Source organism: Lentiprolixibacter aurantiacus (assembly GCF_026241225.1).
In the GTDB taxonomy this organism is placed as follows: Bacteria; Bacteroidota; Bacteroidia; order Flavobacteriales; family Flavobacteriaceae; genus Lentiprolixibacter; species Lentiprolixibacter aurantiacus.
Genome location: NZ_JAPFQP010000002.1, coordinates 171,489 through 228,774 on the forward strand (window position 1 = coordinate 171,489; position 57,286 = coordinate 228,774).

A 57,286-nucleotide genomic window follows, 5' to 3' on the forward strand; every position below is an offset into this window, starting at 1 on the left:
ACGATCTTACGGGAGGAAAGAGCGGCTCTGAAGTGCTTTACTTTACAGCTAATCCTAATGGTGAGGCCGAAGTGGTAACGGTTAACCTCAGGCAAAAAGGCAGTATTAAAAAGCTGAAGTGGGATCTGGACTTCGCAGATGTACTCATTAAAGGAAGGGGAGCTAAGGGGAATATTGTAACCAAGTATTCTGTAAAGCGAATAGAGCTAAAAGAAAAAGGCTTGTCTACCTTGAAGCCTCGCAAGATCTGGTTCGATGAAACCATCCAGAGGCTAAACGTAGACGAACGAGGGGAACTTCTGGGGGAGTTTACATCAGAAGATCGCCTGCTTATAATCAAACAGGACGGCAAGGTAAAAACGGTTATTCCAGAGCTTACCATGCGCTTTGACGACAATATCATTGTGCTTGAAAAATGGAAGCCAAAAAAACCCATAAGCGCCATATACTGGGAAGGGGATAAGGAGTTGTTCTATGTGAAACGTTTTTTGATCGAGAATCCCGACAAGGAGGAGGTGATCATTACGGATCACCCAAAATCCTACCTGGAAAAGGTGTTTACGGATTACAGGCCGGTTGCCGAGCTGGTTTTTGCTAAAAAACGCGGACAGGAGCGGAAAGACAACCTCAATATCAATTTGGAGGAATTCATTGCCGTAAAGGGAATTACAGCCATGGGTAATCAGCTGACGAAGGATAAAGTGCTGGAAATAAACTCATTGGATCCACTTCCCTACGAGGAGCCTGAGGTGCACGAACCAGAGGAGATAGAGGTTGTGGACGAAGAAAATGTAGCACCTTCTGACAAAAAGGAATCCGGGGACACTCCTGACCCTTCTTCTAACGGGGAGCTAAATGGACCTGACGGTCAAACAAGTTTATTCTAAATAAGTTCGGTTGAAAAAGTTTATCCAGGAATTCAAGAATTTTGCTGTTAAGGGCAATATGATTGACATGGCCATCGGTATCATTATTGGTACGGCATTCAATAATGTTGTCAATACACTGGTGAAAAGGGTGCTGATGCCTCCCTTGTCTCTGCTCACCCGGGACGTGAACCTGGCTAACCGCAAGTATATCCTCAGGGAAGCCGCTAATGGCACGGAAGAAGTTTCTATTGGCTATGGGGAATTGCTGGAGGTGCTGATCGACTTTATGATCATTGCTTTTACCATTTTTGTGGTTATCAAATTTATTAACCGCTTGCGCGTCAAGGCGGAAGATCCTAAGAATACAACTGAGGTCACCCCAAAAAACATTGAACTACTGTCCCGCATAGAAGAGCTTATGGAAGAGCAGAACGAGATCCTTCGAAAAAACGCTGGGAAATAATTATATTAGTCTGATCCTTCCTGGGGAGCTTCTTCCGGAACTACATTTTTGCGCATCTTCATATTCAGGAATTCCACCAGAAGAGAAAAGGCAATGGCAAAATACAGATATCCTTTTGGGATTGCGCCTATTTCCTGATTAAATACTTTGGTATGGCTCAGGTGAGCTGCCTCAGCTATTAGCATAAATCCGATTAGGATCAGAAAAGCAAGGGCTAGCAGTTGCATAGACGGGTGGTTGTTTATAAAAACCCGGATTGGATTGGCGAAGATCATCATGATAACTATCGATATAATCACGGCAATGATCATGAGTACCAAGGCATCCATGGGCTTATCTCCTATGCCATTGGTCATTCCTACAGCTGTTAGTATGGAATCTATGGAGAAGATAAAGTCTATCAACACAATCTGGAATATAGCCCTGGTATAGGTAGTGAGCTTTTTGGCCCGGATCACATTTTCATCATGATGGGGCATTTCCACTTTCTCATGTATTTCAGAGGTGCTTTTGTAAAGTAGGAATAGTCCCCCCGCGAATAGGATTACTGCCTGCCCGCTTACCCCTACCGAGAGCCATTCTGTATTGATATAATAAAACGGGTTGTTTAGTCCGATCAGGAAGGATACAGCGAAAAGGAGTATAATACGCTGTACCATAGCAAGCAGGAGGCCAATATTTGTGGCCTTTCTTTGCTTTTTTTCAGGCAGTTTGTTGGCTACAATGGATATAAAAACAATATTGTCGATACCCAGTACAATTTCCAGGAAGGTAAGCGTAAGCAAAGCAACCCAGGCATCCGGGCTGGAAAGAATATCGAACATTACGGCTTGATTTTGATAGCTGTTCCCCGGGATTTCTGACTACTCCCAACAATGCTGTATTCAAAGGTATAGGAATTCCCGTCTGTGGACAAGATTTTCATGTGGATTGACTTTTCCTCGGCCCTGCTTTTTGGATTTATCTTTTTCACAATGTATTCGCAGTCATTGAGCCATCTGATGGAGGAGGTGTCCTTTTTGCCTTCGAAATAATCCACTTCCATAGCTTCGTCACGTACAAAAGTGGTTGTCTTTTCCTCCCCGTCAATAACGGCTGTAAAAGTAAAGGTCCCGGTTTTAAAAGCTTTGCAATTTCTTTCCGGCTGGTAGCAGGCACCCAAAAGAAGTACCAAAAGGCAAAAACTACTCCATTTCCACATCATAGATACAAAATAACAAAAAGGAGGTCAGAAATCATACTTTCCCAAAGTTGTGCCAGTCACTTTTTCGGGAAATAGGATTTAAAGGACCCGTCGGTGTAAAATACCAGGATCTTCTCTATGCCATCGGGAGATTCAGTGGGGATTGTGCCTGAGATTTTAGTGGAAGGGGAGGTAGTTTTAGACTCCTCGGGTTTATGCGGGAAAGAACCCTTGCCATTTAATAGCCAGTAAAGATTTACTTCCGGAAATGTCCTGACCACCTTCATAACAAATTCCAGGCTGGGTTTGTTGCGCCCTGAAAGCAGGTGCGATATACTGCTCCTCTGTACCCCGATCCGATCCGCGAATGAGGAGGCGGTCAGACCGTAAAATTGCAGTATTTCTTCCAGTCTGCCGACAAATGCCTCTGTGTTTACCATTGTAATTAGACTTGCAGCCTTAAAATGTTAAATCAACCCGATAATCAAACCTTAAATCCTATTTTTAATTGAATTAATACTATTATTAAATTAATTTAAATAACTGAAATACAATTAACTAAAATCAATTAATAAAATTTGTTAAATCATCGTATACAATTGTAATTAATCGATGCGAAATCGGGCGTAAATCACGTATACAAATGTAACATTTTCCATGACAATTGTAATTAGATAAGCACTTACCTTTGCAGGGTGATAATGTTTTTTAATGGACGTTTTTCAAATTTCACATAAGGATTATAAGGTTAGCAGCATTACAGGCCGTTATATTCTTCCCGGTCAGGTAAATAAATTTTTTGAGGCGTGTCCGGAATCTGTTCAGGTACATTCCCTGGGCAAGTCGGCCGAAGGGCGCAATATTCAAATGGCCGAACTCGGTGCTGGAGAAATTAAAATTCTGATGTGGTCACAGATGCATGGCAATGAGTCTACGACCACCAAGGCCGTTGTGGATCTTATTGCTTTTTTATCTTCCCGAAATCCGACGGCCATGCAATTACTGGAAAAATGCCAGCTGAGAATTATAGGTATGCTCAATCCAGATGGTGCCGTCCGGTATACACGGGAGAATGCCAATGGTATAGACCTGAATCGGGACGCCCATGAACGAACGCAGCCAGAAAGCAGGATTTTAAGAAAGGCTTTTGAAAGTTTTGCTCCTGATTTCTGCTTTAATCTGCATGACCAGCGTACCATATATAATGTGGGGCATACGGATTCTCCTGCCACATTATCTTTTCTTGCACCTTCCAGAGACGAGGAGAGAACAGTAGACGCGTCCAGGGAAATGAGCATGCAGGTGATTGCCGCTATAAATGAGAAGCTACAGAGAAAAATACCAGGGCATATTGGCCGATATGATGATGCATTTAATATCAATTGCATTGGGGACACCCTTCAAATGCATGGCACACCCACCCTTTTATTCGAAGCAGGCCATTATCCCGGCGACTATGAGCGGGAAATAGTCAGGGGATATGTATTCCATTCGCTCCTTGCAGCTATAGATACTATTGCAAATGCTTCCTATTTGCGATACGATGTTGAGTCTTATCTCGGCATTCCTGAAAATAATAAGCTTTATTTCGATGTTTTGATTCGCAATTTTCAATGGAACAACAATAAAAGTGCCGTGGAAGACCTTGGTATCCTTTTTCGGGAAGAGTTGCAGGAAGGACGGATTGGCTTTAAACCTTATATTCAGAAGCGCGGAGACCTGGGTACTTATTTCGGCCATACTACCTATGATTTCAGCAATCAAAAAGACCTCGATTCACTCATAAATTCATCACTCAGGACGATATTGGATATTTAATAAAATTCCATAAAAAGGAATTTATATTACATTTTATTTAAAAAACGTCAATAATCGTTATGTATATTTTCTTAATTTTTTATTTTTGGCAAAAATTCTGTTGAAATGATGGGAAAAGTGAAATTAGACGAAATCGACCACCAGATCCTGGATATGTTAATTGACAATACCCGGACACCGTTCACGGATATTGCCAAGAAATTGCTTATATCTGCCGGAACGGTGCATGTGAGGGTTAAGAAAATGGAAGAGGCCGGGATCATAAAGGGTTCTTCCCTTACGCTGGACTATGTTAAACTGGGATATTCTTTCATAGCTTATGTTGGTATTTTCCTGGAGAAGACCCATCAAACCAAGTTTGTCCTGGAGCGGCTTACAGAAATCCCCAATGTTACCGTAGCCCATATTACCACGGGAAAATTCAATATTTTCTGCAAGATCAGGGCCAAGGACACCACACATGCCAAGAATATCATTTTTAAGATAGATGATATTGAAGGGATAAGCAGGACCGAGACTATGATTTCCCTGGAAGAAAGCATCAACGACAAAAAGAGGTTGATGCATACGATTTTCAATGAGTTATAGAATTTCTACATCTATCAGCTTGCTATGCGATCTACAGCCTTAAGGTCTGATGAATACCATCATTACTACCAGCCTTACATAGATGTTCTGGGCGATGTGGAGCTGATGGAGATGCTGCAGAAACAGTATGTGAATTTCCCACAGTTCCTGGCCAGCATACCTCAGGAAAAGCTTCATTACGCCTATGCCACGGATAAATGGACAATAGCCGAAGTACTGATGCATATAATAGATTCGGAAAGGATCTTTCAGTATCGTGCGCTTCGATTTGCCCGAAATGACCAGACTCCCCTGCCGGGATTTGAACAGGACGATTACATACCCTATTCAGGGGCTGAAAAAGCAAGCAAGGAGTCTTTGGTGCAGCAGTACCAGGCTGTGCGCCAAAATACTATAGCTCTTTTTTCAACTTTTGACGATGAAACCCTTATGCGCTCTGGTGAAGCAAGCGGAGTAAAAATGAGTGTAAGGGCATTGGGATTCTGTTGCTGCGGACACCAAAAGCATCACAGGAACATAATTAGGGAGCGGTATCTATAAAGAAGCCAGTTGCTCAATCTTCATCCAGTTCGTCTTCCATATTGAGTTCTAGCTCAGCTTCATCTGAAACAGGTGAAATGGCGAGTTCCTTCTCAATGGTGTCATCGAAGCTGGCAATAAAGTTGGATAAGCTCTTGCTGATTTTTACCAGGTAAAGGGCGTCTTCCGTTCTTAGCTCTACGGCCTGAACCAGTTCCCCCTGTCCGTTTTTGAAGGCAATGATATCATCGTCTCCATAACCATCCGGATAGGTTTCAATTAGCAAAGTGGCTGCTTTTCTGTCCAGTTTTTTGTAATCTACGAGAATGCGTCTCATCGGTTGGCGTTTATGTATGTGCTTTGAGGCACAATTACATTTCTAAGCTAGGAAAATTTTCTTTTCACTCGAAATTATCAGTTGCCAATGCAGAAAAAAAGTAGGTGTAACCCTTAATCCTTGTAGTAAGAGAAGGCTTCGTGAAAAAGTTCTTTGGGAATTTTATTGTCGATAATGGTATCACCAATCCTTTTGAGGACAACGAAGTTGATGCTGCCCCGGGTATTTTTCTTATCGAATTTAAGAAGCTCCACGATCTTCTCCACATCATCATCGGTAAAATCTACCTTTTTAAAACGTTTGTTAAATTCGGACTTTATGTCTTCCAGCTGGTACATTCCCAGTCCCATGGTTCGGTTGGACAGGAAGGCCTCAAGGATCATTCCTATGGCAATGGCCTCACCGTGCAGCAATGGGGGCAGGTTGTTCTCTTCAAGGGAATAAGACTCAATAGCATGACCAAAAGTATGCCCGAAATTCAGTATTTTCCTCAGGTTTTTTTCCTCGGGATCCTGCATAACGATATCATTTTTGATCGTTAGGGATTCATAGATGAGTTTATCCATGTTCTCAAAGGAATCAACTTTTTTAAGGCTGGTCCAGTAACTGCCACTGGCAATTAGCCCGTGCTTCATCATCTCGGCAAAGCCACTGTTTAGCTGTCGCTGATCCAATGTGGACAGATAGTCAGGTACTACAAGGACCATTTGAGGACTGTTGAAAACGCCGATCTGATTCTTCAGGACACCCAGGTCTACTCCCGTCTTGCCACCAATAGAGGCATCAACCATGGCTAAGAGGGTAGTGGGCACATTGATAAAATCAATACCCCTTTTAAAAGTTGAGGCCGCAAATCCACCCAGATCAGTAATTACTCCTCCGCCCAGATTGATCAACAGGCTTCTGCGGTCTGCATCCAACTGGGAGAGTTTTTGCCAGACTTCCATGCAGGTCTCGATGTTCTTGTTGATCTCACCAGAATTTATCTGTATGGTTTCAAAATTGAATTTACCACCCATATTGGCACGGAATTCGGGCAGGCAATGCTTGGCTGTATTTTCATCTACCAGAATAAAAATCTTGGAATATTTATTCTCCTTCAAATGCAGCCTTAATTTATAATAGGCTTCGTCATCGAAGTAAATAGTGCCGTTTTTGGTAGTGATCGCGTCCATGCAGTTTTGTTTCTAAATCAAGGCAAAATAAGGGCAATTTTTTTGGAATTGAAACCCCGCATATCTTTTTATTCACATTTTCTGTGATTATCTTTGATAGGCTGATAATTTCACAAATATGAATGAATTATTTGAGGATACGGCAACGGCATTTGCCCTTAAATCCGACTCAGAACTAGAACGAGCTTTTTTCCTTTTTAAACTTATAGCAAACCAACCCCTGGTGCGAATTGGCACCGCTGTAACTAACTTTGCCATCAAAGCACACCTGCCAGTAGAAGGTCTTATACGGGCTACGGTATTTGATCATTTCTGTGCTGGCGTTAGTGAAGAAGACTCCATGTCTGTAGTAGATAAATTGTGGGGTAAGGGCGTGTATTCCGTACTTGATTATTCGGTGGAAGGAAAGGAAACGGAAGATCCGCTGGATAAGTCCCTCGAGACCAACCTTAGGATATTGGACTTTGTTAAAGAAAAGGAGTCTATGCCATTTGCTGTATTTAAGCCAACCGGATATGGGCGTTTGGCCCTTTACCAGAAAAAAGGAGAAGGGAAATCGCTCACAAAAGATGAACAGGCAGAGTGGGACCGTGTTGTGGGTCGTTTTGAAGCCACTTGTAAAAAGGCACATGACCTTGATGTTTCCCTGTTGATTGATGCCGAAGAAAGCTGGATGCAGGATGCCGCGGATGATTTGGTAGAAGAGATGATGAAGAAATACAACAAGAAAAAACCAGTGGTATTCAATACACTGCAGATGTATCGCTGGGACCGGATGGATTATCTGAAAGCTCTGCATGAGAAAGCCCAGAAGGAAGGCTTCAAGATTGGAATCAAAGTAGTCCGCGGGGCCTATCTGGAAAAGGAAAATGAACGTGCAGAGGAAATGGGGTATCCAACACCAATGTGCCCTTCAAAGCAAGCCACGGATGAAAACTTTGATGCCTGTGTAGCGTATATTCTGGACCACCTGGATACCATATCACTGTTTTCTGGCACTCATAATGAAGCCAGCTGTTACCGGCTCATGGAGTGGATGGACGAAAAAGGAATAGCCAGAGATGACCACAGGGTAGGATTTGGTCAGTTGTATGGAATGAGTGACCATATTTCCTTCAACCTCGCCAAAGAAGGCTATAATGTGGCTAAATACCTGCCATTTGGCCCTGTTAGGGATGTTATGCCCTATTTGATCAGGCGAGCCGAGGAAAACACCTCCGTTGCCGGACAAACCAACAGGGAACTCGAACTGCTCAAAAAAGAAAGGACAAGGAGAAAGCTCTGATTTTAAGACTAATCCCCGGCCTCAAAAATCTTTTCCAATTGCTGTACTTTCGGGTCGGGCTCTGGTGACAAGGTAAAGTATACCCGCACAATACCGTTTTTGGTATAAATTTTATACTGACCCCTGAGCTGGTTGTAGGGTGAAACCTCCGAAACACTGTCTATTGCCCCGGCCTGTTCCCAAATGGAAGCCCAATCTGCCATGCGGTGACCCCTTGATTTATCCAAATAGAAATTTTCAGCCAAAAGCTCATTTCCCTGTACTGTATCCCATTGCTGTATCAATTCAGTTACCTGTGCCTGTCGTTCTTTAAGGATATCAGAAACAGGCAAGCTCCTGGGTTGTAATTTACCCTTTTCAAAAAGCAGCTGGGCAATCTTGTCATAAGGCCAGGGAGTAGTATAGGTGAGGTTGCCAAATGCCATTAATCCAATGCCGTATTCAGGGAAGAAAACATAATTGCTGCCAAAGCCAGGCAAGGCACCTCCATGAGAAACCCAGGTAATACCATGGCAGTCCTGCCGGATTCCCAGGCCATAGCCATAACCATTTATCAGGGCACAGGTATCGCCATTGTAATCCTCAGCTTTTGCGTATAATCTGCTGAATTGCGGGGTATGCATTTCCCTCAGGCTGCTTCGCTTTACAGGACCCTTATCAACGCCAGAACGAGGTGGCCAGGCAGAAAGGTGAAAGCTTACGTATTTGCTGAAATCTTCTATAGTAGTGATCAGTCCGCCCATAGCCCCATAGGAACCGTCATGAAGCATGGGCTCCAGCTTCCATTTTTCATCTTCCCATCGATATCCAATAGCCAATTGGTCTTCGGCAACTTCATCGATTTCCCAGTATGTCTGGTCCATGCCCAGGGGCTTAAAAATTTCATCCCGGATATAATCCTGATAGGTCCTGCCGGATACCCGCTTTATGATTGCCCCCAGTAGCGCATAACCGGTATTGCTGTACTCATAGGTGTAGGAGGGAGGGTTGGACAGGGAAGGGCCTGAGGCCATTAGTTCAGTTAACATGGCATCCGACTCATCAAGCTGCCGGTCGCCCCAGGGATTGTCTTCCGGAAATCCTGCAGTCATGGTTAAGAGGTTCTCTATGCTGATCTGAGGGGAATCTTCAGTTAAATAAGTTATGCCTGCTATTTCGGGGATGTATTTGACCACCGGGTCACTTAAACGCAGGCGGCCTTCGTCCCTCAATTTAACAATGGCCATGGCCGTAAAGCTCTTGGACATGGAGGCAATCCGAAATGCCGTGGAAGTCCGGGCAGGCAATTTTTTTTCACGGTTCATTAATCCCGTTCCGGATGACAGCACCAATTCATCATCCACAACAACACCGTAAGCAACCCCCGGGATATGTCTTTCTTCGGCATGTGCCACTATCAATTCATGGAGTTTGCCGGCCAGGCTGGCAATATTTTCTTTTCTGTTATCATTTTCAAATGCTGCCGGCTGAAAATTTTTACTGTATAGCCCTGGGCTTTCTTTCAAAGGCTCGGGGCTGGTCTTCTGCCTGCAGGATGATAAAGCAATTATAAGCATCAGGGATAGGAGTGCGTTTTTCATATTCCGGTATTAGAGTTGTATCAGATGAAGATCATATTTCAGGGTCATAGCAAACTAATTCCAAGATGTTATGCTCCGGGTCTTTAATGAAAATAGATTTCCACTTCACCCATGTAAAGGTTTCGGTAACATATTCTATATTGCTATATTCCAGAAAGTTAACAATTTCAATGAAATTCTCACTGTCAATTTCGAGAGCAAAATGGTGGAGGGGAGAAGCCCTGTTTGCAACCGGTTCCAGGGTCTCGCCGAATGCGTTAGAATTAGCGGCGTCAAAGAGAGCCAGAACCTGGGTGTGCCCCCTGTATCCCTCGGCAAGTTTTAAAAAGGTATAATGCTCATCAGTCCTCATAGGAGCAAAGCCCAGAGTATTTACATAGAAATCCCGCATAAGCCGCATATCCTTCACACGAAGGACAATCTCGCCCAATCCCTTTATTCTACTCCCAATCATATTAAATACATCAGTTTAAAGCTCAAAGACTATTAAAACAAAAGAAAGTCTTTTTGTTTCGGTCTATTTTCAGGAAAAGTAGGAAAGTATTCCTAACGAAACAATTGCTCCTTAAGCTTTTCAGGAGGCAAGTTTCCGGTTAATTCAGTGAGTTTTTTGCTTACGTTATAGTGCTCCACATCGAACCTGTGGGCCTCACGGGCATCTTTTAGCGCCCTTTTTATGGTGTTGATCCCTGCCAGTCGCCCTTCCAGGTGTACAATATTCATAAACTTCCTGAACTGTTCATCGGAAAGATTAGGCCGGCCGTATTGGTTAATGATCCCACTAAAATACCTGGTATACAACATGGATATAATCCTAAAAAGTGGATAATATCCAAAATTAATATATCCAAAGAAGAGATGGGATATTTGGAATGTTAAATTTTAAATAGAATTTTTAACCCTTACTAAGGTGTTAAGTCTTGCTAGCTAATGATTTGCAGGGGTTCGGTTTCCTGCCATGATCCCCGTGTAAAATCCGGAAATTCCTGTGGTTGCCCGTCCTGAATTACTGAAAGTTCACTGAGCGGGGCGACTGCGCTCCAGAATGCCCCTTCGTACACATTCTGGTCAAGGGGCAGCCCTTTTTGCAGGCATTCGATAATGCGATACACCATCATTCCGTCCATTCCACCATGCCCGGAACCGGATGTGGCGCTGGACAACCGTTTATACAGGGGGTGATCGTATTTATCGTACAGGGCATGCAATTGTTCACCCTGAACCCAACGATGATGGTCTTCCGTAATACCTTCTACCCCTCCTTCAAGTGCTACACGAGTAGGAAAACCTGCAAGGGTACCCTGTGTTCCCTGAATCAGATTAAGTCGGGAATAAGGCCTCGGACTGGTTTCATCCCATTGTACCATTATAGTACGACCCATATGAGTCTTGATAATTGAAGTGTTTAGGTCGCCACCCCTGAAATCCAGCTGGTTCCACAGGTGGTCTTCCGGGTAGTTCTCGCGGGCATATCTATTTCTGCCGAGTGCCGGGGTTGAAAAGGAGACCAGGGATTTGAAGGTGTCCTCCCCACGTGCCAGGTTCATGTATTGTGCAACAGGGCCCAATCCATGGGTAGGATAGAGGTTGCCGTTGCGTTTGGCGTAATGGGGTGTCCTCCAGGACCCGGTTCCCCGTTCTACTTCTTCCATCTGCCAGCGAAGTTCATGAATATAGGCCGCTTCGCCGTGCAGGATTTCTCCTATTGCACCCTTTCGGCACATATTGAGGAACATCAACTCATCCCGACCGTAATTCACATTTTCCATCATCATACAGTGCTTTTGGGTCTGCTCACTGGTATCTACAATGTCCCATAATTCTTCCAGTGTTACAGCCAGAGGAACTTCCACAAAAGCATGGGCCCCATGCTTCATGGTTTCAATGGCCATTGGAGCGTGGTTCATCCAGTTGGTAGCAATGAAGACGGCATCGGGTTTGACCTCTTTGAGCATCCTGACCCAGGCATTTTCATCTCCGTAATAGGTACTGATGTCCTGATGTCTCTGCCCCTTTCCCATCGCTTCGGCTTCTGCCGCCCATTTGGTGGCCAGATCTTCATACAGATCGCATACAGCTACAATTTCAGTTCCGGGAAGGGAAGCACAGAATTTTAGGTGAGCAGGTCCACGGGCTCCAACGCCTATAACCGCAATGCGGACGTTTTTAAGCTTTGGGGCTGCATAACCTCCCATATACAGGGCACCAGGTTTTCGGTCAGAAGCTTGTTCAGTACAGGAAGATAAAGACGTGGCGGCTATGAGTCCTGCGCTGGAAAGTGAAGTTTTCTTGATGAAATTTCTGCGGTTGATATTTCCCATGAGTTTACTTTTCATTTTAATAAACTCAAGTTACCGATTTTTGTATTAATTCTTAATGCTTTGGGACGGGGATCAGTAGGGGTATACTAATCGTCTTCATAAGGTACTTCGGCATTGATCAGCCCAATAAGTTCTTCAATTTCTGACAGTGCTTTCCGGTATACTTCATCCTTGGTTTCTGAGAGATAGATGATGGAAACGAACATATTCTGCATATCCACATCGTAAAGTTTGTCGGGAAGAACGGCCTTAAGATCATTATAATTCACAACACCCCGGAGCACTTCTGGTAGTTCATTGGAAATCATGTCCCAATGCATGACTTCGAGTTTGTTTACAAAAGTATAGGTCATCTCCAGTTGTTGTAGCTTTTGTGTAATGGCCGTATTCTTCAGCAATCGCAATTCACCACTGTTTACGAGGGTTTCATAGATATTGCTGCTCCGGTGGAAATCGGAAAACCTGCTGAGCAACATGGCCATAATGGCAAGGGAATCGGCTTTTTGCCGATTTTCGGAAATTATAATTTTGTTGGCGTACTTGTAGGCTTTTAAATGGAACTCATTGTACAATTTGGCATCGTTCAATGCTCTTTGATCATCCTTGATCTGCCTGCGGATATTCTCGTACGTTTTAGCTTCTTCCCGATCTTCAATCCGTTGATTGTTCCATGTATTGATCTGCAGTGCAATCAGAATACCCACCACAACAAGGATGATTTCTCCAATGGCATAGGCCAGGTATCTGGTAAATTGTTTTTCCACCAGCAGTTTCTTCCTTGTATTACGGAATAGTTTAATCAAGGGCTAAGGGTTGGATTATAGCCAAAAAAGGACTTCGCTCTATTTTCTTCTGCCAGATAACAGAGAAGCAACTAAAAGCCCCAGCCCAAGCCCGATCATCATGGAGCCTACAAACCAGAGGGCATCGGTCCTCAGGAAAAAAAATCCTACTCCCAGTCCAAGAATAACTCCCCCGCCAACTGCCCAGGAGCTTTTGTCTTTTGTTACATCTGTCATAATGATCTGTTTTAGGAAATACCTTCAAAAATAGAGCAGTCCTGACTGAGGTTCTATGATATTTGTCAGCTAATTACTTAGTTTACAGTGATTTTATCAAAAGGAAATCGTCCATTATGTAGCCCTGCCCAATATCCTGTACAATACCTCCCAGGTTATGGAAACCCAATTTTTCATAAGCTTTAATGGAACCTGTATTGTGTTTGTTTACAGTTAATGAGATTTGTGTGCAATCCATATGGCGACCCTCACGTTCAATAAAGGCCATTGCCTCCTTACCAATTCCCTTCCCTCGCATCTCTTTGCTAACATAAATCTTGCTCAGGAATAATTCTTCCAGCTTTTTTTCAAAGGCCAGATATCCCGCAGGTTTTGAATTATAAAAAATGAGGTGGTACTGAACTCCCCTCGAAACCTGTTCGGCTATGGCTTCGACCGATTGAAACTTGTTAAGCATATAGCTAACCTGTTCCGATCCGATAATCGGGGTATAATGATCTTCCCATATAGTTCGGGCCAAATGGGCAATAAGCGTAAATGCCTTTTCGTCCTTCGCGTTGATAAAAGTGGTCATCCTGATAGGTTTGCGTGCTATATGAAAATTATAAAATCTAAGCGAATTCTGGTAGGAGAGCGGCTATTTATGTACTTTCGGTGAATTGCGAGAAACTTACAAAATCAATCTAATTATGAGAACCACTCCAATTTTAATACTATTTCTTTTTATTGGCCAATTGCTGTTAGCCCAGAGCGATCAGGATAAGGTTTTGGAAACTGTTAATGTGAATAGCATTAAGGGACATATTTATTTTTTGGCTGATGACCTGCTCAGGGGGAGGGAGACCGGAACGCCAGAGAATAAGATCGCAGCTTCTTACCTGGCCAATGCCTTCAGGAAATATGGTGTACAACCAAATCCTGCCTCGGGTGATTATTACCAGGAGGTTAAATTGGAGCGATCTTACCCTGCCAAATCAGCAACCCTGACCATTGGAGGTTTGGAGATAGGGAATACAGCAGGTTTGCGTGTTGGGAATATGTCTTATGAAGGTGATTTTGTTTATGCCGGATACGGATTGGAGGACAACTATGAAGGGCTTGACGTGAAAGGTAAAGTAGTGCTTATAAAAGCAGGTAACGTCACAGGAGGGGAAGCACAGCGGGCTTTCAGCCTGCTGGGAGAAAAACGAGATATTGCCATGGAAAAAGGGGCTGTAGCAGTGGTTGAATTTATCAAAGCTCAGGATCAGATGTGGGGATATATTGATCATCAATTCAACGCACCTGGAATCGCCCTGGCCAAGGGTGAAAAAGATAAAAGCCCGCAGTTTACCTACATGTGGGTACAGGACGCTGATGGTAGTTTAAGTACTAAAATTTCATCTAAGCCTGTCCACAGCGGGCAAATGAAGCTGGAAGTGCCGGAGAAGGAGGCTGTTGTTTCGTACAATGTTGTAGGTATGGTGACAGGGACGGACCCTGAGTTGAAAGATGAATTTATAATCTACTCCGCACACTATGACCATGTGGGTATCGGATCACCGGATGCAACTGGTGATACCATTTACAATGGGGCGCGCGATAATGCCGTGGGAACCACGACTGTGCTGAGCATGGCAGAAAACCTGGCCAAATATCCCACCAAAAGATCGGCGCTGTTCATTTTGTTTACCGGCGAAGAAAAAGGGCTTTTGGGGAGCAAATACTATGTGGAAAACCCGGTGCTTCCGCTGAAACAAATGGTGTACTGTTTCAACAGTGATAACGGAGGTTACAATGATACTTCGCTAACCACCATTGTAGGACTCAACAGGACCACTGCCGCTGAGCATATAAAAACTGCCTCGGCCCAATTTGGATTAAATGCAATTGACGACCCCGCTCCGGAACAGGGATTATTCGATCGTTCAGATAATGTACATTTTGCCAGGAAAGGAATCCCTGCACCCACTTTTAGTATGGGTTTCAGCTCTTTCGATGGGGAGGTTACCAAGTATTACCACCGTCCGGGTGATGAGGCCGATACCATGGACTACACCTATCTGGAGAAGTTTTTCCGGGCCTATGTGCTTTCCGGAAGGCTTATAGCGGATGATCCAACTACTCCTGTATGGACTTCAGGAGATAAATATGAGAAGGCTGCTCAGGCTTTGTACAAGGATTAGGGCATTTTTTCTTCACTCTATTTCAACCAGAGGATCAACGCCTGTTAATTGCCAGTGCCCCAGTGATACCGGAATATTTCCGATAGCATTCATGCTATCCAGGAATTCCCGAATACGAAATACCCGACCGTTATTTTCAGTAATACGGGCATAGTCGGCCATTGCATTTTCCAGCAGGTATTTGCCTGTGATGTAGCTGGTACCATAACCGGGTTGCCTGAGGTACAGATGTTGTTCAAAGAGCAGGAGCTCTTTCTCTGTTTTCATCCATCCCCTGGGGGTATATTCAGAATGTATCCCCCCGGCTTCTTCCATGGTCATTATATTGGCATGTGCGTAAAGGGATCCTAATCCCCTTGCTGCACGCTGAGCAATCATGATATATACAATTTCCCTTACACGGGGGTTATCGTCGTACAAACCAGCCTGCATAAACATTTCCTCCACTGCCGTTGCTGTTCCTTCATTTCGGGAATCAAAGATGTTATATAGCAGAGGGCCTCTTCGTATTTCACTTTTGTTGGGTTCGTGGACCATACGGGCCAGTTCAAACCAGTGGTAAAAATGAGAATAAAGCGGTCTGGGGTCATGGTGGGCTGTAATCCAGAAAAAGTTCCTGGTAGATTCAGGAACGAAGGATCCCAAATGTTCCCGAAGAGCAGGTTCAAAATAGTCTTTTACCGTAACTATGTCCTGTTCTTCCAGGAATTGCATCAGGCTAACAGCTGATTCTTCGGCCAGTTCATCATAGGCTTCCGGGGAATCAGCGGGGACTAAAGGTGGCAAGTCCCGGTTTCTGTGCTCTTCCAGTTTTAAAGAGGCCCATGCACGGGCGAGTTCTCTTTTAAGTAGTAAAACTTCGTCATCCCAGTTAAGGGGAACCAGATGTACGTTTCGCAGGTACAAGCTGTAGTTTTCCTTGCCAATTCCCGAGGGGCCATCCTTGGTTTTTGCTTCTTGTTTCAACCATTCTGCCAGCGCATTGGTGCTGCTTATGGCTTCATTCACAGCTGCAACAATATCCGGGGATTCATTTATACCCGGAAGGTTTAGCATTCCTTCCAGGTTCCTGCTCTGGGTTTCAATATCCCGAATACCGGCAATCCACAGGTCCCGGGCATTGCCGGTGAGGTTGGTTTGAGCCTGTCTATTCAGGGAGGGTATTACCCTGAGGTCATTTAAGAGCCTGTTCTTTTCTCCAGGAGAAAGGGGAAAGGAGTAGGTCCAGAGTTCAGTTGTAGCATGGTGGGTTGGACCTTCATGGGCCGGGACATCACTCTGTGCCATCCACAGGGATTTGTAAAAGGCCGGATCCCGGGCCCAGGGCTTCAAAATACTGTCATTAAAATGATAACCATTCATTTCTGCCTGAACCAGTCGCCAGTCGACTTGCTTATCAATATCCCAACCGCTGGTATCTATGGCCTGCAAACGGCTTTGTAGTATTTTAAACTCAGATCGCCTATCCTTAAACCCCGGGGCGGTATAGTCTGGAGCGCCATCAAGCAGGGGAGGAGTTTCAAAGGATCGCCAATCTTTAAATAAAGCCAAAAGATCTTCGTATTTATTGGAGGCACCTACTACTTCATTTTCTGTCTGACTATTACATCCGAATAGTAATGAAGATATCAACAGGATTAAGAGTATTCTCATAAGGTATTTTTATATAAATGTCAACTGGTTCAATCCGGATTGGGCACGTAAAGGCCTTGGATTATAACTACATCAGGGCAATTATCAATAATTAGTACGGATTCCATTTCATCATCACCCATAATTCCACGAACCTTGTACGTCTTACAGGGCTCACTCTTCGTGTCACTATTTTTAAAATCAACATCACCGGCAGATAAGAAGGTGTCAATTTGTATGGAGTCTATTGAACTTGTGTTGAATGCAGCCAAGAATTCAGGGCTAAATTCCTGGGGTTTTGACCGTAATTCCTTGATAACACGACAATTAGGGAGATAGCAAAAAGAGGTTCCCGTTTCTTCAGATTTCTTTTTGAGGAAAAACACCAGAAAAATCAGCCCTACAGAAAGTCCGATAAGATAGAATCCCAATCGCTTAAGGAAGGACATTGACTAGAAAATAAGGAAGTTAATATCACTGTATTTAAGGTCGAACCATTCCCCTACAGATTTGTTGGTCAGGATCCCGTGATACATATAGAGTCCGTTGCGAAGGCCTTTATCGAACCGAAGTGAATTTTCCAGTCCGCCATCTTCACCAATTTTCAGAAGGTAGGGTGTAAAAATGTTACTTATAGACACGGATGATGTACGAGGGTATCGCGCAGGGATGTTAGGAACCCCGTAGTGAATTACCCCATGTTTTTCACGCGTGGGTTTATCATGGGTGGTAAGTTCGCTTGTTTCGAAGCATCCGCCCATATCAATGCTGACATCAATGATAACGGAGCCTTTTTTCATCTGTTCCACCATAGTCTGGCTGACTATAACAGGGGCACGGTCGCGCCCTCGCATAGCACCGATTGCTACATCGCACCTTTTAAGGCTTTTGACGAGGTTCTTGGGCTGCAGGGTAGAGGTATAGATAGTCTGATTGAGGTTTGTCTGGATATTCCTCAATTTGGTAAGGGAATTGTCGAAGACCTTTACATTAGCTCCCAATCCGAGAGCAGATCTTGCGGCAAACTCACCAACAGTGCCCGCACCCAGTATAACCACTTCAACGGGAGGTACCCCACTAATGTTACCAAACATCAGACCATTGCCCTGATTTGTTGCGGCCATAATCTCAGAAGCAATAAGCACTGAGGAGATTCCGGCAATTTCGCTTAATGATCTTACAGCTGGATATTTACCATCCTCATCGCGTATATATTCAAAGGCAACTGCGGTAATCCTTTTTTTGGCAAGGGCTTCAAAATACTCTCTGGAGCGCGTTTTGATCTGCAGGGCAGAAATAATGGTTGCCTGGGGATTCATCATGGCTATTTCGGCCAGATTGGGTGGCTCCACCTTCAGAAGTATGGGACAGGAAAACACTTTCTTGGTATCGCGTGTAATGGTTGCGCCTGCATTAGTATATTCCAGATCTGTATAGCTAGCGCTTTCTCCGGCACCTGCTTCCATTAGTACTTTATGACCATGGGCCGTGAGTGCGTTTACTGCATCCGGCGTAAGGCAGATCCTTTTTTCCTGATATTGGATCTCGTTGGGAATTCCTATAAAGAGTTCCCCTTTTTGTTTGAGTATTTCAAGGGTTTCTTCCTGGGGGAGAAGTTGCTGTTTGCTGAAAGGTGAGGCTGGTTGATCCATTGGTAAAGCTTGTTCACAGGAGTGAATCCTTCCAAAAATACAATTTTTTTGGTAGCGGATTCAGGAGAAAAAGGATAAGTGTAAAAATTAAAAATCCCACCATTGGCGGGATTTTTTATAAGTCGGTTTTATTTTATCAGAGTAACATATCCAGCAGGTTTTGCATACTGTGCTTCAGGCTGCTGAACATCTTTTGAATCATGCTTTTCGGAAGTTTATCAGAAAGTTCATCCTCTTCCAATAGCAAATCCTTTGTGTCATTAGATTCTTTTTCTTTAACGAAATGATTGGCTTCACGCTCTTTATCCCTGTAGTACTTGAGTTCGGCATCCATGGCTTCCAGGTCAATGCCATGAACGTGTTTATCATAAAGTTTCACCCTTACAAAGTACACAAAGGGGATGACCACCATACATATAGGAAGTAGCCAAAAAATATTTTCTGTATCTACTAAATCGTCCTCGGAATAGAGAACCTCAAATATCTGAAAGGCGTACATGCATAATGGAATCAATAAAATATGATACCACCAGTGTTTATTGGTAAAGAACCAGATAAGAAGAAGGTAAAAGGGAATAAACTTATTTAAAAGAAACCAACTGTAAGTCCTTAAATTCGCAAAACCATTTTTGTCAATTATCATTCCCAAGAAATTAATGGTCTCTTCCGGATCTCTTGGTAAATAGTCGTGAATTTTATGGATAAAGGGTGTAGCTATAATGAAAAAGATAGCAATAGATTCAATAAAAAATCGTTTTCTAGCTTTTTTACTATTTCTTGATTTACCATCCATCAATGCGAGTATTAAGATTCTTACTTGCATTAACGAAAAAAAGGACAGTTTATTGACTGTCCTTAACTATCTTACGATAAAAAGCAAAAAATATCGACTAATTGATTATTCTTAGATAAAAGCTAATCTTTTAGGATTACTTCCTTTTTGTCAATACCCTTTAATATGATATCCTTTTTATCTATTCCCTTAAGAATTATTTCTTTTTTATCAATTCCCAACTCATATAACTGATCATCTTCCGCAGTAGATTCAGTACAGGCAGCTGCCATAAGAATCAAACAAGTCAGTATCCCGTAAAAAAATTTCCTAGTGTTCATCGTATTTGTTTTTAAACAGATTCGGTCTCGTAATACAAATGTAGGAAAAAAATTAACCCACAGATGTTTTTCATCGGCAAAATAACACACTTTATCGTAAAAAACAAACACTTTATCGATAAAACCTATCAAAACGGGTATCCTGTTTGCTAGTTGCGGAAGGAAAAAAGAAGGAAATCCCATGTTAAAATACTACATTATTTGATTTCCAGGCTCCGTTTTTCAGGTCCGACAATAGATAGCACGAGTTCCTGTGCCTCAGCTGGGAGCAAGGGGGCGACTTTTTCCGGCCATTCAATGAAAATCCAGCAATCCTGCTCCAGATACTCTTCAAAACCCAGGTCTAATGCCTCGGTGAGGTCTTCAATCCGGTAAAAGTCAAAATGGTAGCCCAGGAGTGCCCCCTCTTCTGTGCGGTATTCATTGACTAAACCAAAAGATGGACTATTTCCCGAATCTGCGCCTCCCAGGGATTTTATTAGCGCCTTGATCAAAGTGGTCTTGCCGGTACCCATTTCCCCTTTAAGGGCAAGTACCCTGGAATGCAGCCGAGAGATAATAATCTCCGAAACCGAATTAATCTCATCTAATTCATAGACAATATTCGACATTTTTTTGTATTTTGATTTCTCAGTCAGTAAAGGCAGGCCTAATGCTAAGTAAGTATCGCAATAATGATTGGATTAGGAAATACAAATTCCAGTTTATTTTGGGATTGAGCCTGATTGTAGCTCCTTTTTTAAGTTACAGTCACTTACTTTTTGATTCAGAACGAACTTCATTTTATTTATTTGGACATTATTATGATTTGGAGATAATTCCTATTCAGACATTTGTTTGGATATTGGTATCCGGATTTTCAGCTATATTAATTTTAAGTGTAATTTTTTTCAGCATTTCCAATAAATGGAAGTTAGCTCTTCTATTACCAATTTTGATCTTTTTGGATCACCTTTTCACATATTTTAATGAACTCATAATCATTACAAGTACTTTCCTTTTTATCAAGTATTTAATTATGGTGTTTTTAATTATAATGATTCTAATTTTGGATTATAAGGTGTTTGAAAGATTTCGCGAGCATGGACTTAACTTAAAACTCAAATCTCTTCTGGTCCAATCATCAACGCGAAAGGTAGCGGAGATTGATAATATGATTCAATTGTTAAAGATTGATAACAGAATTGCCTCTAATTCCTATGGGCTTTATCGTCTATACAGTATTAAACTCTATGTCGAAAAAATACTAAAAAGGAACAATTCATTTTGCAATACTGATATAATGAGATTGAGCATCATACCTAACCTAATTTACGCTTTGGTGATTATGGTAAGCACTATTCCCTGGTATTTGCATTACACAATTCCTGAAGGTGCTGCAAATTACAAAATAGGAATTCTCAATATTAGTTCTCATGGATTTTATGATGCCCAGGTTTTTACATGGTTTATTTCACTTAAATTAATGGTGATAGTTCCTATGTTCATCTGGTTTATAACCTATCATACATGGTGGCGATACGCCATATTATCACCCTTGATTCTTTATTTGTTTCAATTCTGGGAGGCATTTCAGGAAGGTTATTTAATTATTGAAGCTTACGGTAATTACAGGGTTTTCCCGCTTGTTTTGCTATCAGTGTTCCTCCTGTTTACTTTGTCGCGAATTGTTCGAAGGCATTCGCGGTCTTTGGATACTTACGACAGGATTTCCAGGGAAATAGACCACCTTATCGACAAACTGGGGGAGGAAAGATCTGGCGTGGCTAATTACAGAGAGCGGTATGAGGAGATCCTCGCTCAATTGGTTGGTAAAGAGGCTGCGGATGCGAAATTATCAGAACTGAAAAGCCTCCAACAGGAATTACAGCGAAAACTAGCAACCTGAACTCAGGATTGCCGCCTTTTGATTTCCCGGGTTACCTCCTGGAGCAAACTCTGTAATTCTGCTTCCTGGCGTTCACGGATCTTGTTTTCAATAATGCTTTCAATCTCTTTTTGCTTCTCTACGGAAAGTTCTTCGAAAGCCTTCAATTCCTTTTGCTTTTCGGGCTTAAGCATTTCCCCTTCTCCTGTTATCAACCAGGCAACGTTAAGCTGAGGGTAGGTGCGGACAATGTTTTCGATTACATCGCTGCCAATGGATGCCCTGTTCTTTTTCATGCGCAGCGTATATCCATTTGCGGCACCTATGGATATATCGAACTGCCTGGCACTTAAACCGGCATGACTGATAAACTGCATCAAACGATCTATGGTTTTAAGCATGATTCGGCAATCAATTATGAAGCAAATATACAGGTTACTAAACAAACAGAGAAAAAATACTATTATTATTTGTAAATATAGAAAATAATCTATACTATTGTGTGTAACAAGCAATCCCTCACCAACGCCAACGTTTGTGTTAATTAAAAATGATGACCTATGAAGACAATCAAAAACTTGCGAAGGCTAAATCAATTGCATGAATTAATTGAACAGGAATGCACGGGATCTCCAAAACAACTGGCCAGCAGGCTGCATGTTAGTGAACGACTCATTTACTGCCTGATGGAGCAATTACGGGATTACGGAGCTACAGTTCGGTATGATAGGGGGCGGCGAACCTACTTCTACCAGGGCGAATTTCAATTTTCAGTAAACATATCTGTTGCAGTTGGTGATCAAAATGGAATGACGCAGATATATGCGGGATAAAACCTCTATATTAAATTATCTGGGATTCAGAACTACAAAGGGTATAACCATTTCTTCCAGTGATATGCCACCGTGCTGGTAGGTGTTCCGATAATAGGAAACGTAATAATTGTAATTATTGGGGTAGGCAAAGAACAGGTCGTTCTTGGCAAAAATAAAGGAACTGCTTACTGTAAGACTGGGTAGATGAATTTTGTTTGGCTGCCTGGCTTCAAATACGTCCTTTTCTTCGTAGCTAAGACTACGTCCGGTTTTATAACGGAGGTTCAGGCTGGTCTCCCGGTCACCAATTACTTTTGAGGGTTGCTTTACGTTAATAGTGCCATGATCCGTGGAAATAATCAGTTTCATGCCCAGGGACTGTGCCTGTTGAATGATCTCCAGCAGGGGAGAATTCTTAAACCAGCTCTGCGTAAGTGAACGATAGGCTTTATCGTTTGAAGCCAGTTCCTTGATCACTTCCATTTCTGTCTTGGCATGGGAAAGCATATCTACAAAGTTGTAAACCAAGACAGTCAGGTCATTTTTTTTCTGTGAGCGGAAATTCTGGCAAAGGGAGCGTCCCTGCTTCAGACTGCTGATCTTGTGGTACTCCCATTGAATGGAAAGTCCCAACCGCCTGAGTTGTTCCCCCAGGAACTCAGCTTCAAACAGGTTTTTCCCGCCTTCATCCGTATCATTCTTCCACCATTTCGGATACTTTTTTTCCATGTCCAGGGGCATCAGCCCGGAAAAAATAGCATTCCTGGCGTACTGCGTAGCCGTAGGTAGTATACTGAAATAAGGAGTTTCACTGGATTTTTTATAAAATGGATTGAGCACATCTTCAAAGGCGCACCATTGATCGTACCTCAGGTTGTCAATGACCACCCAGAGCACCGGCTGCTTGCCCAGCTCGGGCATTACAAGCTTCCTGAAGAGGGTATGGGACATCACGGGTCCGTCTTCATCGGTAAACCAGTCGGCGTAGTTTTTATCCACGAACTTGCCAAATTGATTGTTGGCTTCAATTTTTTGGGATTCCAGTATTTCAAACATGCCAGAATCTTCTATTTCCTCCAATTCCAGCTCCCAGAAGATCAGTTTCCTGTAGAGCTCTGCCCAGGCTTCCCAGGAATTTACCATGCTTAACTCCATGGCGATCTTTCGAAATTCCTGCTGATAATTGGCCGTGGTCTTCTCAGAAACGAGTCGGGAAGTATCCAGGTTTTTCTTCAGGGATAGTAGAATTTGATTAGGGTTAACCGGCTTGATAAGATAATCGGCAATTTTGGAACCTATGGCCTCTTCCATAATGTATTCCTCCTCGCTTTTGGTAATCATAACCACAGGCAGGGAAGCATCGAGAGCTTTGATCTCATTAAGGGTTTCCAGGCCGGAGAGCCCAGGCATATTTTCATCCAGGAAAACAATGTCGAATCGCTTTTCCCGTATCGCCTCAAGCGCATCCTGTCCGCTTTGACAGGTTTCCACGCTGTAATTTTTATTCTCCAGGAATAAAATATGAGGTTTCAGGAGGTCTATTTCGTCATCAACCCATAAAATGGAAATGGTTCTCATTTGTCTATTCTGATTCTTGTCTGAGGTTTGCAGTCTGGAAATCACTTCCGGGGCTCCAATGAAATTAAGATCGGGATTTACACAGATATTCAGCCTTAATCTATACCTTTGAATCTGGCAAACCACCCTTTAAAAACAGGTTTCTTGTCGGTATCGAGTAAGCTCACCATATTTAACGATCCAATTTACGGATTTATTAGGATTCCCAATCCGCTGGTCTTCCGTCTGGTAGAGCATCGCTATTTCCAGAGGCTTCGCCATATATCCCAAATGGGGCTTTCCTATTTGGTCTTTCCCGGGGCACATCATACCCGTTTCCACCATGCCCTTGGCAGCATGCACCTCATGCAGCTGGCAATGCAAAACCTTCGTTTAAAAGGGGTTAGCATTTCCAGGGAGGAAGAAGATGCATTGCTTGCGGCCATACTGCTCCACGATATCGGCCATGGTCCATTTTCACATGCCATGGAAAGAGGTATAGCAGAAGGCCTGGATCATGAAAGCCTGAGCCTGCATTTTATGAATGACCTGAATAAAAACTTTAACGGAAGTTTAACTTTGGCAATAGCCATATTCAAGGGCACCTACTCCCGTAAATTTATGAACCAGCTGGTTACGAGCCAGCTGGATATGGACCGGCTAGATTATCTAAAAAGAGACAGTTTTTACACTGGAGTTGCCGAGGGAAATATTAATGCAGAGCGACTGATTTACATGCTGCATGTTGCCGGTGAAGATTTGGTTGTGGAAGAGAAGGGGATTTACTCTGTTGAAAAATTCCTGATGGCCAGGCGATTCATGTACTGGCAGGTATACCTGCATAAAACGGGTATTGTTGCCGAACAGTTGCTGATACAGATATTTAAAAGGGCTAAAGACCTATTGCATAATCAGAATGACCTACAGGGAAGTCCGCCACTCATGCATTTTTTGAAGGGAGATTTTCAACCCGGCATCTTTACATCCGATGACCTGGAGTTCTTTGCCCAATTGGACGATACTGATATTCTGGCTGCAGTCAAGCTATGGCAAAACCATAAAGATGTGGTATTATCCCGATTGTGCAATATGTTGCTCACGCGAAGGCTGCTAAAGATCGAAATAAAGAACAGCCCGGTTTCGGAAATGGAATTGGATACTTACAGGGAAAAGGTGAGTAGGCTTTATGGAATTTCATTATCGGAGGCCTCGTATTTTGCCTTCAAAGGGAATATTTACAACCAATCATACAACCAACAGCAGCAAAAGATCCGTATCTTAAGGAAAACGGGAAAGGTTCTGGATATAACCGAAGCCTCGGATCATTTAAACTTGGTTGCACAGGAAGAAACGGTTGAGAAGTATTATATATGCTATCCCAAAGAGTGTGTAACTTAATTTTCTTACTTTTGTCCCACTTATTCGGGATAACAAAAAAGTTTTGAAGTTTACGGCCAATCAGATTGCGGGTATATTAGAAGGTACGGTTGTTGGAAATCCCGAAATTACCGTCCATAAACTGGCTAAGATAGAGGAGGGTAAAGAAGGTTCTCTGACCTTTCTGGCCAATCCCAAATACACTCCCTATATTTATAGCACTGAGGCTTCCATTACCATTGTTAACAATGACTTTGAACCCGAACAGGAGTTGAGCACCACCCTCATTAAAGTGGATGATGCCTACAAGTCATTCTCAAAACTTCTGGAATATTATAACCAGGTCAAGAACAACAAACTTGGTGTTGAGTCGCCCGTATTTATATCCGATTCTGCCTCCTATGGCAAGGATTTTTACCTGGGCGCATTTTCTTACCTGGGCAATAATGTTCAGATTGGGGATAACGTGAAAATATATCCCAATGTTTATGTAGGAGACAATGTGAGGATAGGGGATAATGTCACCGTCTTCGCAGGAGCTAAAATATATTCTGAAACTATCATCGGAGATCACTGTGTTATCCATAGCGGAGCCATTATAGGGGCCGACGGCTTTGGATTTACCCCCAACCAGAATGGCGAATACAGCAAAGTTCCGCAGACAGGCAATGTTATTTTGGAGGACCATGTAGATGTGGGTGCCGGAACTACTATTGACAGGGCTACCCTGGGTAGTACTATCCTGCGGAAAGGGGTAAAGCTAGATAACCAGATACAGATTGCCCACAATGTTGAAATTGGCCAAAACACTGCAATTGCCGCTCAGACTGGAATTGCGGGTTCTACCAAAATAGGCAGGAACTGTTTAATCGGGGGCCAGGTGGGTATTGTGGGACACGTGATAATCGGGGACAGGGTGAAAATACAGGCCCAGTCGGGTATAACCCGTAACGTAAAGGACGATGAAATCCTGCAGGGGTCTCCGGCGCTTACCTACAGCGATTACAATAAGTCATATGTGCATTTTAAGAACTTACCCAAGCTAGTCAGCAAAATTGAAGAATTAGAAAAAGGAGAAGATTCCTGATTTTTAGTATGGCTAAACAAAAAACAATAGCAAAAGAAGTTACCCTTGAGGGTGTAGGATTGCATACCGGAGAGAACGTTACCATGAAATTTGTTCCTGCTCCGATTAATCACGGATATGCGTTTAAACGCGTAGACCTGGAAGGGGAACCTATTATTGAAGCAGACGCCACTTATGTGGTAAATACCCAGAGAGGGACAAACCTCGAGAAGCGTGGCGTTAAGATCCAGACTTCCGAGCACGTTCTGGCCGCTCTTGTTGGCCTGGAAATAGATAATATATTGATTGAACTGGATTCTTCGGAACCTCCTATTATGGATGGCTCTGCCAAATTCTTTGTTGAAGCTCTGGAAGGGGCAGGTATTGTTGAACAGGAAGCAGAGCGTGAAGAGTATGTGGTTAAGGATGTAATCAGCTTCAGGGATGATGCAACCGGGAGCGAATTAACAGTGATCCCTTCTGAAGAATACCAGGTGACAACCATGGTCGACTTTGGCACTAAGGTACTGGGAACTCAGAATGCTAATCTTGAGCATATCACCGATTTCAAAACTGAAATAGCAGATGCCCGTACCTTCAGTTTCCTGCATGAATTGGAAATGTTGCTGGAAAACGGCCTGATCAAGGGGGGTGACCTCAATAATGCCATCGTCTATGTAGATAAGGAGATTTCTCCGGAAACCATGAAGAAACTGGAGAAGGCCTTCAATAAGGAAAAACTATCCGTAAAGCCAAACGGCATACTGGACAACCTGACTTTGCATCAGCCCAACGAGGCCGCAAGGCATAAATTGCTCGATGTGATTGGCGATCTGGCGCTTACCGGAACCCGGATCAGGGGTAAGGTTATTGCCAATAAGCCCGGGCACTACGTAAATACACAGTTTGCCAAGAAACTGGCCAAGATTATTAAACTGGAAAAAAGGAATAAAGTGCCCCAGTACGATCTGAATGAACCGCCTTTGATGGACATCAACCAGATTATGGCAATGCTTCCACACAGGCCTCCTTTCCTTTTGATCGACAGGATTCTGGAGCTCACTGATCAGTATGTCGTAGGGATGAAGAACGTTTCCATGAACGAGCCATTTTTTGTTGGCCACTTCCCCGGAGCACCGGTTATGCCGGGAGTGCTTCAGATCGAGGCTATGGCTCAGACCGGGGGTATTCTCGTCCTAAGCACTGTTCCTGACCCTGAGAATTACCTGACCTTCTTCATGAAGATAGACAATGTTAAATTCAAGCAGAAGGTACTCCCGGGAGATACGCTGATATTCCATTGTAGCCTGATTTCACCAATCAGAAGGGGGATATGCCATATGCAGGCCTATGCATACGCCAACAATAAACTGGTGTGTGAAGCAGAAATGATGGCCCAAATTGCTAAAAAAAGCTAATATGAATCAACCGCTGGCTTATATACATCCCGGTGCGAAAATTGCTAAAAACGTGGTTGTGGAACCTTTTACCACCATCCACAACAATGTAACTATTGGAGAAGGGACATGGATTGGTTCTAATGTAACCATCATGGAAGGGGCCCGGATTGGAAAGAATTGCAATATTTTTCCCGGAGCTATTATCAGCGCCCCTCCACAGGATCTGAAATACAACGGGGAGGACACCACAGTTCACATAGGGGACAACACTACCGTAAGGGAATGTGCTACAATTAACAAGGGTACTGCAGACCGCATGAAAACGGTTATTGGTAATAACTGTCTAATTATGGCTTACTGCCATATTGCCCACGATTGCATTGTGGGGGATAACTGCATATTTTCAAACAATTCTACCCTGGCCGGCCATGTTACCATTGGAGATAACGTGGTTCTGGCAGGTATGGTTGCGGTTCACCAGTTTGTTTCCATTGGGCAGCACGCCTTTGTTACCGGAGGTTCACTGGTTAGAAAGGATGTTCCTCCATATGTCAAAGGGGCAAGGGAACCCATGTCTTACGTTGGGATCAATTCCATTGGGTTGAGACGAAGGGGATTCGATACGGAGAAGATCAGGGAGATCCAGAATATCTATCGAATTTTATATCAAAAGAACTACAATAATTCCCAGGCCGTTCAGATAATCGAGGCTGAGATGGCTGCGACTACAGAAAGAGACGAAATATTACAATTCATCAGGGATTCCCAGAGAGGAATTATGAAAGGTTATTTTAGCACAAGTTAATTTTATGGCAACAACATCAGATATCCGAAAAGGATTGTGCATTCGCTACAACCACGACATTTATAAGATAATTGAATTTCTTCACGTAAAACCAGGAAAAGGCCCCGCTTTTGTAAGAACAAAGCTTAAAAGTGTAACCACAGGAAAGGTCATTGACAATACTTTTTCGGCCGGGCATAAAATAGATGATGTTCGCGTTGAAACCCGGTCTTATCAGTTCCTGTATGCAGATGGCAGTACCTATCATTTTATGAACACAGAAGATTACAATCAAATTGCCCTGCAGGAAAGCGCCCTGGATGCGCCAGGTTTGCTGAAAGAAGGTGAGATTGTAACGATCATGTTCAATACAGAAGACAGTATGCCACTCTCTGTGGACATGCCCGCCAGTGTTATACTGGAGGTTACCCATACAGAACCAGGGGTTAAGGGTAATACGGCAACCAATGCCACCAAGCCTGCCACTGTAGAAACAGGAGCCCGGGTGAATGTGCCCTTGTTTATCAATGAAGGGGACAGGATCAAGATAGACACCGAGAAAGGCTCCTACATGGAAAGGGCAAAAGACTAGCATTACAGAACGCTATGAAATTTCCATCTCCCCAGACCCTCCAAAGCATTTCTGAACTTCTTGGCGCAAAATTTATAGGCCCTGCTGATTTTCCGGTTTTGGGAATCAATGAAATCCATGTGGTAGAACCGGGAGACCTGGTTTTTGTGGATCATCCCAAGTACTATGACAAGGCTTTGAATTCCCGGGCTACGGTGGTACTTATCAACAAGGAAGTAGACTGCCCGGAAGGTAAGGGATTGATCGTTTCGGACGATCCATTTCGTGATTTTAACAAGCTAACTAACCACTTCAGGCCCTTTCGCCAAAGCCATCAATCTATCTCAGATTCGGCCAAGATAGGGCAGGATACTGTTATACAGCCCAATGTATTCTTAGGCAATAATGTTGAGATTGGTGAAAATTGCATTATCCACGCAAATGTGGCCATTTACGACAATTGTATTATTGGCAACAATGTGATTATCCACTCCGGGGCTGTACTTGGTGCCGATGCATTCTACTATCAGAAAAGGACAGACAAGTTTGATAAGCTGTTGTCCGGAGGAAGAGTGGTTATTGAGGATGATGTTGAAATTGGGGCTTTGTGTACAATAGACAAGGGTGTTAGCGGGGATACCCGGATCCGTAAAGGCACCAAGCTGGACAATCAGGTTCAGGTAGGGCATGATACCGTGATAGGGGAACGATGCCTAATCGCTTCACAGACAGGCATAGCAGGATGTGTCATCATTGAGGACGAAGTTACCTTATGGGGACAGGTAGGGGTGACCAGTGCAGCTACGATTGGCGAAAAAGCTGTTGTGCTGGCCCAGACAGGTGTGGCCAAATCCCTCCCTGGAGGCAAGACTTATTTCGGGAGTCCAGCCGAAGAGGCCCGTGAAAAACTTAAACAAATGGCCAATGTTAAACGAATACCAGATATTTTAAATAAACTGGAAAAATAATGCAGGAAACCACCCCCGCATTTCTTTACAAACTTATATTTTTGTGCTTCAAAAATTAACCCTATGAGCGTTTTAGTAAATAAAGATTCCAAGATTATTGTTCAAGGTTTTACCGGGAGTGAAGGTACATTCCACGCCGGGCAAATGATAGAATATGGCACCAATGTAGTAGGAGGGGTTACCCCAGGCAAAGGTGGACAGGAGCATCTGGGAAAGCCAGTGTTCAACACAGTGGCTGAAGCTGTGGAGAAAGTTGGTGCAGATACTTCAATTATTTTTGTGCCCCCGGCTTTTGCTGCGGACGCTATCATGGAAGCAGCAGATTCCGGAATAAAAGTAATAATAACCATTACCGAAGGAATCCCTGTAGCTGATATGGTTAAGGTTTACGATTATATCAAAAAACGCGATTGTACTTTAATAGGACCCAACTGTCCGGGTGTAATCACGCCTGAAGAGGCCAAGGTGGGAATCATGCCTGGGTTTGTCTTTAAGAAGGGCAATGTGGGGATTGTGTCCAAATCTGGCACACTGACCTATGAAGCGGCAGATCAGGTGGTGCGTCAGGGTCTGGGGATTACCACTGCAATAGGCATTGGAGGTGACCCAATTATCGGGACTACCACCAAAGAGGCCATTAAATTGCTGATTGAAGACCCTGAAACCACATGCGTGGTGATGATTGGTGAAATTGGAGGCCAGTTGGAGCCGGACGCGGCCAGGTGGTACAGGGAAAGTGGCAGCAGCAAACCAATTGTTGGCTTTATTGCCGGTGAAACAGCTCCTGCAGGAAGAACCATGGGGCATGCCGGCGCCATAGTAGGAGGAAGTGATGATACTGCACAGGCCAAGAAAAGGATCATGAGGGAATGCGGAATTCATGTGGTGGATTCCCCTGCGGAGATCGGACAAAAGGTAAAAGAGGTCCTGGCATAGTACAGCAAAAGCATAGTATGATCCCGTTCTTTTTTTGAACGGGATTTTTTTTGGTCTTTGCCATAAACAAAACTTATCTTTGATTGCTAACCGTTTAAATACCTAACAAAATGAAACTACTCGAAGGAAAGAAGGTCATTATTACCGGAGCTAGCCGGGGAATTGGAAAAGGTATAGCCGAAGTCTTTGCCGACCACGGGGCTGATGTTGCATTCACCTATAGTTCCAGTGAAGGTCCGGCTTTGGAACTGGAAAAAGCACTTTCTTCCAGGGGGGTAAAGGCCAAGGCCTATAAAAGTAACGCAGCGAGTTTTGAAGACTCCGAGAAGTTAGTTGCCCAGGTACTGGAAGATTTTGGAGGTATAGACGTGTTAATTAATAATGCCGGGATTACCCGGGATAACCTGCTAATGCGGATGGGTGAAGAAGATTTTGATAAAGTCATCGAAACCAATTTAAAGTCCGTATTCAACATGACTAAAGCAGTGCAGCGTACTCTGTTGAAACAGCGAAAGGGCTCAATCATAAACATGAGTAGTGTGGTTGGGGTTAAAGGTAATGCCGGACAAACCAATTATGCCGCATCAAAAGCCGGGATGATAGGGTTTACAAAATCTGTAGCACTTGAACTTGGATCCCGAAACATAAGATGTAATGCCATTGCACCTGGTTTCATTGAAACGGAAATGACGGCTAAGCTGGATGAAAAAACCGTGCAGGGATGGCGCGATGCGATTCCCCTTAAACGGGGAGGAACACCAGAAGATGTTGCAAATGCCTGTCTTTTTCTGGCATCAGACCTGTCAACCTATGTTACGGGCCAGGTGTTGAATGTAGACGGAGGAATGCTCACTTAGATCATATTTCCCAACCAGCTTTTACATTAGGAAACCGGACTTTCAGGGGCGTTTAGACTCCCTGGGTTTTATAGAATTATACCATGCAGATCAACACGGTACTCCTGTTAATACTTGCTGCCCTGGCGACAGGTCTGCTTGTATATTATCAGTATTACTTCAGATCTGACAGGAGGGGAATGCGGCATAATTTGATGGCTGCATTCCGGTTTATTGCCCTTTTTGCCACCCTGGTATTGCTAATCAACCCGGAGATCGATCAGCAAACCATCCAATTGGAGAAGCGAAAATTGATTCTGGTTTCGGACCATTCAAGCTCGATAAGTCATTCCGGAGCCGATACAATCTTGAAGCAGGCACTGGAACAATTGAAGCAAGCTGACCTGGCCAGGCAATTTGATCTGCGGCAGTTTGGCTTTGCGGACCAACTTTACTCAGGAGATTCTACTTCATTTACAGGATCGATAACGGATATCAACTTTGCCCTGCAGGAGATCAACGAGATCGTTGAACCAGAAGAGGCCGTTGTTGTATTGCTTACCGATGGTAATCAGACTTACGGATCAGATTATGAATATTTTGGTTCCCAGGCTAAATTTCCAGTGTACAGCCTGGTAGTTGGGGATACCACCAAATACGAAGACCTCAGGATAGATCAGGTTAACCTCAACCGCTACGCTTTCCTCAGGAACAGGTTTCCGATAGAGACCTTTATTAGCTATGAGGGGCAAAACCCTCTGGATACCCGCTATTCTATTTTCTTGAATGATGAACGGGTTTATTCCGAGTCAATAACGCTTAGTCCTGATCAGAATACGAAAAGAATAACCGCTTTACTGGAGGCCTCCAGCATAGGGCAAAAAAATATCCGAGTGGAAGTAAGCAGCTTTCCCCAGGAAAGGAACAAGGCAAATAACATCCGCTATGCTTCACTGGAAGTCCTGGATGAACAGACCAGGGTGGCCATTGTTACGGATATGCTACACCCGGATGTAGGCACCCTTAAAAAGGCTATTGAGGCCAACGAACAAAGGGCGGTTTCCATACTTAAGCCCTTTGGAAACCCCGATGAATGGCAGCAATATGATATGTTTATCCTTTATCAGCCCAATAATACGTTTCAGTCGCTTTACAATTACCTGAACGCATCAGGAACCAGCAGGTTTACCATAACCGGAACTAAAACAGACTGGAGGTTTTTAAACGATGTGCAGCAAAGTTTCGAAAAGGAGTTCGTAAACCTGAATGACGAAGTATTGCCGGTAATAAATAAAGGGTTTGCTGCATTTGACACAGGTAAAATAGACTTTCGGTCATATCCGCCACTGGCAGCAACACTGGGAGAACTGCGGATTAGGAGGCGTCACGACGTTCTTCTTGAGCAGCGCATAAGGGGTGTAGATACAGGAGAACCAATGTTTGCCATTATCCAGGAAAATGAAAGTAGGGAGGCAGTGCTCTTTGGTGAAAATATCTGGAAATGGCGTATGCAGAGCTTCCGCAGCCAACAGAGCTTCGAAGAATTTGATGCCTTTGTAGGGAAGATTATCCGGTTGCTTTCCACAAATACCACCAAAAACCGCTTAAACCTGGATTATGAAAATACCTTCCGGGGTATGGAGGCGGCGCGTATCAGGGCAACTTATTTTGACAGGGCATTCCAGTTTGACGGAAACGCAAAACTCAAGATCCGGATTCGTCCGAAAGGAGGAGATTATACCGATCGCGACATGTTGTTGAAACAGGGGTATTACGAAGTCAATTTAAGCGATCTTGAATCAGGTGACTACGAATTCATCGTATCGGTTGAAAAAGAAGAATTATCACAGTCAGGCAGTTTTACCATCCTGGAATATGAAGTGGAACGCCTGTTCATGTCCAGTGATTATGAGAAGTTGGAACGCCTTTCTGAACGATCTGAAGGAAAGCTCTTCTTTCCCGACCAGGTGGCTTCACTTATAACTGAAATAACCGACAACCCCAAATACCTTCCCACACAGAGAAGCGAGCAAAATGTCGTATCTTTGATCGACTATAAAATCCTGCTTGCAGCCATCGCCCTGGCACTTGCTATCGAATGGTTCCTCAGGAAATACCAAGGACTTATTTAAATACATTTCATATGGACAAATTACCTAAAATTGCATTGCCAACGATTGTAGTGATCATACTGGCATTTATTCTGATATCCAAATCAACCATCATTATTGGCTCTGGTGAGGCCGGGGTTTTATACAAGACACTGGGAGATGGGGTTGTAACAGACAAACCGCCACTTGGTGAAGGTTTCCATTTTGTTGCTCCATGGAACAAGGTTTATGTTTATGAAGTTCGGAGACAGGAGATCTTTGAAAAAATGAAGGTGCTATCGTCCAATGGATTGGATATTCAGCTCGACGCTTCTGCCTGGTACATGCCTAATTACAATGATTTAGGAAACCTGCACCAGAAAATTGGCGAGAATTATTTACAGAGGATCCTGCTGCCAACTATTCGTTCTGCAGCAAGAAGCGTGGTAGGTCGCTATACTCCGGAGCAATTGTATTCCAGTAAAAGGGATGCCATACAGAGAGAGATCTTTGAGGAGACTAAAAAGATTGTTGAGGAACAATACATCGTGCTTGATGAAGTATTGGTAAGGGATGTTACCCTGCCTCCAACCATCAAGGATGCAATTGAGCGTAAGCTAAAACAGGAGCAGGAGTCACTGGAGTACGAATTCCGCCTGGTAACTGCGGAAAAGGAAGCGGAGCGTCAGCGGATCGAGGCACAGGGTAAGGCAGACGCCAACCGTATTCTCAGTGCTTCTCTAACAGACAAGATCCTGCAGGATAAAGGTATTGAAGCAACGTTAAAGTTAGCGCAGTCGCCTAATGCCAAAGTAGTTGTTGTAGGCTCCGGAGATGACGGATTACCATTGATTTTGGGAAATAATTAAGGCCTAAATCTTTGGCGAATTTAAAATTAGTCCTAATTTTACCGCCTGTGAAAACAAACAATACACATCATCATTTTTATACTTGCACTCAGGCGAGGTAGAAGTGTTGTGTGATATTGCAACGATAGAAAAACCCGTTTGAGTGCTCAAACGGGTTTTTTGGTATTAATTGCGGAAAAGAAAAACTATGGGAAATATAAAAATTGCAATTCAGAAGTCTGGCAGGCTCAACGAGGATTCTCTGAAGATCCTGAAAGATTGTGGAATCTCAATAGATAATGGAAAGGATCAGCTAAAGGCCCTGGCCCGCAACTTTCCTCTGGAAGTCTTTTATCTTCGGAACGGGGATATTCCCCAGTACCTCAGGGATGGAGTAGTGGACATCGCTATAATCGGGGAGAACGTCCTGGTGGAAAAAGGGAAGGAAATTGAAATTGTGGAGAAACTTGGCTTCTCTAAATGTCGGGTCTCCCTGGCCGTGCCAAAGGGTTTCGATTATAAAGGGATTCAGGATTTAAAAGGCAAACGCATTGCCTCTTCCTATCCGAATACGGTTCAGCAATATATGTCCAGCAGGGGGGTTGAAGCCGATCTGCACATTATCAATGGTTCTGTGGAGATAGCGCCTAACATTGGTCTTGCCGACGCTATCTGTGACATCGTTTCCAGCGGCAGCACCTTGTTTAAAAACAATCTCAAGGAAGTTGAAGTAATGCTTAAATCTGAGGCGGTTCTGGCAGTTTCACCCAAAATAAAGGAGGGGCAAAAAGAAACCCTGGAAGCCCTCCGGTTCAGGATTCGTTCTGTACTTGCAGCGCGACAATCCAAGTATGTGCTTATGAATGCCCCTAACGATAAAATAGAGGCGATCATTGAAATACTGCCCGGAATGCGAAGTCCTACGGTATTACCATTGGCCGAAAAAGGCTGGAGCTCCATTCATACCGTGATCAACAAGGACAAGTTCTGGGAGGTTATTGATGAATTGAAGCGCGCAGGGGCCGAAGGGATTCTGGTTTGTCCAATTGAAAAAATGGTGCTATGAAAATTATAAGTATCCCGGTACGGGAAAGCTGGGAAGAGCTTTTCAGGAGACCTACCCCTGAAATTGAAGAAATTGAAGATCAGATTAAGCCTATTTTTCGTGCCGTTATGAGCTCTGGTGATGAGGCCGTACAGAAGTATACTTCCCGTTTTGATGGGGTATTGGTAGATTCACTACTTTGCTCACCCCAGGAATTTAAAGATGCCGAAAAGGCCCTTGATCCCGAACTCAAAAAAGCCATTCAGAATGCCATGGGCAATATAAAGCGTTTTCACAGCGCTCAAAAAACAACCAGGGTGGAGGTTGAAACTGCGCCCGGCGTTCTGTGTTGGCAGGAGAAAAGGCCCATTGAAAAAGTGGGCTTGTATATTCCGGGAGGAACTGCGCCTCTGTTCTCCACTATCCTCATGCTGGCGGTACCGGCTCAGATTGCGGGTTGCAGGGAAATTATCATGTGTACCCCTCCGAACAAAGAAGGTAAAGTACACCCGGCCATATTATATGCTGCTTCCCTATGCGGTGTTGATCGTATTTACAAGGTCGGTGGGGTTCAGGCCGTTGCAGCAATGACCTTTGGCACTGAAACTATACCACGGGTATATAAGATTTTTGGACCTGGAAACCAGTACGTTACGGTAGCCAAGCAATTGGCAACCCAATATGGGGTAGCCATTGATATGCCAGCGGGCCCAAGCGAGGTGATGGTTGTGGCCGATGATTCGGCAAAGCCTTCATTTGTGGCTGCGGATTTGCTAAGTCAGGCCGAACACGGTGCAGACAGTCAGGTAGTACTGGTCACCACTTCCCAGACCTTTTTGGAGTCTGTCCGGGAAGAGATTAATATGCAATTGGCCGAACTGCCTCGTAAGGATTTAGCACAGAAGGCTTTGAGCAACAGCAAGCTCATTTTAGCAGAAAGTATTTCAGATGCCCTGGATATGATCAATTTCTATGGCCCTGAACACTTAATTTTGAGCTGTGAGGATGCTGAAGTCCTCTCAGAAAAAGTAATAAACGCCGGATCTGTATTTCTCGGTAATTTCACACCCGAAAGTGCCGGAGATTACGCTTCAGGAACCAATCATACGCTTCCTACCAATGGTTACGCCAGACAATACAGCGGGGTAAACCTGGATAGCTTTATGAAGAGTATTACCTTCCAGCGTATTTCAGAAAAAGGGATTCAGCAAATAGGACCAACGGTAGCTATTATGGCAGAGGCCGAGGGGCTGCAGGCACACAAAAATGCCGTAACCCTTCGACTGCAAGCCCTGTTATCAAAATAGAAGCATGAATTATATTTCAAATGGGATTCGATCTTAATTCAATAACAAGGGAAAATGTAAGGGATCTTAAACCCTATTCCTCTGCCCGGGATGAATATACCGATAGTGGTGCGGATATGGTATTTCTGGATGCCAACGAAAACCCCTTCGACAACGGTTTGAATCGCTACCCGGATCCCCAGCAGCGGATTCTTAAACAAAAGTTGGCCGATATAAAGGGAGTTCCTTCATCTTTTATTCTTCTAGGAAATGGCAGTGACGAGGTGCTAGACCTGATCTTTAGAGCCTTTTGTGAGCCGCATAAAGACAATGTAATTACAGCCCCCCCAACCTATGGGATGTATAAGGTACTGGCCGGCATCAACGCCGTTGAGAATCGGGAAGTTTATCTTACGAATGGATTTTCCCTTGACGTTGAGGCTATGCTCGCTGCGGCCGATAAAAACTCCAAGATCATATTCATCAGTTCACCTAATAACCCCACAGCTAATCGTTTTGATGACACTGCAATAAGAAAATTACTGGAAAATTTCGACGGACTGGTGGTCATTGATGAGGCCTACATTGATTTTTCAACTGAGGGCAGTTGGATCCGGAAGCTGGAAGATCATCCCAATCTAATCGTCACCCAGACTTTTTCAAAAGCACTGGGAATGGCAGGAATCAGGTTAGGTGTAGCTTATGCTTCTCAAGCTATAATAGACGTACTGAACAAAATTAAACCCCCGTACAATGTAAATGCATTAACTCAGCTACGGGCTATGGAGCAGCTGAATAACACAGACCTGAACGCTTCCCAGCTCGGCCAGATTCTGGACGAAAGGAAGAAGCTTATGGCGGCATTACCGGGAATACCCTGCATAAAACAAGTATTTGAATCGGATGCTAATTTTATTTTGGCCAGGGTGGATGATGCGGGTAAAAGGTACGACGAACTGATCGCTAAAGGAATTGTTGTTAGAAACCGATCAACGCAACCTTTGTGCGAAAACACTTTGCGGTTTACCGTCGGGACGCCGGAGGAGAATGTTACACTTATAAAGGCATTAAAGGAATTGTAATGGAAAATAATTTAAAAAAAGAGAAATTACTGTTTATCGATCGGGATGGCACCCTGATCAGGGAACCAGAAGATGAACAGATCGACGCTTTTGATAAGATAGAGTTTTACCCCGGGGTTTTTAGCTATCTGGGTAAAATTGTCCAGGAACTTGATTATAAACTGATTATGGTTACCAACCAGGACGGGCTGGGAACCGAGTCCTTTCCCGAAGGAGATTTCTGGCCTGTACAGGATTTTATAATCAAAACCTTCGAGAATGAAGGAATCCTTTTTGACGCCGTCCACATAGACCGAACCTTTCCGCATGAAAATGCACCAACTCGAAAACCTGGTACAGGCCTGCTGCAAGACTATTTTAGCGAAGCCTATGACCTGGGGCAATCTTTTGTTATCGGGGATCGACTTACAGATATGGAACTGGCAAAGAATTTGGGTGCACAGGGGATATTCATTAATAACGAAACCCAGCTGGGTACGGATGAACTGACTGTGGAACAGGATGAGATTGTTAAATATATCGGACTGGAAACCAGCGAATGGAAGGGGATCTACGAATACCTCAAGCTTAAGGACCGCACGGCTACTGTAAACCGGAAGACTAATGAAACCGATATCCGGATTAGCATTAATCTGGATGGAACCGGCAAATCAAATATCAATACCGGACTTTCATTTTTTGACCATATGCTGGACCAGTTGGCCCGCCATGGTCAATTGGATCTGGAAATTGCTGTAAAAGGTGACCTGGAGGTTGATGAACACCACACCATAGAAGATACCGCCATTGCTCTTGGCGAGGCATTCCACAATGCCCTGGGATCTAAACTGGGGATAGAGCGTTACGGGTTTACGCTGCCTATGGACGATTGTCTCGCACAGGTTGCCCTGGATTTTGGTGGCAGGAACTGGCTGGTCTGGGAAGCCGATTTCAAGAGGGAAAAAATAGGGGACATGCCTACCGAAATGTTCATGCATTTCTTTAAGTCGTTCACTGACGCTGCCAGAGCAAATCTCAACATCAAGGCCGAAGGCACCAATGAGCACCATAAGATCGAAGCTATCTTTAAAGCTTTTGCCAAGGCCATCAAAATGGCAGTTAAACGGGATACGAATAAGATGGTGTTGCCATCAACCAAAGGGATGCTCTAAAGGAACAAACATGAATATTGCAATTATTGATTATGGGGCAGGCAATATCCAAAGCATAAAATTTGCTTTCGCCAGGCTTGGCTTTAAGGCAGAACTTACTGCTGATGTGGACACCATAAAAAACGCAGATAAGATCATTTTTCCCGGAGTGGGGGAAGCGAGCAGCGCGATGGAAAAACTAAAGCAAAGTAGGCTGGATCGCATCATACCTGAACTTACGCAGCCCGTTCTGGGAATTTGCCTGGGCATGCAATTGATGTGCAATTACTCTGAAGAAGGACATACTCAGGGATTGGGTATATTTAATACTGAGGTTCGTAAATTCAATCACGGGGTTAAAGTACCCCAGATAGGCTGGAACCAGATAAGTGATTTAAAATCAGACCTTTTCGAGGGCATACCAGAAAAAGCCTTTATATATTTGGTTCACAGTTATTACGCTCCACTATGTAAGGATACCATTGCCGTTTCGGATTACGGGCTTTCCTACAGTTCTGCGTTAAAATCACGTAATTTCTATGGCGTGCAGTTTCACCCGGAGAAAAGCAGTACGATAGGAGCCAAGATCCTGCAAAATTTCATTGATCTGTAAAGGATGAGAATTATACCAGCCATTGATATTATTGACGGTAAGTGCGTGCGCCTCTCCAAGGGGGATTACGACACAAAAAAGATATACAATGAAGATCCACTGGAAGTAGCAAAGGCTTATGAGGATCATGGTATCCGGAACCTGCATTTGGTAGATCTGGACGGAGCAAAATCCAAACAGGTTGTAAACTACCGAATCCTGGAAACTATTGCCTCCAAAACAAGCTTGCAAATAGATTTCGGAGGAGGAATAAAATCTGACGAAGACCTTCATATGATCTTTGAAAGCGGGGCAAGACAGGCAACAGGAGGCAGTATTGCTGTGAAGAGCAGGGAAACTTTTTTGAAATGGCTGGAATATTACGGACCAGACAGGATCATTCTGGGGGCAGACTGCAGGGACGGGCATATTTCGGTTTTCGGCTGGCAGGAAGATTCCACGGAGGAGGTAGTTCCTTTTATCAAGTCCTATCAGAAGAAAGGGATTCAGTATGTAATTTGCACAGAGATAAGTAAGGATGGTATGCTGGCAGGTCCGGCCTTTGACCTTTACAGGGAAATACTCAAGAAGACAGCAAAGGTGGAAACCTCTGTAGGCCCCAGTGGGGTTGAAGATCGTGAAGTTCCCGGAATCAAGCTTATTGCCAGTGGGGGTATATCCGGTATGGAAGAATTACCCAAATTGGCCCAAATAGGGTGTGAAGGCGTTATTATTGGTAAGGCGATATACGAAAATAGAATAACCCTAAAAGAATTAGAGGGCTATATTTTAATGCAATCATGAGTAAAGATCAGGACAGCATAGCGGTAATATTGGAGAGCCTTCTTTTCCGGATGGATGAGAAGACGGCGATGATACTGAAGTGCCTGGACATGCTAACAGAAGACGAACTTTGGGTTCGCCCCAACGAAGCTTCCAACAGTGCGGGCAATCTCATTTTGCACCTTTGTGGAAATATTACACAGTATGCCATATCTGCACTCGGGCGTAAGGAGGATATTCGGGAGCGTGACCTGGAGTTCAGTACCCGGGGTGGTTATTCCAAACAGCAGCTAACAAATAAATTCAGTAAGGTTTTAAAAGAAGCCAGGGAGGTAATACTCTCCCGTACCAGGGAAGAATGGCTTTCTGAATACAAAGTACAGGGGTTTGTTCTCAGTGGTATTGGTATAGCGGTACACGTGGTGGAGCATTATGCTTATCATACGGGACAACTGGCCTTCTGGACAAAACAATTGAAGGAAGTAGATCTTGGGTTTTATTCCGGGACCAACCTCAATACCAAAAACGACGAATAATATGCTGACCAAACGTATAATCCCCTGTCTGGATATCAAGGATGGACGTACGGTAAAAGGGGTTAATTTTGTTGAGCTCAGGGACGCCGGGGACCCGGTGGAACTGGCAGCTCGCTATGCTGAGGAAGGCGCGGATGAGCTCGTTTTTCTGGATATTTCGGCCACAGAGGAAAAACGCAAAACCCTGGCCAGGCTTGTTTATCACGTGGCCGAAAAAGTGAATATTCCCTTTACGGTCGGGGGTGGGATTTCCTCTGTTGAGGATGTGGATGTACTTCTGAAAAACGGGGCAGACAAGGTATCTGTCAATTCTTCCGCGGTAAAAAATCCGGATCTAATCAACAAACTGGTGGCCAAATTTGGCTCTCAATGTATAGTGGTTGCAATAGATGCAAAGCAGGTTCAGGGCGAATGGAAAGTGCATCTCGTGGGTGGTAAGGTGCCTACAGATATAGAACTTTTCAGCTGGGCGAGGGAAGTGGAAGAACGTGGAGCAGGGGAAATACTGTTCACGTCTATGGATCATGATGGTACCAAAAATGGATTTGCCAATGTGGCTCTGGCACGCTTATCCTCAGAGCAAAATATACCGGTTATTGCCTCAGGCGGAGCCGGTAATATGCAGCATTTTGCCGATACTTTTATAGAAGGAAAGGCCGATGCAGCCCTTGCGGCCAGTGTTTTTCACTATAAGGAGATGGCCATAGCGGAACTCAAAAGGGAATTAAAAAAACAGGGAATACCCGTACGTATATAAATAGATTATTAATCGGGTTAACAGACTAATTAGGATGATGGATATTGATTTCGAAAAAAATACAGACAAACTGGTCCCTGCAATTATTCAGGACGCCGTCACAAGAAAGGTGTTGATGCTGGGCTATATGAATCAGGATGCCTGGGAAAAGACGCAGGAAAGCGGAAAGGTTACATTTTTTAGTCGTTCAAAAAACCGGCTCTGGACCAAGGGGGAGGAAAGCGGTAACTTCCTCGATTTTATTGAAGGCAGTGTGGATTGTGATTCGGATACCTTGTTACTTCAGGTCAAACCCAAAGGACCAACCTGCCATAAGGGTACGGATACCTGCTGGGGGGATAGCAATGAGGCTGATTATGGTTTTCTGAGCGATTTGGAAAATATAATTGATCAAAGGCGGGAAGCAGATTCAGATTCCAGCTATGTGGCCTCCCTATTCAAAAAGGGCATCAATAAAATCGCACAGAAAGTAGGGGAAGAGGCAGTGGAAACCGTAATCGAAGCTAAAGACAACGACACCGAACTCTTTCTCAATGAAGCAGCAGATTTGCTTTTCCATTACCTGATCCTGTTAAAGGCTAAGGGACATTCGCTTAAAGAGGTAGTGGAACTGCTAAATGGTCGCCACCAGGAACGATAAATAGATTACCACCATACTACAAAGAATTTTTCAAAGGTAGAATCGCTTTTCTTTCTCCATACCAAAGGCGCATTTTCTTTGATCATTCGGATATTTAGCTCAAGCAACACCTCATAATGAGTCATGTAACTTTCATTGAATGAAGGGTTTACAGGCCACTCGTATTTATAAGGAATAAAGTACAGACCATCCTTGAACTCCGGACTGTTAAAAGCGTCGAATCGAAGCCAATAACCAGCTATACAGGCCGTATTCAAGGGTCGGATATGGCCATGTTCAGCACCGAAAGGGAGGAATAACTGAGCTTTGAAACATACCTGAGGCACGATCTTCTTATCGAAGAGTTTGAGTTTCTCAAGTATCGACAAACCGGCAGGGGTTGACAGCTGTCCCAGTTGCTCATTCCTGATCTTATCCAGTTTCGTAAAGAACATATCTCGACGGTTTGGGCCCATCAACCGGTGTATGGGTTCGGAAATATCAGGGTCGATTATGTAAAACTTAAAAGTGAGTTCTACATGCAGGTATTCCTTTATTTTTCTGTCGAACAGTATAAAATCCACCTCACCAAGGGTGCGACCGGATTCCCGGAGAGCCTCGTTATGTGCAATAATTTCGTACTTCTCTGAGCGTGCAATGCACTGGAGAAAGATGAACTCCATCTGATGTCCCAGTCGGATGCCTTCAGGAATTTGTGGAAGCCATTGTTGGGCGATCTCAACTTCAGGGAAATTAAACTGTTCGAGGCCGAATTGTTTTTTAACCCAGAGAGGAGGGGTATCTAAAAATCCCAGGTATCTATTTAATTCGCTGCTTCCCATAAAAGCTAAAATAAGCCAAACCGTTAAGTTTTCTTTAAAAGGGCATAGCCTTGAATGAAATGTATTAATTTAGGCTGTTGGCTATGGAAACAAGGAAAGGATTTCGTTTTTCTTCATTTAAGGCACCGGATCAATCTCCTTTTGAGAGATTATTCGAAATCTTTCAGGAACTTATTACCCATACTTCAGGCGATGTTGATGAAGCCCTGGACTGGCTTCGGGAGCTCGATAAGGAATACTCATTAACGGATGAGGATTACACTATTGAGGATTTCATAGAAGACCTCAAGGCTAAGGGCTATATCCGTGAAGAATTTGAAGACGGAGGTGAGACTGGCGATGGTGAACCGGGGGAGGGAAGCAGGAGTATAACGGCCAAACTGGAGCGCATCATCAGGCAAAGGGCACTGGAGCAGATCTTCGGCAAGTTGAAACGCAGTGGATCAGGCAATCACAGGACCGGTAAATCCGGCACAGGCGATGAACACACCGGGGATTTCCGGGAATATCGTTTTGGCGATTCCCTGGATCATATCTCCATGACAGAAAGCCTTAAGAATGCCCAGATTAACCATGGAACCGATGGGTTCTCCCTAACCGAAGATGACCTCGTGGTGGAGGATACGCATCACAAGGCTCAAATGAGCACGGTACTGATGATAGACATCAGCCATAGTATGATCCTCTATGGGGAAGATCGTATTACACCGGCTAAGAAAGTGGCGATGGCCCTTGCTGAGTTAATAACTACCCGCTACCCCAAGGATACACTGGACGTGCTGGTTTTTGGCAATGATGCCTGGCCTATCGCTATTAAAGACCTCCCTTACCTGAAGGTAGGCCCCTACCATACCAATACAGTAGCGGGATTACAATTGGCCATGGATATGCTAAGGCGCAAACGAAACACTAACAAGCAGATTTTTATGATTACAGACGGGAAGCCCAGCTGCCTGCGGCTCCCGGATGGGAATTATTACAAAAATAGCGTTGGCCTGGATGATTACATTGTAGAGAAGTGCTACAACATGGCCCGGCAGGCGCGTAAATTGCATATACCCATTACTACTTTTATGATTGCCCAGGATCCGTATTTGATGCAATTTGTGCGTCACTTTACGGAAGCAAACAAAGGCAAGGCCTTTTTTACCGGATTGCAGGGGCTGGGTGAAATGATTTTTGAAGATTACGAACAAAACCGAAAAAGAAGATTAAGGGGATAATGCTTCCCTCTATCAAGTGTTATGAAATTTAATTACAAGGAAATAAAAACATTGGGCCAGCTAAAGGCAGCAGGCTACAGAAGTAAATCTATCAAAGACGAATTGCGGGAAAACCTTCGTGAGAAGATCAGTAACCGAGAAACTGTTTTTGAAGGCGTTTGGGGCTATGAAGATTCTGTAATACCGGAACTGGAGCGGGCCATTCTATCCCGGCACAATATTAATTTACTGGGTTTAAGAGGGCAGGCTAAGACTAGGCTCGCAAGGCTTATGGTTTACCTTCTGGATGAATATATACCCGTTATCGCAGGTTCCGAGATCAATGATGACCCCCTGAACCCTATATCGCGTTATGGCAGGGAACTGCTTGCCGAAAAAGGGGAGGAGACTCCCATTTCATGGTTGCACAGGGAAGATCGTTTTTACGAGAAACTCGCTACTCCGGATGTCACAGTTGCGGACCTCATTGGCGATGTAGACCCTATTAAGGCAGCCAATCTAAAACTGTCCTATGCCGATGACCGTGTAATCCATTTCGGTATGATTCCCAGAGCCAACCGTTGTATATTCGTGATCAATGAACTGCCTGACTTGCAAGCACGTATACAAGTGTCCTTATTCAACATATTGCAGGAAGGAGATATTCAGATCAGGGGCTTTAAATTACGCTTACCCCTGGATGTGCAATTTGTATTTACTGCTAATCCGGAAGATTACACCAACCGTGGGAGTATAGTGACTCCCCTCAAGGATCGCATTGGTTCTCAGATTCTCACGCATTACCCTGAGGATATTGCTGTGGCACGGAAGATAACAGAGCAGGAAGCTCAGCTGGACGACAGTCAAACTGCAGCTATACACGTACCAGCACTAGCCAGGGATTTGTTGGAGCAGATTAGTTTTGAGGCCCGGAACAGTGAATATGTGGATGCCAAAAGCGGGGTTAGCGCGCGCACGAGCATAACGGCCTATGAAAACCTGTTAAGCACAGCGGAAAGAAGACTGCTAAATGTCGGTGAAACTAAAACTACTGTGCGCTTAACTGATTTCATGGGTGTAATACCTGCAATAACGGGTAAGATTGAACTTGTTTATGAGGGCGAACAGGAAGGTGCCGATACGGTTGCCCTGCATCTCATAGAGGAAGCGATCAAAAGCCTTTTCGCGCAATACTTTCCTGAAATAAAAAAACTGGAGCACAAGGATGCAGAAGGTCCTTATGATGAACTGATCGAATGGTTCTTTAACGGGGATGGGTTTGAATTAATGGATGAAGCCCCGGAGGCCGATTACCAGGAACAACTATCGGCAATAAGACCACTGCAGGCACTGTTGTCAAAATATCAGCCGGATTTTCCTGAGGCGGACAGGTATTTCCTAATGGAATTCCTGTTATGGGGCCTTGTGGTAAATAAGAAACTTAGTAAACATCGCTTTACCAAAGGGTACCAGTTTAAGGACCTCTATGGTAGCTATATCAGCGGATTATAAAAAAAGCCCCGGATCACGGGGCTTTCTTATCGCCATAACACAAGGGATTCCAGTTATTGCCAGGAATCGATGTTTTCGTTGATTTTGTCAAAATTATAGACCCCGATTTTTCTCCTCCTGTAGGAAAAACTAAGAAAGGTCAGCAGGATTAAGGCTATCTGCATTCCCAACACCGTGATGCCAATAGGTAAAAAGTTCCGTGGCAACAGGTATTCCTCAAAGTTGGATGCATTCAATAACAAATAAGTTGTTTCCGAAGCCTTGAAAGCATAGACGAACAATATGGGATACAATCCGTATTCGAGATTGCGTATTTTAGAGTCCGGATAACCATTTTCACTAATCTTAAGCCACAGCATCTGTATATATTTGAAATGTATAATGGCCAGCAAAAGGAATATGTAGTTGTCTATTTTAAGAAAGTAGAAACGGGCGGTGTACAAACCATAGAAATTAAATACAATAAGTACAAGAAGCAACAGTATACTCAGTAAAAGTGATAATTTCCAGGAAGAAGCTCGTGACAATATACTCATGGAGGTTTAGCGGTTTTATGACCGAAGTTCTACATACCTAACGAGCTGCTTTTTCTCTTTATTTCAAAAATTTCGACGAACGGTTTTCTATGTTGAGAAGTACATGAAAGCTGTGGTGAAACGAGCTTGTTCCAGGGGTTGAAAATTACACTTAACGAAAAACCTGCTATGATCTTCTGAGCGGATAATATTTGAAATGGGTAAGACTCCTCCATATCCATTCCAGCGGTCCATACTGGAAGTGCTTCAGCCACAAGTTGCTTATCCACATTTGAAATGCAATTACACCAAAAGCCATAAGGAAGGTATAGCGGTTAGGGATTGTTGCCAGGTAGCCCAGGCCCCATCCATAAAAGAAGAATGTTCCCAATATGCTTTGAAAAACATAATTGGTCAGGGCCATGCGGCCATATGGAGCAAAGGACTGTAGCCATGGTTGCCACCTGATCTTTTTATACAGGTATACAAACAGGGCAATTAACATTAAGGCAAGGGCCAAATTAACCAGGTCCATACCAGTCAGGCCTATCATGGCCATCCAATTATCAAAGGTTACAATAGGTCCCATCTGGGCGAACCCCAGCACTGTAACTCCTAAACCAACCACCAATACGCCTATTGATCCATAAAGGATATTTTGCATAAAGCTCCATCGTTCTTCGAAATTTTCAAAGAAACGGATACGTCCGGCATAAAGGCCTAGCAAAAAGAAAGCTAGCGTTAGGTATCCTCTCGAAAAAATACCGAACTGAAAATCCATCTTCATAATCTGGCCCTCTGTAGCATTGGAATGCATTACTTCATTTAAGCCCCCCGATTTCAATAGTTCAAAATAGGAGGCTATCTCCGGAGTGTTGGGATCAAATGCGCCGGGCATAAACAAATTATCTCCCCGGGTAAATAAAAAAACCGCAAATCGACCCAACCCAAGAAAAAGGAGAGCGGCTATAGCAAGTACCCATGGAGTGCGAACTTTGTAGAATGGGATCAGAAACACGCCCAGGAGGGCATAAATAGTAAGAATGTCGCCCCTGTAGAACATATGGTGGACAAAGCCAATCACAAACAGAAGCAACAATCGCCAAAGAAAACGCCAGCGGTAATCCTGTCCCTTATCCCGGGCCCTGTCCATTTGAATAAAAAAGCTCAACCCAAACAAAAAAGAGAACAAGGCAAAGAACTTGCCCCGGAAGAATATACCTATTATGCCATCTACAACGTAATCAGGAATGCCCGTGTGTGTAGCGTCGAGTGCACCTTCAGGGGAAGGGGCAGCAATATAATTTTCCACCAGGTGAACAATGACAATACCGGCCAGGGAAAAACCCCTAAGGGCATCCACTATTTGAATGCGACCTTTATTTGTGGTTGTAATGTTCATATGCAAGGAATAGCAGGATACTAATGATAAGATGCCCTGCGCACATAAATGTTACGGAAAAGTCAGTGAAATCTACAATAAAATAAAGGCCTGAAATTTACTTTCAGGCCCTATTGGTTTAGGATAGCCATTGCTTTCGGTCGGCTATTTTCGCAATCAATACGAGTATTAGAGCGATTACTACAACAAACAGTGGAATAACCAGTCCTTGTAGTTGCCCGAATACTTCAGCTGCATTTGTTGCAAAAAGATTGTAAGATGTCTGTGCAACCACACCCAGCAGTGAAATCAACAATAGTGGGCGGGCCCAGCGCTTCCTTATCAAAAGGGCTATACACCCCAGTAATCCACCCCAGACGGCTATAGCAAAAGCCGCTGTAACCCAGGAAGGCCTGCCTTCAATCAGGGCCAGTTGTTCGGGGGAATACTCAGCCTTCATTTCTTCCGTAATAAAGGCCTGTCCTAAATATGCCAGTACTCCCATAAGGTTCCAGAGGAGTGCCAGCACAGAAACTACCCAGTACCAGGTAGCTGGTTTGGCTTTGTTTGTCATTTTAATTGGATTTAAGGTTGTTTTGTTAATGGAATGTACAAAAAAGTACGAGATTTACATATAATCCTGAGGGATTGATACTACTAATTGACTAAATCTCCCGTGTTTTCTGAAAATGGACAGACACCATTATTTACTTCGCATACAGTACCTTGGCTTCCGATACAGCGGCTGGCAAAGACAACCCGAACAAAAGACCGTAGAGGGGATGTTACTGAAAACGCTCAGATTTGTTTTGCCGGGCAGAGAGTACAAGATCCTCGGAAGCAGCAGAACAGATTCCCGGGTTTCCTCGCTTGATGGTGCATTTGAACTTTTTCTGGAGGGACAACCCCTTGAAGATCTATCGAAATTTATGGATCATTTTAACCTAAACCTGCCTCCCGATATCCGTATATTTAAAATTTTACCTGTTCAACAGGACTTCAACATCATCAATGATGCTTCGTATAAGGAATATCACTACCTGTTTGCCTTCGGGGCTAAACTGCACCCCTTCTGTGCACCCCTGATGGCCGGTTTTCATGGCGAACTGGATATCCCGTTAATGCAGAAGGGTGCGTCCCTTTTCATTGGTACGCACGAGTTTTCCTCTTACACAACCAGGGATCAGAAAGGAAATCAACAAAAGCGAAAAGTGATATTGTCAGAGTTAATTCCCAACACTGTATTTTCTGCCAGCTTTTTCCCGGACAAAAGTTATATTTTTAAGATTGGAGGTCATGGTTTTATACGTTATCAGGTTCGTATGATCATGGGGGCACTGGTAAGCCTTGGCAGTGGGGAACTTAGCCTGGAGCAACTGCGCTACTCACTTGTTGAACCGGAAAGCCTTGAACTGACATACATAGCACCTGGTTCGGGCCTTCACCTAAACAAACTACAGTTTAAAGGAGGCAAATGAAAATTTTGTACATTCCACTAAAGTTAAAGTATGCCTCTTTGGTTAAACATCCTGGTCCTATCGCTTCTGGTCTATCTGCTGATAAGCCTGTTAGTATACTTCCTGCAGGATTATATCTTATTTAAACCGGAAAAGCTACCCCCCGATTTTCAGTTTGCCTATGAAAATCAGGAAACAGAGGAATACAATGTAGAAACCAGGGATGGTGCAGTTATCAACGGACTCCGATTTAAGGCAAAAGGGCCCAGGGGTATAGTTTTTTACCTCAAGGGTAATTCCAAAAGCATCAAAGGCTGGGGAAAGTTTGCTGTAGATTTCACCAGGCATGGTTATGATGTGCTTATGGTAGATTACAGGGGGTTTGGCAAAAGCACAGGACGAAGGACGCAAAAGGCCATCAAGCGCGATATGCAGCTTATCTACAACAAGATCAAGGAAAAGGTTTCTGAAAAATACATTATCCTTTATGGGCGTTCCCTCGGTTCCGGTTTCGCTGCCAAACTGGCCTCTATGAACAACCCCAGGATGCTGATCCTTGATGCGCCATATTACAGTCTGAGCAAGGTGGGAAAAAGATACATGCCTTTTATGCCGCTCTCCCTCTTACTCAAATTTCCAATGCCCACCTATAAATGGTTGCGTTATGTAGCCTGTCCTATCCATATTATCCATGGAACAGATGATAAACTGATCCCTTACCGCACCAGTGTCAAACTATCGCGAATCAAACCCAAACAGACCACATTGTATACCGTGATAGGAGGTGGCCATAAAAACCTGCATGCTTTTGAATCTTACCATAAGATGCTCAGTGATATAATAAAATCAAGGCCTAAAGAGGTCGACCTGACCGGCAGCAGTCATGAGTATGCCCAATCCTCAAAAAGTTCCAATGAAGCTAATTAAGAGGGTTTTTATTGGGGGTATAAGTACTTATTTAATTGCCTTAGTTATGTTTTATTTTTTACAGGAGCGGATAATATTCCTGCCAACTTCCCTGCCCCAGAATTACGCATACAGCTTTTCGGAATATTTTGAAGAGATTTTCCTTACCGCTGATGACGGAGCGCGTTTAAATGCCCTTTGGTTCAAGAAAGAGAACCCGAAAGGACTGGTGCTTTACTTTCACGGCAATGCCGGCAACCTGGACCGCTGGGGTAAAATTACCATACCCTTTGTGCGGAAAGGCTACGATGTTCTGGTCATGGACTACAGGACCTATGGAAAAAGTACCGGAAAACTAAGTGAAAGAGCCCTGTATTCGGATGCACAGTTATTCTATGACTTTGCAACGGAACACTATAAAGAGAATGAAATTATTTTGTATGGCAGGTCACTGGGAACAGGCCTGGCAACCCAACTTGCAGCAAACAACAGGCCTTCCCGCTTACTTTTGGAAACCCCCTATTTTAGCCTATTGGACATTGGAGTTAAGCGCTTTCCCTGGTTGCCTGTAAAATGGTTTATGAAATACCCCATGCGCACATATGAATTTACACAGCAGCTCAATTGCCCAGTACATGTATTCCACGGTACGGACGACAAGGTTATACCTTATAGCGCAGGGCAAAGATTATATGATACCATCCCGGTAAGGGACAAGGTCTTCCATACCATCGAAGGAGGAGGGCACAACAATCTGGATAATTTTCCTGAATTCCTGAAGGCCCAGGAAACAGCGCTAAGTGAGGATTAATCGAATAAGTTCGATGACAGATAACGATCTCCTCTGTCGCAGACTATGGAAACAATAATCCCTTCTTCCAGAGTAGTTGCAAGTTTTAATGCTGCCGTTGCTGCTCCTCCACTGCTCATACCCGAAAAAATGCCCTCTTCACGGGCAAGAAGCCGGGCCATATTGGCAGCTTCTGTTTCGCTTACCTCCATCACCTGGTCTACTTTGTGCGGATTAAATATGCTGGGCAGGTATTCCGGCGGCCATTTCCGTATGCCTGGTATGCGGGAATTATCTGTTGGTTGTACTCCTATAATTTGAATATCTGGATTCTGTTCCTTAAGGTAGGTGGAAGTACCCATAATGGTGCCTGTTGTACCCATTGCGGAAACAAAATGCGTTACTTTTCCTCCGGTATCCCTCCAGATCTCCGGGCCTGTTGTATTATAATGCGCTTTCCAGTTATCGTCGTTTCCAAACTGATTAAGGGTAAGGTAACCTTCTTCTTTTACCTTTTTCTCGGCATAATCCCGCGCCCCTTCAATACCTACATCAGCAGGAGTAAGGATAACCTTGGCTCCATAGGCCCTCATGGTCTGTACCCGTTCTTTTGTTGAATTCTCCGGCATCACCAGTTCCATGCGTAAACCGTACATACTGGCTATCATGGCTAAGGCAATGCCTGTATTGCCACTCGTAGCCTCAATCAATGGGGTGTCCCGGGTTATTTCACCACGCTCCAGACCACTTTTGATCATATTGTACGCAGCCCTGTCCTTTACGCTTCCGCCAGGGTTGTGCCCTTCCATTTTAAAGTAGAGGCTCACCTTTTTGTTGGTATTTAAAGCGCGTGATTTTACGAGGGGGGTGTTACCAATAAGTTCAAGAAGACTATGGGACATTGGCCTGGGTTTTTATTTTGATTTCAGGAGTGTGGAAAACGGTAGAGTTCGCGGGCACGGATTCTGTAATCCAGGCATTACCGCCAATTATACTGTTTGCGCCAATCACCGTTTCCCCACCAAGAATGGTGGCGTTTGCATAAATAGTCACATTTTCCTCTATTGTGGGATGGCGTTTGGTGTTCTTCAAATGCTTGGCAACATATAGTGCCCCGAGCGTTACTCCCTGATAGATGCGCACATGGTCTTTTATCACCGCGGTTTCACCAATGACCACGCCCGTGGCGTGATCAATAAAAAAAGACTTGCCAATATGGGCCCCGGGATTGATATCCACACCTGTTTGCCTGTGGGCATATTCGGTCATGAGCCTTGGCACAAGCGGGAAACCCTTTTTGTGCAGCTCATGGGCAAGGCGGTAGATTGCTATTGCATAGAAACCGGGATAGGCCATATATACCTCTTCTATAGATTGCGTGGCCGGATCGCAATCGTCTATAGCCTGGGCATCCAGGTTTAATTTTTCCAAAATTTCAGGAAGCTGTTCCAGGTAGTTTTCCCAGACCTTGCTGCAGGGCCTGTCTATATTCCAGCAGACAAGGTCAATTAATTCATCGAACTGCAGTGCAAGCTGGTCTATGTTTTCAGTTACGGGGGTATCTATATCGAACAAGGTTAGGAAAAGCCGGTCTGTAAATGCCTCTACCTTGCGCTTCAATCGGAATCGTAAATGGGGCTGCTTCTTGTTGGCCTTGATTTTTGCGATTATTTTTTCTTTGCTCATGAGGGATACATTGCTATTCAAAATTACATATTAAATACTACGATGGCTGCCCAAAATGGTTAACTTTAGTTAAAACTTAGTCGTATGCCACCTTCTGTGATTTCAAAAGAAACAATTAGCTTTCTTAAGTCGCTTAAAAAGAACAATGACCGGGAATGGTTTTCTGCTAATAAGGCACTATACCAAAATGCGCATGCAAATGCCAAGGCATTTTACCTGGACCTTAAGGAGGCGCTTGGCAAACACGATGAGATCGATAAGCACAAATTGTTCCGTATCTATCGGGATGTACGTTTTTCTGCCGATAAAACTCCCTATAAACCCCATTTTGCCGGATCGTACTCCAGGGCCGGGGTATCCAGGCGCGGGGGCTATTACCTGAGGATACGGCCGGGAGAATCCTTTATTGCAGGCGGGTTCTGGGAACCCAATAAAGAAGACCTGTTCCGCATCCGAAAGGAACTGGAGCTGGATGCGAGCGAATTTCGAAAAGTGATCGGAGATAATAAATTTAAAAAGGTATGGGGGGAACTGATGGGCGATGAAGTAAAAACGGCACCCAAGGGATTCGACCGAGAACACCCTGACATCGACTTGATCCGCAAGAAGGGATATATTTTTGTGAGAAATTTTACAGACGAGGAAGTGCAGGCAGCAGACTTCCTCAAAGTGGTTGACGATTCGTTTAAAGCCATCCGGCCTTATTTCGACCTGATGAGTGATATCCTTACCACTAACCTCAATGGGGAGTCCCTCCTAGACTAGGACGGCGGCTGTAAATACCTGGATCTGATCCTTTAGGCGCTCAATCACCATATTCATCATCCGTTTGTTCAGGGCAGAAGAATTGGCAATATACAGCTCATATTCCTCGATGGTAAACTGCCCTATGATCATACCCTTTAGGGAATTTCGGAACTTGATATCTTTTTGGATGGCGTTTTCCACAAAAGCCAGTCGCTTTTCCATCGATAATTCATAAAACCCATTTTTATGCTTTCGAATATAATTGCGGAAAGCAGCGACCAGGAGATCGTTTTGGAACTTAATAACAGGCCTGAGGGTTGCGTTCTGGAAGCGTTCGTCTGCGCTCATCTCCGGGGTCACTTTGGCTTTGGAAATTGTAGGTCGCAAGCCAAGCAGATCTTCGGATCTTTGGTTCATCACAAGAGGTTTTAATAAAGGTAGTACTTTGCTCAAGCATCCATCTTTGGCAAAAATAGAAGTTGTTAACGGGGTTATGAACAAGCCAAAGCCATTATAATTAGGCTATTCCACTTCATTTTTGACTTTCATCAACCAGGATACAAGTTCCCCATATCGATCATAAGCATCTTTTCCTGGGATCTGATCGGCCTGGTTGAGCATGGAATAGAGGTAGCGCAACTGTGCAACCAGCATAGGCTGTTCGTATATCCCGTCTTTGGTTTTTAACTGAGCCAGTGCCCCTTCTATATTCGCTTTCTTTTGTTTATCAGACCCCAATACAGAGGCTGCCTTTTCTAACGCCTTTAGATCTTGCTCTAGCTTATCCTGTAAATGGAGGGCTTCGCTGAGCTTGTCTCTTACTTTGATTTGAAGATCAACCTGTGCATCAATGTCGGCCAGGCTAACACCGGATTCCAGTATTCTCGGATCTGCTATGATCTCAAATTCAAAAGCGATTGTTTTGTTGCCGGGAGTAAGAAGTGAGGCTTCGTATTTTCCCGGCTTTACAAGAGGACCATTGCGAAAACGCCGGTTTCCGGATTTATTCCAGGGCCCCATCATCCGCATGTCCCATTTAAACCGATTCCAGCCCTTATTACTGGTCAATGACTGATTTAGCAATACGGAAGAAAATTCTGTACTCATATCCCTAATAGCCCTCGGTGTTTTTGGATTTGAAGAAGCAGCAGTACTGTCGTTAGTAAAGGCGATAATGCTACCGGAACTATCCCTGATTTCCAGTTGCACAGGTGTATCTCCTGTGGACAGGTAGTAATCCATAATAACGGAGGGACCGGGATAAACAGGCCTGTTGCTTCTAAAGGCTCCGGAAGGCATACGATAGCGGATGCTCTTTTTCCTGGGCAACAGGACCGGATAGTCTACCGTGGCAAAACCCCCAAAACGCAGGGATTCTATATTGTCCAGTACCCAGAAGGATCTACCCATGGTGGAGATAGCCAGGTCTCCACGGTGTATTTTCAGATCGGTAACAGGTGTTATTGGAAGGTTCTGTTGAAATGATCTCCAGTTTCTTCCATCATCCAGAGATACAAACATACCGTATTCCGTGCCTGCAAAAAGTAATCCTTCCCGTACCGGGTCTTCTCTTACCACCCTGGAAGGGTAATCGGCCGGGATTCCATTAAATCCATTACTCAGTAAAGTCCAGCTTTTTCCGAAGTTTTCTGTTTTGTAGATATAGGGTCTGCGGTCGCCCAACTGATAGCGCAATACAGAGATATAAGCTTTTGCTGGGTCGTGAGGTGATGGTTCCACTGCATCAACACGGCCTCCAGGTGGCAATTTTTTTGGGGTTACATTGGTCCAGGTTTTTCCACCATCCTGAGTAACGTGCACAGGACCATCATTAGCGCCTACCCAGATAACCCCCTGTTTTACGGGCGATTCCCTGATGGCGTAAATAGTGCTGTAAAACTCCTCTCCGGTAATGTCGCGTGTTATAGGGCTTCCAGAGATCACCTGCTTATCTGCCTCATAAGCGGTAAGATCCGGGGAAATAATATTCCAGGTCTTCCCTTCATCTGTGGTCATATGGACATACTGTGAAGTATGGTAGATAATGCTGGGATCATGAGGGGATATATGTATTGGGGAAACCCTTTGGAAACGAAACCTGAGGTCTTTGGGGTTGTGCCCGTACATATTACCTGCACCTACATAGTATGACTGTTCCGTTCCGGTTCTTTTGTTATAAACCGTAAATCGACCCTTGCAGTTGGAGTACACAATCTCGGGATTGGTAGGGTGGGGGACTGCCGGTCCTGTCTCGCACCCTCCTGTATTAATTATATACCCAATACCATTGGCTTGAACCCCATAAGGAGGCATACTTGGTACGGCTATGGTAGAGAAATTATCCTGCTGTCCGCCATAAAGCCAGTAAGGATAATGGGTATCTACCTCAACCTGGTAGATCTCTGCTGTTGGCTGATTGAATTGGGTTGACCATGTTTCGCCTCCGTTATGGGTAACATTGGCACCACCGTCGTTACTTTGGATAAAAAGATCAGTGTTATTGGGATTGATCCACATATCGTGGTTATCCCCGTGAGGAGGACGCATGCGTGACCAGTTTTTACCTCCGTCAGTGGATTTAAAGTAACCTGTTGCCATGGCATATAGGATATCTGGATTTTTCGGATCTACCTTCAGGTTGGTATAGTAAAATGGCCGGGTACGGATACCCCCGTTTGAAGAGATATGCGTAAAGGTTTCTCCCTGATCAACGGATTTGTAGAGACCACCTTCATCCCCAGGAGCCTCAACGAGGGCGTATACTATTCGAGAATCAGAAGGACAAACCTCAATATCTATTTTTCCTATCAATCCACCGGGAAGCCCTTTATATACTTTATTCCAGCTTTGTCCTCCATCAATACTCTTATATATCCCACCTTCTTCCTGAGTTCCGCCGCTAATTATGGTCCAGGGTTTACGCTCGGCCTTCCAGGCGGCGGCGAAGATTATGTTGGGGTTGCTTGGCAGGAATTCCACATCAGAAACTCCTGTTCTTTCGGAAATGAACAGGACTTTTTTCCAGTTTTTTCCCCCGTCTGTGGTTTTGTAAACACCCCGCTCCGGGTTAGACTGGAAAGCTCGACCGATAGCCGCTACATATACGGTATTGTGATCCTGTGGGTGGATGCGGACACCGCCGATCTGCCCGGTGTTTTCCAGGCCAATCTCCATCCAGTTTTCCCCGGCATCTATGGATTTGTACATCCCTTTGCCCTCAATTAAGTTGCTGCGCAAACCATCGCTGCCTGTTCCCACATACAAAATGTTGGGGTCGTTCTGGGCCACGGCTATAGCCCCAATCGAAGGGGTTTTAAAAAAGCCATCAGAAATATTGTTCCAGGAGGTGCCGTAATCTGTAGTCTTCCAAACCCCACCCCCGGTAGCTCCGAAATAAAAAGTTCCGGGTTCGGAAGCAATCCCGGCAACGGTTGTAACCCTGCCGCCACGGTAAGGACCAACATTGCGGTATTCAAAGACAGAAAAATCCTGGGCAAATAAAAAGCTACCAGCTAAGAAGGATAGTAGCGAAGCATATAACTTTTTCATTGGAGGGAAGCTAAAATTGAAAGCCCGGAAGATAC

At 44.1% G+C, this 57,286-nt stretch carries 62 protein-coding genes (1 of these 62 running past the window's edge); 34 read left to right on the forward strand and 28 right to left on the reverse strand.

The features are described from left to right. Together OO016_RS07840 and mscL are read left to right on the forward strand one after the other, a co-directional pair. Positions 1-887: the end of a DNA gyrase/topoisomerase IV subunit A gene (locus OO016_RS07840; protein ID WP_266012190.1), read on the forward strand. It extends 1,771 nt beyond the left edge of the window; the window shows 887 of its 2,658 coding nt (coding positions 1,772-2,658); its start codon lies beyond the left edge, outside the window; it ends in the stop codon at positions 885-887. A 10-nt stretch (positions 888-897) separates the two neighbouring features. After that, positions 898-1,332: a large-conductance mechanosensitive channel protein MscL gene (gene mscL, locus OO016_RS07845; RefSeq protein ID WP_266012191.1), complete on the forward strand. Its 435-nt coding sequence runs from the start codon at positions 898-900 to the stop codon at positions 1,330-1,332. A 5-nt stretch (positions 1,333-1,337) separates the two neighbouring features. Here mscL and OO016_RS07850 read toward each other — a convergent pair whose 3' ends face one another. The 3 genes from OO016_RS07850 to OO016_RS07860 are packed head-to-tail and all read right to left on the reverse strand — an operon-like array spanning position 1,338 to position 2,955. Continuing rightward, positions 1,338-2,156: a TerC family protein gene (locus OO016_RS07850; protein ID WP_266012192.1), complete on the reverse strand. Its 819-nt coding sequence runs from the start codon at positions 2,154-2,156 to the stop codon at positions 1,338-1,340. Then, entirely contained in the window at positions 2,156-2,536 is a 381-nt protein-coding gene (locus OO016_RS07855) for a DNA topoisomerase IV (RefSeq protein ID WP_439649310.1), read from the reverse strand. The genes OO016_RS07850 and OO016_RS07855 overlap by 1 nt, the downstream gene beginning before the upstream one ends. Positions 2,537-2,592: 56 nt before the next feature. Next, positions 2,593-2,955 carry a helix-turn-helix domain-containing protein gene (locus OO016_RS07860; protein ID WP_266012193.1) on the reverse strand — a complete coding sequence of 121 codons (363 nt, stop codon included), beginning with the start codon at positions 2,953-2,955 and terminating at the stop codon, positions 2,593-2,595. 271 nt (positions 2,956-3,226) lie between these two features. On the opposite strand from OO016_RS07860, the gene OO016_RS07865 reads away from it, so the two are divergent. From OO016_RS07865 to OO016_RS07875, 3 genes are all read left to right on the forward strand, one after another. Then, positions 3,227-4,333, forward strand: a complete 1,107-nt coding sequence (locus OO016_RS07865; RefSeq protein ID WP_266012194.1) for a M14 family metallopeptidase — start codon at positions 3,227-3,229, stop codon at positions 4,331-4,333. 108 nt (positions 4,334-4,441) lie between these two features. After that, positions 4,442-4,921 carry an Lrp/AsnC family transcriptional regulator gene (locus tag OO016_RS07870; protein ID WP_266012952.1) on the forward strand — a complete coding sequence of 160 codons (480 nt, stop codon included), beginning with the start codon at positions 4,442-4,444 and terminating at the stop codon, positions 4,919-4,921. A 24-nt stretch (positions 4,922-4,945) separates the two neighbouring features. Next, a complete protein-coding gene (locus OO016_RS07875) occupies positions 4,946-5,461 on the forward strand; it encodes a DinB family protein (RefSeq protein WP_266012195.1) in 516 nt (171 codons plus the stop codon). Between the two features lie 13 nt (positions 5,462-5,474). Here the strand turns inward: OO016_RS07875 and OO016_RS07880 are convergent, their stop codons facing one another. Together OO016_RS07880 and aroB are read right to left on the reverse strand one after the other, a co-directional pair. Continuing rightward, on the reverse strand, positions 5,475-5,777 hold the full coding sequence (locus tag OO016_RS07880; RefSeq protein ID WP_266012196.1) for a hypothetical protein: 303 nt from the start codon (positions 5,775-5,777) through the stop codon (positions 5,475-5,477). 113 nt (positions 5,778-5,890) lie between these two features. Beyond that, the gene (gene aroB, locus OO016_RS07885) at positions 5,891-6,952 is read right to left on the reverse strand and encodes a 3-dehydroquinate synthase (RefSeq protein ID WP_266012197.1); all 1,062 of its coding nucleotides are present in this window, start codon (positions 6,950-6,952) and stop codon (positions 5,891-5,893) included. 118 nt (positions 6,953-7,070) lie between these two features. Here aroB and OO016_RS07890 point away from each other — a divergent pair, with 118 nt between their 5' ends. Beyond that, on the forward strand, positions 7,071-8,237 hold the full coding sequence (locus tag OO016_RS07890; protein ID WP_266012199.1) for a proline dehydrogenase family protein: 1,167 nt from the start codon (positions 7,071-7,073) through the stop codon (positions 8,235-8,237). A gap of 8 nt (positions 8,238-8,245) precedes the next feature. Here the strand turns inward: OO016_RS07890 and OO016_RS07895 are convergent, their stop codons facing one another. The 7 genes from OO016_RS07895 to OO016_RS07925 form a co-directional block, all read right to left on the reverse strand. After that, a complete protein-coding gene (locus tag OO016_RS07895; RefSeq protein ID WP_266012201.1) occupies positions 8,246-9,817 on the reverse strand; it encodes a serine hydrolase domain-containing protein in 1,572 nt (523 codons plus the stop codon). Positions 9,818-9,848: 31 nt separating this feature from the next. After that, positions 9,849-10,271 carry a VOC family protein gene (locus OO016_RS07900; protein ID WP_266012203.1) on the reverse strand — a complete coding sequence of 141 codons (423 nt, stop codon included), beginning with the start codon at positions 10,269-10,271 and terminating at the stop codon, positions 9,849-9,851. A 92-nt stretch (positions 10,272-10,363) separates the two neighbouring features. Beyond that, positions 10,364-10,621 carry a hypothetical protein gene (locus OO016_RS07905; protein ID WP_266012206.1) on the reverse strand — a complete coding sequence of 86 codons (258 nt, stop codon included), beginning with the start codon at positions 10,619-10,621 and terminating at the stop codon, positions 10,364-10,366. Between the two features lie 119 nt (positions 10,622-10,740). Continuing rightward, the gene (locus OO016_RS07910) at positions 10,741-12,153 is read right to left on the reverse strand and encodes a Gfo/Idh/MocA family protein (RefSeq protein WP_266012208.1); all 1,413 of its coding nucleotides are present in this window, start codon (positions 12,151-12,153) and stop codon (positions 10,741-10,743) included. A 71-nt stretch (positions 12,154-12,224) separates the two neighbouring features. Next, complete coding sequence (locus OO016_RS07915) at positions 12,225-12,941, reverse strand: DUF6090 family protein (protein ID WP_266012210.1); 717 nt, start codon at positions 12,939-12,941, stop codon at positions 12,225-12,227. Between the two features lie 39 nt (positions 12,942-12,980). Beyond that, positions 12,981-13,157, reverse strand: a complete 177-nt coding sequence (locus tag OO016_RS07920; protein WP_266012212.1) for a hypothetical protein — start codon at positions 13,155-13,157, stop codon at positions 12,981-12,983. Between the two features lie 82 nt (positions 13,158-13,239). Next, positions 13,240-13,731 (reverse strand): GNAT family N-acetyltransferase, encoded by a 492-nt coding sequence (locus tag OO016_RS07925; RefSeq protein ID WP_266012214.1) that lies wholly within the window; start codon positions 13,729-13,731, stop codon positions 13,240-13,242. A 115-nt stretch (positions 13,732-13,846) separates the two neighbouring features. Between OO016_RS07925 and OO016_RS07930 the strand changes: the two genes are divergently transcribed. Next, positions 13,847-15,322 carry a M28 family peptidase gene (locus tag OO016_RS07930; RefSeq protein ID WP_266012216.1) on the forward strand — a complete coding sequence of 492 codons (1,476 nt, stop codon included), beginning with the start codon at positions 13,847-13,849 and terminating at the stop codon, positions 15,320-15,322. A 12-nt stretch (positions 15,323-15,334) separates the two neighbouring features. On the opposite strand, the gene OO016_RS07935 is transcribed toward OO016_RS07930, so the two are convergent. The 6 genes from OO016_RS07935 to tsaE form a co-directional block, all read right to left on the reverse strand. Beyond that, positions 15,335-16,975: a hypothetical protein gene (locus OO016_RS07935; protein ID WP_266012218.1), complete on the reverse strand. Its 1,641-nt coding sequence runs from the start codon at positions 16,973-16,975 to the stop codon at positions 15,335-15,337. Between the two features lie 29 nt (positions 16,976-17,004). Next, positions 17,005-17,403: a DUF4258 domain-containing protein gene (locus tag OO016_RS07940; protein ID WP_266012220.1), complete on the reverse strand. Its 399-nt coding sequence runs from the start codon at positions 17,401-17,403 to the stop codon at positions 17,005-17,007. Between the two features lie 3 nt (positions 17,404-17,406). Next, the gene (locus tag OO016_RS07945; protein WP_266012222.1) at positions 17,407-18,606 is read right to left on the reverse strand and encodes an alanine dehydrogenase; all 1,200 of its coding nucleotides are present in this window, start codon (positions 18,604-18,606) and stop codon (positions 17,407-17,409) included. Between the two features lie 136 nt (positions 18,607-18,742). Next, the gene (locus tag OO016_RS07950) at positions 18,743-19,399 is read right to left on the reverse strand and encodes a hypothetical protein (RefSeq protein ID WP_266012224.1); all 657 of its coding nucleotides are present in this window, start codon (positions 19,397-19,399) and stop codon (positions 18,743-18,745) included. Between the two features lie 122 nt (positions 19,400-19,521). Next, positions 19,522-19,719: a hypothetical protein gene (locus OO016_RS07955; protein WP_266012226.1), complete on the reverse strand. Its 198-nt coding sequence runs from the start codon at positions 19,717-19,719 to the stop codon at positions 19,522-19,524. Positions 19,720-19,916: 197 nt separating this feature from the next. Then, entirely contained in the window at positions 19,917-20,330 is a 414-nt protein-coding gene (gene tsaE / locus OO016_RS07960; protein WP_266012228.1) for a tRNA (adenosine(37)-N6)-threonylcarbamoyltransferase complex ATPase subunit type 1 TsaE, read from the reverse strand. Between the two features lie 671 nt (positions 20,331-21,001). Here tsaE and OO016_RS07965 point away from each other — a divergent pair. Continuing rightward, the gene (locus tag OO016_RS07965) at positions 21,002-21,607 is read left to right on the forward strand and encodes a hypothetical protein (RefSeq protein WP_266012230.1); all 606 of its coding nucleotides are present in this window, start codon (positions 21,002-21,004) and stop codon (positions 21,605-21,607) included. A gap of 2 nt (positions 21,608-21,609) precedes the next feature. Here the strand turns inward: OO016_RS07965 and OO016_RS07970 are convergent, their stop codons facing one another. Continuing rightward, entirely contained in the window at positions 21,610-21,987 is a 378-nt protein-coding gene (locus tag OO016_RS07970; protein ID WP_266012232.1) for a hypothetical protein, read from the reverse strand. A gap of 159 nt (positions 21,988-22,146) precedes the next feature. On the opposite strand from OO016_RS07970, the gene OO016_RS07975 reads away from it, so the two are divergent. After that, positions 22,147-22,419: an HTH domain-containing protein gene (locus OO016_RS07975; protein WP_266012234.1), complete on the forward strand. Its 273-nt coding sequence runs from the start codon at positions 22,147-22,149 to the stop codon at positions 22,417-22,419. Between the two features lie 15 nt (positions 22,420-22,434). Here the strand turns inward: OO016_RS07975 and porX are convergent, their stop codons facing one another. Continuing rightward, a complete protein-coding gene (porX, locus tag OO016_RS07980) occupies positions 22,435-23,979 on the reverse strand; it encodes a T9SS response regulator signal transducer PorX (protein WP_266012236.1) in 1,545 nt (514 codons plus the stop codon). A 144-nt stretch (positions 23,980-24,123) separates the two neighbouring features. Between porX and OO016_RS07985 the strand changes: the two genes are divergently transcribed. The 19 genes from OO016_RS07985 (at position 24,124) to hisIE (ending at position 42,685) form a co-directional block, all read left to right on the forward strand. Continuing rightward, entirely contained in the window at positions 24,124-25,356 is a 1,233-nt protein-coding gene (locus tag OO016_RS07985) for an HD domain-containing protein (protein WP_266012238.1), read from the forward strand. 43 nt (positions 25,357-25,399) lie between these two features. Then, complete coding sequence (gene lpxD / locus OO016_RS07990) at positions 25,400-26,422, forward strand: UDP-3-O-(3-hydroxymyristoyl)glucosamine N-acyltransferase (protein ID WP_266012240.1); 1,023 nt, start codon at positions 25,400-25,402, stop codon at positions 26,420-26,422. An 8-nt stretch (positions 26,423-26,430) separates the two neighbouring features. Continuing rightward, positions 26,431-27,819, forward strand: coding sequence for a bifunctional UDP-3-O-[3-hydroxymyristoyl] N-acetylglucosamine deacetylase/3-hydroxyacyl-ACP dehydratase (locus tag OO016_RS07995; protein WP_266012241.1), 1,389 nt, complete (start codon positions 26,431-26,433; stop codon positions 27,817-27,819). Position 27,820: 1 nt separating this feature from the next. Continuing rightward, positions 27,821-28,606 carry an acyl-ACP--UDP-N-acetylglucosamine O-acyltransferase gene (gene lpxA, locus OO016_RS08000; RefSeq protein ID WP_266012243.1) on the forward strand — a complete coding sequence of 262 codons (786 nt, stop codon included), beginning with the start codon at positions 27,821-27,823 and terminating at the stop codon, positions 28,604-28,606. A gap of 4 nt (positions 28,607-28,610) precedes the next feature. Next, positions 28,611-29,177: an elongation factor P gene (gene efp / locus OO016_RS08005; RefSeq protein WP_266012245.1), complete on the forward strand. Its 567-nt coding sequence runs from the start codon at positions 28,611-28,613 to the stop codon at positions 29,175-29,177. A 14-nt stretch (positions 29,178-29,191) separates the two neighbouring features. Then, on the forward strand, positions 29,192-30,124 hold the full coding sequence (locus OO016_RS08010) for a UDP-3-O-(3-hydroxymyristoyl)glucosamine N-acyltransferase (RefSeq protein WP_266012247.1): 933 nt from the start codon (positions 29,192-29,194) through the stop codon (positions 30,122-30,124). A 63-nt stretch (positions 30,125-30,187) separates the two neighbouring features. After that, positions 30,188-31,060, forward strand: coding sequence for a succinate--CoA ligase subunit alpha (sucD, locus tag OO016_RS08015; protein WP_266012249.1), 873 nt, complete (start codon positions 30,188-30,190; stop codon positions 31,058-31,060). Positions 31,061-31,170: 110 nt separating this feature from the next. Beyond that, entirely contained in the window at positions 31,171-31,917 is a 747-nt protein-coding gene (gene fabG / locus OO016_RS08020) for a 3-oxoacyl-[acyl-carrier-protein] reductase (protein ID WP_266012251.1), read from the forward strand. Between the two features lie 83 nt (positions 31,918-32,000). Further along, positions 32,001-34,028, forward strand: coding sequence for a VWA domain-containing protein (locus tag OO016_RS08025; protein ID WP_266012253.1), 2,028 nt, complete (start codon positions 32,001-32,003; stop codon positions 34,026-34,028). An 11-nt stretch (positions 34,029-34,039) separates the two neighbouring features. After that, positions 34,040-34,855 (forward strand): prohibitin family protein, encoded by an 816-nt coding sequence (locus OO016_RS08030; protein WP_266012255.1) that lies wholly within the window; start codon positions 34,040-34,042, stop codon positions 34,853-34,855. A 187-nt stretch (positions 34,856-35,042) separates the two neighbouring features. Next, positions 35,043-35,900, forward strand: a complete 858-nt coding sequence (gene hisG, locus OO016_RS08035; RefSeq protein ID WP_266012256.1) for an ATP phosphoribosyltransferase — start codon at positions 35,043-35,045, stop codon at positions 35,898-35,900. Beyond that, the gene (hisD, locus tag OO016_RS08040; protein ID WP_266012258.1) at positions 35,897-37,186 is read left to right on the forward strand and encodes a histidinol dehydrogenase; all 1,290 of its coding nucleotides are present in this window, start codon (positions 35,897-35,899) and stop codon (positions 37,184-37,186) included. Before hisG ends, hisD begins: the two co-directional genes overlap by 4 nt. 20 nt (positions 37,187-37,206) lie before the next feature. Beyond that, the gene (gene hisC / locus OO016_RS08045; RefSeq protein ID WP_266012260.1) at positions 37,207-38,247 is read left to right on the forward strand and encodes a histidinol-phosphate transaminase; all 1,041 of its coding nucleotides are present in this window, start codon (positions 37,207-37,209) and stop codon (positions 38,245-38,247) included. After that, complete coding sequence (gene hisB / locus OO016_RS08050) at positions 38,247-39,398, forward strand: bifunctional histidinol-phosphatase/imidazoleglycerol-phosphate dehydratase HisB (RefSeq protein WP_266012262.1); 1,152 nt, start codon at positions 38,247-38,249, stop codon at positions 39,396-39,398. The genes hisC and hisB overlap by 1 nt, the downstream gene beginning before the upstream one ends. A 10-nt stretch (positions 39,399-39,408) precedes the next feature. Further along, entirely contained in the window at positions 39,409-39,990 is a 582-nt protein-coding gene (gene hisH, locus OO016_RS08055) for an imidazole glycerol phosphate synthase subunit HisH (protein ID WP_266012264.1), read from the forward strand. A 3-nt stretch (positions 39,991-39,993) separates the two neighbouring features. Beyond that, entirely contained in the window at positions 39,994-40,773 is a 780-nt protein-coding gene (locus OO016_RS08060; RefSeq protein WP_266012266.1) for a 1-(5-phosphoribosyl)-5-[(5-phosphoribosylamino)methylideneamino]imidazole-4-carboxamide isomerase, read from the forward strand. Further along, complete coding sequence (locus OO016_RS08065) at positions 40,770-41,288, forward strand: DinB family protein (RefSeq protein ID WP_266012268.1); 519 nt, start codon at positions 40,770-40,772, stop codon at positions 41,286-41,288. Before OO016_RS08060 ends, OO016_RS08065 begins: the two co-directional genes overlap by 4 nt. A 1-nt stretch (position 41,289) precedes the next feature. Beyond that, entirely contained in the window at positions 41,290-42,045 is a 756-nt protein-coding gene (gene hisF / locus OO016_RS08070; RefSeq protein WP_266012270.1) for an imidazole glycerol phosphate synthase subunit HisF, read from the forward strand. 37 nt (positions 42,046-42,082) lie between these two features. After that, a complete protein-coding gene (gene hisIE / locus OO016_RS08075) occupies positions 42,083-42,685 on the forward strand; it encodes a bifunctional phosphoribosyl-AMP cyclohydrolase/phosphoribosyl-ATP diphosphatase HisIE (protein ID WP_266012955.1) in 603 nt (200 codons plus the stop codon). Positions 42,686-42,690: 5 nt separating this feature from the next. Here hisIE and OO016_RS08080 read toward each other — a convergent pair whose 3' ends face one another. After that, entirely contained in the window at positions 42,691-43,506 is an 816-nt protein-coding gene (locus tag OO016_RS08080) for a DUF1853 family protein (protein WP_266012272.1), read from the reverse strand. A 77-nt stretch (positions 43,507-43,583) separates the two neighbouring features. Between OO016_RS08080 and OO016_RS08085 the strand changes: the two genes are divergently transcribed. Then, positions 43,584-44,729: a vWA domain-containing protein gene (locus OO016_RS08085; protein WP_266012274.1), complete on the forward strand. Its 1,146-nt coding sequence runs from the start codon at positions 43,584-43,586 to the stop codon at positions 44,727-44,729. A 21-nt stretch (positions 44,730-44,750) separates the two neighbouring features. Next, a complete protein-coding gene (locus OO016_RS08090) occupies positions 44,751-46,220 on the forward strand; it encodes a sigma 54-interacting transcriptional regulator (RefSeq protein WP_266012276.1) in 1,470 nt (489 codons plus the stop codon). Between the two features lie 53 nt (positions 46,221-46,273). Here OO016_RS08090 and OO016_RS08095 read toward each other — a convergent pair whose 3' ends face one another. The 3 genes from OO016_RS08095 to OO016_RS08105 form a co-directional block, all read right to left on the reverse strand. Next, positions 46,274-46,756, reverse strand: coding sequence for a hypothetical protein (locus OO016_RS08095; RefSeq protein ID WP_266012278.1), 483 nt, complete (start codon positions 46,754-46,756; stop codon positions 46,274-46,276). A gap of 166 nt (positions 46,757-46,922) precedes the next feature. After that, positions 46,923-48,137, reverse strand: a complete 1,215-nt coding sequence (locus OO016_RS08100) for a DUF418 domain-containing protein (protein WP_266012280.1) — start codon at positions 48,135-48,137, stop codon at positions 46,923-46,925. Between the two features lie 118 nt (positions 48,138-48,255). Beyond that, positions 48,256-48,690 (reverse strand): hypothetical protein, encoded by a 435-nt coding sequence (locus OO016_RS08105; RefSeq protein WP_266012282.1) that lies wholly within the window; start codon positions 48,688-48,690, stop codon positions 48,256-48,258. A 115-nt stretch (positions 48,691-48,805) separates the two neighbouring features. Here OO016_RS08105 and OO016_RS08110 point away from each other — a divergent pair, with 115 nt between their 5' ends. From OO016_RS08110 to OO016_RS08120, 3 genes are read left to right on the forward strand one after another with little or no spacing between them, the layout of a single operon-like run. Beyond that, the gene (locus tag OO016_RS08110) at positions 48,806-49,594 is read left to right on the forward strand and encodes a tRNA pseudouridine synthase A (RefSeq protein ID WP_369413835.1); all 789 of its coding nucleotides are present in this window, start codon (positions 48,806-48,808) and stop codon (positions 49,592-49,594) included. A gap of 30 nt (positions 49,595-49,624) precedes the next feature. Further along, positions 49,625-50,500 (forward strand): alpha/beta hydrolase, encoded by an 876-nt coding sequence (locus OO016_RS08115; protein WP_266012284.1) that lies wholly within the window; start codon positions 49,625-49,627, stop codon positions 50,498-50,500. A gap of 46 nt (positions 50,501-50,546) precedes the next feature. Further along, a complete protein-coding gene (locus tag OO016_RS08120) occupies positions 50,547-51,290 on the forward strand; it encodes an alpha/beta hydrolase (RefSeq protein WP_266012286.1) in 744 nt (247 codons plus the stop codon). On the opposite strand, the gene cysM is transcribed toward OO016_RS08120, so the two are convergent. Next, complete coding sequence (gene cysM / locus OO016_RS08125) at positions 51,287-52,171, reverse strand: cysteine synthase CysM (RefSeq protein WP_266012288.1); 885 nt, start codon at positions 52,169-52,171, stop codon at positions 51,287-51,289. The genes OO016_RS08120 and cysM overlap by 4 nt on opposite strands. After that, on the reverse strand, positions 52,161-52,955 hold the full coding sequence (gene epsC, locus OO016_RS08130; protein ID WP_266012290.1) for a serine O-acetyltransferase EpsC: 795 nt from the start codon (positions 52,953-52,955) through the stop codon (positions 52,161-52,163). The genes cysM and epsC overlap by 11 nt, the downstream gene beginning before the upstream one ends. Positions 52,956-53,039: 84 nt before the next feature. On the opposite strand from epsC, the gene OO016_RS08135 reads away from it, so the two are divergent. Further along, complete coding sequence (locus tag OO016_RS08135) at positions 53,040-53,720, forward strand: DUF2461 domain-containing protein (RefSeq protein ID WP_266012292.1); 681 nt, start codon at positions 53,040-53,042, stop codon at positions 53,718-53,720. On the opposite strand, the gene OO016_RS08140 is transcribed toward OO016_RS08135, so the two are convergent. Both OO016_RS08140 and OO016_RS08145 read right to left on the reverse strand, forming a co-directional pair. Next, positions 53,712-54,119: a glyoxalase gene (locus tag OO016_RS08140; RefSeq protein WP_266012294.1), complete on the reverse strand. Its 408-nt coding sequence runs from the start codon at positions 54,117-54,119 to the stop codon at positions 53,712-53,714. The genes OO016_RS08135 and OO016_RS08140 overlap by 9 nt on opposite strands. Positions 54,120-54,224: 105 nt before the next feature. Next, positions 54,225-57,251 (reverse strand): WD40/YVTN/BNR-like repeat-containing protein, encoded by a 3,027-nt coding sequence (locus OO016_RS08145; protein WP_266012296.1) that lies wholly within the window; start codon positions 57,249-57,251, stop codon positions 54,225-54,227. Positions 57,252-57,286 lie beyond the last annotated feature (35 nt).

Coding starts and splice junctions, on each gene's coding strand:
- OO016_RS07880 (WP_266012196.1), bottom strand. CDS start 5,777: ATGAGACGCATTCTCGTAGATTACAAAAAACTGGACAGAAAAGCAGCC.
- hisG (WP_266012256.1), top strand. CDS start 35,043: ATGGGAAATATAAAAATTGCAATTCAGAAGTCTGGCAGGCTCAACGAG.
- OO016_RS07935 (WP_266012218.1), bottom strand. CDS start 16,975: ATGAGAATACTCTTAATCCTGTTGATATCTTCATTACTATTCGGATGT.
- hisB (WP_266012262.1), top strand. CDS start 38,247: ATGGAAAATAATTTAAAAAAAGAGAAATTACTGTTTATCGATCGGGAT.
- OO016_RS08135 (WP_266012292.1), top strand. CDS start 53,040: ATGCCACCTTCTGTGATTTCAAAAGAAACAATTAGCTTTCTTAAGTCG.
- cysM (WP_266012288.1), bottom strand. CDS start 52,171: ATGTCCCATAGTCTTCTTGAACTTATTGGTAACACCCCCCTCGTAAAA.
- OO016_RS07940 (WP_266012220.1), bottom strand. CDS start 17,403: ATGTCCTTCCTTAAGCGATTGGGATTCTATCTTATCGGACTTTCTGTA.
- OO016_RS07965 (WP_266012230.1), top strand. CDS start 21,002: ATGAGATTGAGCATCATACCTAACCTAATTTACGCTTTGGTGATTATG.
- lpxA (WP_266012243.1), top strand. CDS start 27,821: ATGAATCAACCGCTGGCTTATATACATCCCGGTGCGAAAATTGCTAAA.
- sucD (WP_266012249.1), top strand. CDS start 30,188: ATGAGCGTTTTAGTAAATAAAGATTCCAAGATTATTGTTCAAGGTTTT.
- OO016_RS07950 (WP_266012224.1), bottom strand. CDS start 19,399: ATGGATGGTAAATCAAGAAATAGTAAAAAAGCTAGAAAACGATTTTTT.
- OO016_RS07875 (WP_266012195.1), top strand. CDS start 4,946: ATGCGATCTACAGCCTTAAGGTCTGATGAATACCATCATTACTACCAG.
- aroB (WP_266012197.1), bottom strand. CDS start 6,952: ATGGACGCGATCACTACCAAAAACGGCACTATTTACTTCGATGACGAA.
- porX (WP_266012236.1), bottom strand. CDS start 23,979: ATGAGAACCATTTCCATTTTATGGGTTGATGACGAAATAGACCTCCTG.
- OO016_RS07850 (WP_266012192.1), bottom strand. CDS start 2,156: ATGTTCGATATTCTTTCCAGCCCGGATGCCTGGGTTGCTTTGCTTACG.
- OO016_RS07855 (WP_439649310.1), bottom strand. CDS start 2,536: ATGATGTGGAAATGGAGTAGTTTTTGCCTTTTGGTACTTCTTTTGGGT.
- hisF (WP_266012270.1), top strand. CDS start 41,290: ATGCTGACCAAACGTATAATCCCCTGTCTGGATATCAAGGATGGACGT.
- OO016_RS08060 (WP_266012266.1), top strand. CDS start 39,994: ATGAGAATTATACCAGCCATTGATATTATTGACGGTAAGTGCGTGCGC.
- OO016_RS07995 (WP_266012241.1), top strand. CDS start 26,431: ATGGCTAAACAAAAAACAATAGCAAAAGAAGTTACCCTTGAGGGTGTA.
- OO016_RS08090 (WP_266012276.1), top strand. CDS start 44,751: ATGAAATTTAATTACAAGGAAATAAAAACATTGGGCCAGCTAAAGGCA.
- OO016_RS08120 (WP_266012286.1), top strand. CDS start 50,547: ATGTTTTATTTTTTACAGGAGCGGATAATATTCCTGCCAACTTCCCTG.
- fabG (WP_266012251.1), top strand. CDS start 31,171: ATGAAACTACTCGAAGGAAAGAAGGTCATTATTACCGGAGCTAGCCGG.
- OO016_RS08115 (WP_266012284.1), top strand. CDS start 49,625: ATGCCTCTTTGGTTAAACATCCTGGTCCTATCGCTTCTGGTCTATCTG.
- OO016_RS08095 (WP_266012278.1), bottom strand. CDS start 46,756: ATGAGTATATTGTCACGAGCTTCTTCCTGGAAATTATCACTTTTACTG.
- OO016_RS08080 (WP_266012272.1), bottom strand. CDS start 43,506: ATGGGAAGCAGCGAATTAAATAGATACCTGGGATTTTTAGATACCCCT.
- OO016_RS07945 (WP_266012222.1), bottom strand. CDS start 18,606: ATGGATCAACCAGCCTCACCTTTCAGCAAACAGCAACTTCTCCCCCAG.
- epsC (WP_266012290.1), bottom strand. CDS start 52,955: ATGAGCAAAGAAAAAATAATCGCAAAAATCAAGGCCAACAAGAAGCAG.
- OO016_RS07890 (WP_266012199.1), top strand. CDS start 7,071: ATGAATGAATTATTTGAGGATACGGCAACGGCATTTGCCCTTAAATCC.
- OO016_RS08145 (WP_266012296.1), bottom strand. CDS start 57,251: ATGAAAAAGTTATATGCTTCGCTACTATCCTTCTTAGCTGGTAGCTTT.
- OO016_RS07905 (WP_266012206.1), bottom strand. CDS start 10,621: ATGTTGTATACCAGGTATTTTAGTGGGATCATTAACCAATACGGCCGG.
- hisH (WP_266012264.1), top strand. CDS start 39,409: ATGAATATTGCAATTATTGATTATGGGGCAGGCAATATCCAAAGCATA.
- hisD (WP_266012258.1), top strand. CDS start 35,897: ATGAAAATTATAAGTATCCCGGTACGGGAAAGCTGGGAAGAGCTTTTC.
- OO016_RS07860 (WP_266012193.1), bottom strand. CDS start 2,955: ATGGTAAACACAGAGGCATTTGTCGGCAGACTGGAAGAAATACTGCAA.
- OO016_RS08140 (WP_266012294.1), bottom strand. CDS start 54,119: ATGAACCAAAGATCCGAAGATCTGCTTGGCTTGCGACCTACAATTTCC.
- OO016_RS08110 (WP_369413835.1), top strand. CDS start 48,806: ATGGACAGACACCATTATTTACTTCGCATACAGTACCTTGGCTTCCGA.
- OO016_RS08105 (WP_266012282.1), bottom strand. CDS start 48,690: ATGACAAACAAAGCCAAACCAGCTACCTGGTACTGGGTAGTTTCTGTG.
- OO016_RS07870 (WP_266012952.1), top strand. CDS start 4,442: ATGGGAAAAGTGAAATTAGACGAAATCGACCACCAGATCCTGGATATG.
- OO016_RS07895 (WP_266012201.1), bottom strand. CDS start 9,817: ATGAAAAACGCACTCCTATCCCTGATGCTTATAATTGCTTTATCATCC.
- OO016_RS07955 (WP_266012226.1), bottom strand. CDS start 19,719: ATGAACACTAGGAAATTTTTTTACGGGATACTGACTTGTTTGATTCTT.
- tsaE (WP_266012228.1), bottom strand. CDS start 20,330: ATGTCGAATATTGTCTATGAATTAGATGAGATTAATTCGGTTTCGGAG.
- OO016_RS08025 (WP_266012253.1), top strand. CDS start 32,001: ATGCAGATCAACACGGTACTCCTGTTAATACTTGCTGCCCTGGCGACA.
- OO016_RS07970 (WP_266012232.1), bottom strand. CDS start 21,987: ATGCTTAAAACCATAGATCGTTTGATGCAGTTTATCAGTCATGCCGGT.
- OO016_RS08100 (WP_266012280.1), bottom strand. CDS start 48,137: ATGAACATTACAACCACAAATAAAGGTCGCATTCAAATAGTGGATGCC.
- OO016_RS07975 (WP_266012234.1), top strand. CDS start 22,147: ATGAAGACAATCAAAAACTTGCGAAGGCTAAATCAATTGCATGAATTA.
- OO016_RS08030 (WP_266012255.1), top strand. CDS start 34,040: ATGGACAAATTACCTAAAATTGCATTGCCAACGATTGTAGTGATCATA.
- OO016_RS07930 (WP_266012216.1), top strand. CDS start 13,847: ATGAGAACCACTCCAATTTTAATACTATTTCTTTTTATTGGCCAATTG.
- OO016_RS07900 (WP_266012203.1), bottom strand. CDS start 10,271: ATGATTGGGAGTAGAATAAAGGGATTGGGCGAGATTGTCCTTCGTGTG.
- hisIE (WP_266012955.1), top strand. CDS start 42,083: ATGGATATTGATTTCGAAAAAAATACAGACAAACTGGTCCCTGCAATT.
- OO016_RS07865 (WP_266012194.1), top strand. CDS start 3,227: ATGGACGTTTTTCAAATTTCACATAAGGATTATAAGGTTAGCAGCATT.
- OO016_RS08065 (WP_266012268.1), top strand. CDS start 40,770: ATGAGTAAAGATCAGGACAGCATAGCGGTAATATTGGAGAGCCTTCTT.
- OO016_RS07910 (WP_266012208.1), bottom strand. CDS start 12,153: ATGAAAAGTAAACTCATGGGAAATATCAACCGCAGAAATTTCATCAAG.
- efp (WP_266012245.1), top strand. CDS start 28,611: ATGGCAACAACATCAGATATCCGAAAAGGATTGTGCATTCGCTACAAC.
- OO016_RS08010 (WP_266012247.1), top strand. CDS start 29,192: ATGAAATTTCCATCTCCCCAGACCCTCCAAAGCATTTCTGAACTTCTT.
- hisC (WP_266012260.1), top strand. CDS start 37,207: ATGGGATTCGATCTTAATTCAATAACAAGGGAAAATGTAAGGGATCTT.
- OO016_RS07925 (WP_266012214.1), bottom strand. CDS start 13,731: ATGACCACTTTTATCAACGCGAAGGACGAAAAGGCATTTACGCTTATT.
- OO016_RS07920 (WP_266012212.1), bottom strand. CDS start 13,157: ATGACAGATGTAACAAAAGACAAAAGCTCCTGGGCAGTTGGCGGGGGA.